The organism is Bacillus sp. N1(2025) (assembly GCF_053470005.1).
In genome coordinates this window covers 173,014-230,684 of record NZ_JBLTJB010000007.1, presented here as the reverse complement: position 1 = coordinate 230,684, position 57,671 = coordinate 173,014, and the positions used below count along the sequence as shown (strand labels likewise).

Here is a 57,671-nt window from a genome sequence, read left to right as displayed (position 1 = left end):
ATGAATCCGGTTTTCACAGCACAGGACAGGTCTTATCAAAAGAAAAACGCTGCACCATAAAAAAGCAGTTTCAAACAATCAATTGCTGCAGCGCCGAAGTCACTCCGTCCGCCCTTCACATGCTTCTTTCGCAATGCCGGGATATCCGTAAAATCTATTTAAACCGTGAAGTAAAAGCGCTCCTTGATACGGCAGCTGAATCGTCTCATGCAAAAGAAGTGACCCGTAACGGCACCGTATTAACAGGAAAAGGCGTAACCGTCGCCGTTATTGATACCGGAATCTATCAGCATCCCGATTTAGAAGGCAGAGTTATCGGATTTGCGGACTTCGTCAACCAAAAGACAGAACCGTATGACGACAACGGGCACGGCACCCATTGCGCCGGTGATATTGCAAGCAGCGGCGCTTCATCTTCCGGTAAATATCAGGGGCCGGCGCCGGAAGCCGATCTGATCGGAGTCAAAGTTTTAAACAAATCAGGATCAGGAACCTTGGCTGATATCATTGAAGGTGTGGAATGGTGCATACAATATAATAAAGAACACACAAAGAATCCGATCAGAATCATCAGCATGTCACTGGGCGGAGATGCGCTCAAATATGATAAAGAAACGGACGATCCGCTCGTCAAGGCCGTTGAAGAGGCATGGAATGAAGGAATCGTCGTCTGCGTCGCCGCGGGCAACTCCGGTCCGGAAGCTCAAACGATTTCAAGCCCCGGTGTCAGCGAGAAGGTCATCACGGTAGGCGCCTATGATGACAATAATACGGCCGGCAATGAGGACGATACGGTCGCTTCATTCTCAAGCCGCGGCCCGACGGTGTACGGAAAAGAGAAGCCTGACATTCTTGCGCCCGGGGTCGATATCGTATCTCTCCGTTCTCCGCGTTCATATCTTGACAAATTACAGAAATCAAACCGGGTAGGCTCCTTGTATTTCAGTCTGTCGGGCACGTCCATGGCCACTCCGATTTGTGCTGGCATTGCCGCCTTAATCCTTCAGCAGAACCCGCAGCTTTCGCCTGACGAAGTGAAAACACTGATCAAACAAAGTCCGGATCAATGGACAAATGAAGATCCGAACATTTACGGAGCGGGCGCAGTAAACGCTGAAAACGCCGTGCCGAAAGAGTAACCTTTTTATCATGAGAACGGGGTCGTCTAAACCTGCAGATGACTCCGTTTTTCAGGTGAACAGATGAAACATTTATAATGAAGGAACTCGGAATGCTTCAGAACCGGCTGTCAGAAAAAAAGATCAATGCAAGGCAGTGTATTTCTAAAAAAATAGGGAATAAGTATGGTGTAGATAAAAGGAGGAATCACAATGGCACTTACAAACACCGAATTGTCTGAATGGCTGCAAAAACAGATCGGACAAACGCTTGATATCAGAAAAGGAGAGCTGACAGACAGCCGAAACGAGATTTCTGACATGGACCAGATCATGCTTCACCTTGATGATGTTCTCGTCCGCCGGACAAACCATCCCGATGACTATGTAGCGGACGAAGAGCTCGTCTTAAAAGGGCACGGCACAACCTATACGGAGGAAGGAAATGTCCCGCTTCCTCAAGATGCGTATGAAATCCCTCTGCTCGGCGATATTACCATCCAAAAGGAGCAAGACGGATTAAAGGTACATACAGATCGGGCCGTGTATACAATCGGGACCCGGAAAGAGCAATAAAAAGAAAAAACGCCCTGAACCAGCGGCGTTTTTTTATTGGTTTTTTTCTTCAGAATATCCGTGGAACATCGTGAATGCGCAAAGCATAATGCCTAAAATAATGATAATCGGAAGCCAGATCACGGCAAACTTATAATCCGGTTCGGCAAAAGCGCCGATGACCGCCCCAAAGCAATACAGAACCAAGGCAAGCGCGCGCAAAACAGCATCTCTCGTAAACTGCTTCCGCTTGTCCGCTTTGTAAAACCTTGCGGTGAGATCTTCAAAAAAATTAGCGAGCGTTCCCGTTAATACGGTCGTGGAAATCCCCGCTACACCAAGTTTTCTCGCGGCTGTCGTCTGCATTCCCATTGCGAAGCTGAGCAGCATAATCAGCACATAAACAGAAATGGCATCTGCAAAAAAGCAGGAGAACAAAGCAAACAGCAGCAAAACAGCTCCTTCAATAGCTAAAGCGGCAGTTACCGCAGAGGGCCAGAATGATTTCTTTTTATTGCCCACAAGCAGGGCCGCGGCAATAACGCCGGCAATAAATCCGATTAACGAGGTTAATGATTTGAGTACGGCAAGGTGCCATGAGTTGCCGATCGCCAGGCCGAACAGAACGATGTTCCCCGTCATATTGGCGGTAAAGATATGTCCCAGGCTTAAATAACCGATCACATCCACAATTCCCGCTGTTAAACAAAGAAGTAAAAGTGCAATATTTCGGTATGTAGTCACTGTCAATGTGATCCAATCCTTTCTCATGCTGATTCCAACATATAAGTTTACTCTTTGCCATTTCATATGTCCAGCCGGCGTGCCGCTTTTTCAGAGCATAAAAAAACTCCGGCGAACCGGAGAAGCTACTGAACGATAAATAGTACTCTCGTGCCGTCGGAGTATCCGCTCATTTGATTTCCAACCCATGAACCGGCCCCGCGGTTATCCGACGGGGTTACATATCTGATATCAGCCCCCGCCCCGCCTTCTGTGCAGACTGCCATGGGCCATTCATCACGGTCAAACCCGGGCTTTGTCGGAATTCCTTTCAATGATTCTTTCCTTCTATTCTCCGCTCCGCCCCGATCAATTGTACAAATCTCAGAATGACCTGCCGAAATGGCGTCTTTTATATGATTTCCCGTCTCCGGATATTTTGACAGCGGGAAATACAGCACCTGATCGTATCGGGATGCGGCACGAGCAGCACTGTCCGAATGGATGCCGGCGCCCGTAAGGCCGACCTGAAGAGAGATCACCAAAAGCAGACTTGCCGCCCATTTCATAAACGCATTCATTCACATCCTCCTTAAGAAGTTGATATGAAGCGTAAATATGTATATTAGCCGGATTTAACACACATGATGAAATGGAAAAAAAAGTTTGCTGTTTTGTTGATAATCAACGAAAATGGCGGCTTTACGATTTGTCTATTGAACCGGCTTCTGTTTCCTTATATATTTTAGTCATACTTATGAGCCGTTGTGATCAGTGTCTTCGGCAGATAAAAGGAGGAATGCCGTCCGGTCGGCAGGCACCGGCTGTTTGTTATGTCTTTTCAAAAACATGAAGGCGGGGAAATCCAGATGGAAAAAACAATGTTTCACCCACACTCACCCGAGTTTCACGAAAACCCTTTTGCGGTTTTAAGCAGATTCAGAGAGCAGGACCCCATACATAAATTCGAACTGCAGCGTTTCGGAGGCACCTTTCCGGCTTGGCTCATCACGCGTTATGATGATTGTATGGCGTTTTTAAAAGACGGCAGAATTACGAGAGATGTAAAACGGGTCATGCCGAAGGAGCTGATCGCGAAGCTGAATGTCAGTGAAGATATCGATTTTGTCTCAGAGCATATGCTGGCAAAAGACCCTCCGGATCATTCACGTCTTCGATCTTTGGTGCATCAGGGGTTCACTCCCCGGATGATTGAGCAGCTTCGCACCGGGATAGAGCAGATCACAGAAGAGCTGCTGGATGAAATGGAAACAAAAGCAGACCCTGATATCATGAGAGATTTCGCCGCACCGCTTCCGTTTATCGTCATTTCCGAACTGCTCGGGATTCCGAAAGAGGACCGCGCCAAATTTCAAGTGTGGACAAACGCAATGGTCAACACGTCAGAAAGCGGACAAGATGCGACCAACCAGGCTCTCAAAGAATTTAAACAATATATGAAAACACTGATCGAAGAAAAAAGAAAACATCCGGCTGAAGATCTGACAAGCAAGCTTATTTACGCTGAAGAGGACGGCCAAAAGCTGAGTGAATCAGAGCTGTATTCCATGCTGTTTTTGTTAGTCGTTGCCGGGCTTGAAACAACGGTTAACCTTCTCGGCTCCGGCACCCTGGCGCTTCTTCTGCACAAAGACCAGATGGAGAAGATAAAGCGGCAGCCCGAAGATATCCAGACGGCAGTCGAAGAGCTTTTGCGTTATACCTCTCCCGTCATCATGATGGCGAATCGATGGGCGATTGAAGATTTCACTTATAAAGATGTTTCTATTAAAAAAGGTGATATGATATTTATCGGCATCGGTTCAGCCAATCGGGACCCGGAATATTTTGATGATCCTGATACATTAAATATAGCGAGAACACCGAACCGTCATATTTCTTTTGGATTCGGCATTCATTTTTGTCTCGGGGCTCCGCTCGCCCGGATGGAAGCATCCATTGCTTTTACCGCGCTTTTAAAACGGTTTCCGAATATAGAGCTGAAAGGCGCGCCCGAGGATGTAACATGGAGAAAAAATGTGTTTTTGAGAGGGCTTGAAACATTGCCTGTCAGATTTTAATATCGTCCCCCTGTTATTGGGGGTTTTTTTAATGTCTTATAAACTGAAATCAATATGACAATGAAAATTTAGTACATAGTGAATTTAGTTCTATATAGATAAAAAAAGCGGCCGGATTGCTCCGGCCGTTCTCTATTACCGTTTTACCAGCTCATTTGTTTCGTCCAGCTTTTTTCTGAAAGATTTAAGGAAATTTGCGCTGATCGTTCCTTTGTTTGCGTACAGTTTTTCGCAGAATGCCTTAATGGCGTTTTGCGGCTTTGGTTCCGACAGCATTGTGACATGATTGGAAGAGTGAACGTCCAGCAGGTGAAACTGTTTCATCTGGCGTTCCCATTCTTTCCAATACGCATCATGGTCTAACGGGATTTGTTCTTCCTCTGCTGTCAGATAACGTTCAAGATCTCCGAGGAACAAACCGCTTTTATTACGGAAGTAGTAGCATTGCAGCGCTTCCGGATGAGGCAGCGGCTTCATGTCATACTCTTCCATTCCGTAAGCGAGCTGCGTCTTCATCATTTGCTCCAGCTGCATCCGGATCGCTTCTTCGGATTTTGGCAGACCGCGCTTTTTGGCAAGGCCGGTCAATTCTTTCAATACTTCTTCTTCCTCAGCCTGGACGGTAATGTCTTCTCTGCTGATTAATGCCTCTTCAAGGTTTTCAGGCTTAAGATATGCTGTAAGCATCGTATTGATCGTTTGCAGCATGACCGACTTAACAGATGGTTTTCTTTCTTTCCATTTTTCACTGTACGGGGTGTCGATCATGACGGCGCTTTTTACCGTATGACCTTCCTCCTGCAAGAGGCGCGCGGTTTCATATGCAAGCATTCCGCCCAAGGAATATCCGCCGAGGTCATAAGGCCCTTTCGGCTGTACCGCTTGGATGATTCTCATATAAGAAGCGGCCGTCTCTTCGATTCCTTGCAGCGGCTCTTTCCCTGTCAAACCTCTTGCCTGTATGCCGTAAAAAGGTCGCTGACTCTTTTTGGCGAATGGCTGGTATGCTTCAACGCCTCCCGTTCCGCCGTGAAACCAAAAAACAGGACGGCCTTTTTCTCTATCATTCAGCTTGACGAGTTCTGGAAAATTTCGGCCCGCCTCCTGCGATTGGTTCGTTTTTAACAGCATGCTAATCTCCTGAACAGTGCTGCATTTCTGAAGAGCCTCCAGACTGATGCGGCTGTCTCCGTCCTCAAGTTTCTTCAACAGCTGAATAGAGGAGATTGAATCGAAGCCGTATTCAGTCAGCGGCTTATTTTGATCCATTTCCGCTGGCTCCATCCCCAAAATGTCTGCCACAATGTCAGCCGCGCTCTCGCAGCGGATCTGAGGATTCTGTGATACCGGTGCAAGGCTGATGTCTTCTGACTGACCGCCGTTCCAATACTTATGGTTTTCAAAAGGATATGTCGGAAGCGGCACTCTTTGAACAGATTTGCCTTGGTGGAGTCTGTCCCACGGTATATCCGCACCTTTCACCCAGCAAAATGCAAGTTTTTCCAGATTGTTTTCAGCCAACAGCGTCTCCGTGACGACTGTACCGAGAGTCCCTTCCAGTAAAACGCCGATATCTCCTGATCCAGTCTGCTGACTGCCTGTAAAGAAGCTTTTCATTCCATTGCTTTCTTCGGAAAATGCTCTGTACTCTTTCAGTTTTTCCAGCAATTCATCTTGATTGCGGGCAACGAGTGCCAGGCGGCAGTTCATCGCCTCACGGCCGGTCTGAAGCGTATAAGCAATATCCCGCGATGACGGAGTATCTCCAGTTTGCACAAAATCAGCCAGCTGACCTGCGGCCGCCTTAAGACGTCCTTCGCTCTTAGCAGAAAGCACGATAAGCTGCGGTTCACACGCAGATTCTTTGTCTTTATGGCTCGGGCTGTACTGTTCCAAGACGACATGCGCATTCATGCCGCCGAAGCCATAGCTGTTAATTGCGGCCCGGCGCGGAATCGGTCTGCCCATATGGTCGGTGAGCTGTGTCCATTCCTGATTGTCTTCGGTGAAACGGAAGCGGCTTTTCTGAATGGCCATTTGCTCATTTGCAGCTGTAAATCCGGGAATGCCCGGGATGGTATGATGCTTCATGGCCATCGCCGCTTTTATAAGGGCGGCCAGTCCGGAAGCGAGTTCGCCGTGCCCGATGCAAGGTTTCACGGTGCTGATATAACAAGGCGCGCTTTCCCCTTGATTTGCAGACTCGCCGTAACCCGCTTTGATTGCATTAAACTCCAGCGCATCTGCCATTTCGGAGGCAATGCCGTGCGCTTCAATATAAGTGACGGTTTGCGGATCAACATCGGTGTCTTCGTACGCTTTTTTCATCGCGGCCTTCATTCCCGCCGGATTCGGTGCGTGAAGCGACATGCCTTTACCGCCGTGAGACACTCCTGTTCCTTTAATGACCATGTGAATATGATCGCCGTCTTCAATTGCCGCCTCAAGCGGTTTGATGATGATCACGCCCGCCCCTTCGCTTCTGACAAAGCCATCGGCATCTTTTTGGAACGATTTCGCCCGGCCGTTTTTGCTTAAATATCCCATTGAGTCAAAACCGATAAAGCCCTTCGGCGATTGCAGAATATTGGCGGCCCCCACGACAGCCTGCTCACATTCGTTATGACGGATTGATTGAACCGCCCTGTGCAATGCCACCAGCGTTGACGTGCAGGCAGCCTCGTAATATTCACTCGGTCCTTGTAAATTCAAGGCATATGATATTCTGTTCGGAATGATGGACGGGATGGCTGTTCCATTGTTCGGATCGCTGTTGCCCGCGGCAACGAAAACGCCTGTCGGTCTGCTTGATAACGCCTTATTTGTCAGGCCCGCATCCTCCATTGCCTTCCATGTATGCATCAAAAGCAGAAATTGCTCCGGCCCCATTTGTGATGCCTCTTTAGGGGAAATTCCGAAAAAGAGCGGGTCAAATTCGCCGACACCGTCAATAAAACCGCCCCATCTGAGACTCGTGTCATTCTCATCACCGGCGTAACGGCGCCAGTCCCAGCGGTCCGCCGGAATTTCGGTAATACAGTGATCCCCGTTTACGATGTGCTCCCAAAAAGACTGGATATCCGGGGATTGCGGAAACTGAGCTGACATACCGATAATCGCGATTCCTTGCTTGATATCGGCGTTATCACAAGGCGGATGCTGTTTCTTCGGTAAAGTGCGCTCTTCTGCTTCCGTGACCCTGACCTCTTCTGAATGCTTATGATCGGCAAGCAGTTGAGAAAACTTGCTCTTATATGCTGACGCGAAGTGGCGGGTCAGCTCCTCCGCGGTCGGATACTCGAAAAACAATGTTGGATTCACATCGATGTCCGCCTCTTGGCCGATCTCTTTTGTCAGCCCGATCAGGCTCGCTGAATCAAGTCCCAATTCCATGATATTCGCGTCAGACGGGAGAGATGGCGCGGGTTCATCCATCATCTTGGCGAGCTTGCCAAGGACGTAGCTGCGGATATCATCTGTCAGACTGCCGGAAGAAATCGGTGCTCCCGCATTCTTAACAGCCGTTCGGGCCGGCTGATTCATCTGTTCGGTTTTCGGGCGGAACCGTTTCAGGGCATAGCCTTCAAAACGCATCACCACTTCCGATCGGCTGCTGATGACATCTGCGTTAATCAGAATCATTTCCCCCGTTTGTTTGGCCAGCTTGATGTGCAGCCAGCAATCGGTAAGATCTTCCGGGCTGCTGAAGGTGACGGAATTAATGCCGAACGGCAGATAGCTTTCCGCCTCCGTTTGGTCCAATAAAGAAAGCGAGGCCAAGTAAGCACTGTTGGCGATTAACGGATTTACGGCATAATGATGCGCTTGTTGTGAGTCGCTATTGTTCAGGTTCACTTTCGCTAAAACGGCATCAGAGCCTTTGTACAGGCGGGTGATCGTTTTAAATTCTTCTCCCCACACGACAGTTCCCGTTCCGTCTCCGTATAACTCATCTATCCGGCCCACTTCCCGGTAAGAGCGCTGAATGGCCGCCAGATCCGCGTGCTGCTTTTGAAACGGATACGGGCTGCACTCGGCATACGCCGCTATGCTCCAATCAGGAGACGTGCGGCTGCGGTGCATTATGCTCAGCTCAAATGCATCCCCATTTTGTTTCGATTCTGTTTTCAGCTCGATGCGATCGCCTTTTTTTACGGTAATGGGGCTCGCGTAATTCAGTTTTTTAATTTGTCCTCCTTCCGCTTCAGGAAAAAGATCACAAAAATGATCGACTGCCAGACTGTTATATGTAGCGCCGACGAGTACCGGTTCTCCGCTGAATTGATGCCCTTTCACGTATGGGTCGACATCACTGTATACCGCCTGAACGCCGGCAGCGTTTTCTGATTCACCGAATTGAAAAGAAGTCCCGTGGTCAAAAGCGTAGGCCGGCAGATGAACGGCGTGCTCCTGCCGCAACTGATCAAACGCGATATTCTCTCCTTTTTCCCATTGCCGCGCACGCCGGCCAATATCAGAATCGGAGAAATTGAGATTCCGCTGATCCATGCGGTAAGCGGCCAGCTTTTCCAGCAGTTCCAGAACGGAAGCAGCCGTAAATGCCGCACGATACTCCGAATGATGCGTTCTTTTTTGCAGCGCGGATGCGATGGCGGCCGGATGAAGAGATGGCGTCTTTTCTAAAAAGGCCGCCAGTCTGTCAAGATAGGCTTCAAAACTCCATTTTGTTTTCGCTGACACAGGGAAAATATATTCCTCATCGCCGTGACGGGCCTGATCGGAATTCGGTCTGATATATTCTTCTACGATGAGATTTGCATATGCCCCGCCTGCCCCGAAGGAATTGATCATGCTTCTCCGCGGTATGATGTCTCCCGTCTCGGCATCCTTCAGACGTTCCCAATACTCGGTTTTCTCCTGCAGGTAAAAAGCCGTTTGTTCAAGCGCGATATTCGGATTTTGCGGTTTTGCGTTAATCGTCGGGACTAATGTTTCCCGCTCCATTTGCAGCAGCACTTTCGCGAGCTGGGACATGCCGGAAGCCGCCTCTAAATGCCCGAGATTTGACTTGACGGATCCAAGCGCGCAAAAACGTTTTTTATCAGTATATTGCGCGAACGCATTTGTCAGGGCAATGACCTCAATCGGATCTCCCAATACAGAGCCGTTTGCCGCTGATTCAACATAACTGATTGTTTCCGGATTGATTCCGGCCTTGTCGATGGAAGCCGCCATGAGCTTCGCCTGCTGTTTCGGATCCGGAGCCGTGTACATCTGCCTTCCGCCGCTATGGCACAACGCGCTGCTTTTAATGACCCCGTAAATATGGTCTTTGTCGGCAACCGCTTTAGAGAACGGCTTCAAGAGCACCGCCCCGACTCCTTCTCCCGGCATCAGGCCCGTGCCGGTTCCGAAGCTTTTGCTTTCACTTCCCTGTTCAAGCAAATTCGCCCGTTCGAGCGCATCATATTTAGACGGTTCAAGCGTGAGATTGACCCCTCCGGCAATCGCCATGGAACAACTGTTAAGCTTCAGGCTTTCACAGGCGAGATGAATGGCGCTCAGTGAGCTGGAGCATGCGGTCGTAACGCCCATGCTCGGGCCCGTTAAATTGAAAAAGTGGGAAATGCGGTTGGCGATATGCCAATCCCCTCCGTTAGAGCTGAGCGCAGCTTTTTCCAACGACGGGATATTCCAGAAATATTGATTGTACATACTTCCCATAAATACACCGATGCCGCTGTCTGATTCCTGCCATTCGTTTACTCTTTCTAACGAGTAACCGCCGTTTTCAAATGTTTCCCATACGGTTTCTAAGCTTAGACGGAGCTCAGGCGTCATCTCCATCACATGGTCTTCCCGGATGTCAAACAAGTGATGGTCAAAAGCGTCAATATGCTGCAGAAATCCGCCGTACCGTGTTTTGCGTTCTTCTTTTCGTGTTTCTTTTGCCATTGTTTTCAGAAGACCGGATTTCCATCTGTTTTCCGGAGCTTCCGTAATACAGCTGTCTCCGGCTTTTAAATGCTCCCACAGCTCATCGAGGGTTTCAGACTCGGGATAGCGGCCGCTGATGCCGATAATGGCAATGTCGTCACGATCAGAACGATTAACGGTGACGGTTTCTGTTTCCGGCTTTGGCGCTTTTGGCTCTATTTGTTCAGTGATAAACCGCCGCGTTTCCGTGACAAGCGGCACCGGTTCATTCATTGCAGGTTCCGGATGCTTTGTTTCAGGAGGCGCTTGTTCGGCTCCGAATGCCTGTTGCAGCTTATCCGGGTAAGTTTCCAGCAAATACTCGGCAAGTTCTTTCGTATTCGTGTGTTCAAATAAGACCGTTTTCGGCAGCTCGCCCGTCAATGTTTCCAGTTCGCGGATAAAATTCACCTGCAAAATGGAGTCGATGCCGTATTTTTCAAAGCTGGTTTCCGGCTGAATGCGCTCGGGAGCAAGCTTTATGGACTTGGCTAACGTTTCTTTTATGAATTGCACAGTCCGGTCTGTGACTGAGAAAGACGGTTCTGTGAAATCAGCCGGCTCTTTGGAAGCCGCAGTTTCTTCAACCGCCTGCGCGTTCGGCTGCTTTTGCCTGATGACGCCGTCGCTTTCTGCCGCCACGATCTGCTGGCCGAGGTGATGTGACGATTCCGCCATAAATGTAACGTACCGATATCCCTCGCTTTCCAGCGCAGACTGCCACGCTTCAGGATACAGCCCCGGGCATCCGGGAATGCGCAGTTTGGCGTCTTCATACAGCCACCAGCCTTCCAAAAGACCGAATGTCAGATGAGAATAAACCGAATGGCTGCTAATCTCATTTAATAGCAAAATCCCATTCTTTTTAAGCACCGCTTTGGCATTGCGAAGTGTCCGCCGAATATTTTTTGTCGCGTGAAGCACATTTGCCGCAATTACCGCGTCATATGCGCCCGCCTCTATACCCTGCAAAGCCGGGGGCTCTTCCACATTAAACCGCTTATAAGTCAAATACGGATTGTCGGGACCGTATTCTTTTTCAGCATGCATGAAAAAGGCCTTTGACAGATCGGTGTAGCAATATTCTTTCACATGATGTTTGTACTCTTTTAATCTTTTGAAAACGGCCGCGCTTGTCCCGCCCGTCCCCGCTCCGATCTCTAATATCCGGATTTCCGCGTTCGGGTCTTCTTTCAGCCGTTCCTCAATGAAAGCCGCCAATGTGTCAGCGAGCACCTCATTAAAGTAGTCTGCCGTTTCATTGTTTTTATAGATTCCTTCCACCAATTCCATTGAGGAATCGGGAAACAGAACATCAGTGGCAGAAACTCTGCCGGATAAAATATCCGGCAAAGCTCTGAGAGCGGTCTCCACTAAGGTGATCATCGCCTGTTTGCTGCTGTCCTTGAGTAAAGGAGCTTTCTTTTCATCCCATTCTTGCCACAGAACGTCCGCACGCTCTATCGGACCCGTTAACACATACGTACTGCCTGACTGTTTCAAAAAGCCTTTTTGCACCAAGATGGAGATGCTTTCTTCCAGCCACCTGCCGTAAAACCCCTGCATGACAGGCTGCGTTTCGTTTTCCGTAAAAAATCCGACAGATTTCAGCTGGCCTGCCAATAGTTTGTAAAGAAGATCTTCAGTGTTTTGCAAAGCCGTCCCCTCCTTAACTCAATTGTTGTACATGTCTTGTTACTTTAGGCTGATAGCTTCGCAGTTTTTGCATCGCCGAGCCGTGATGTTCAGGGTATACTTCTATCATTTCTTCCGGTTTTTCCTCCGGCTCTTCCGCCTGTTTCATCATGACGAACTGATTCAACGGGCCGCCGAGCAATCGTTCAAGCGCCGCCATTGCTTCCGGCGCTTCAATTGATCCGACTCCCGCCTGTTTCATCCGTTCTTGATATTCGGCAGATGATACGATTCCGACACTGCCCCAGTAGCTCCAATTCATCACTGCCGCCGAATACGGCCGAACTTGAGCCAAATGAGCGGCAAAGGCATCTTTGAAACTGCATCCGGCAGCATAATTGCTTTGTCCGGCCGCTCGTGCAAATGATTGAACAGATGAGAAGAACAATGCAAAGTCCAGCGGCTCATTTCGGAACACGCGGGCCATATTCACACTGACATTGACTTTTGCAGCGAGCACGCTTTTAAAACGGCTTTCCGGCATATTTTTCAGGCTCTGATCCTCTAAAACAATTGCGGAATGGATGATTCCGTTAATTTGCGGGTGCGTGCGTTTGATCGTTTCATACGCCCGTGTGAGCTCATTCGGATTTGCCGCGTCAGCTTCAATATAAATCGGCGCCGGCCCGAATTGGCTGAGTCTGTCGATTTTTTCCTGGATGGCGCTGTTATGTTTTCGTCTGCCGATCCAAACGACTCGCGCCTGATACGTTTTCACGGCATATTCGCTCCATGCCTCGCCGATGCCCCCCGCGCCGCCGATGACGACATAAACGCCGCCTTGTTGGTAAGCGGGCCGGCTTGACACCGGCTGCTGTACAGGAATAAGGCGCTGTTTGTACCAGTGATCGTTCCGGTACGCCCATGTATTGCCTTGCTCATCAAACGGCGCTGAGAACAGCTCCGCCTTTGAAACATCTTCCGGACATCCGGCATCAATCAGCCTTGTTTGCCAGTTCGGATACTCTTTTGCGAGCGAGCCGACCAAACCGTGAATGCCTGCATGAGCCGGATCAATAATGTCCGCCGGCTGTACGGACTGTGTTTTTATTGTGACTGCAGTCAAGCTGATTCGCTTGCCTCCATATCCTAAAGCAAGCATGGCCTTAATCACTCTGTACATCTGGATGACGCCCGCATCCTGAGCTTTTACCATGTCGTCAGCGCTGTGAAAAGGAGCGATCCATACGATATGCCCGAAAGACCCTGTTGCTTTCAGTTCAGCCGCAACAGCCTCTATTTCATCCTCCGGGGTGATATGGAGCCTTCTCGCAGAAGGATGATGCAATTGAAAAGCCGCGCTTTCCTCATCCCCCGCGATAAAGACAACCTCTTCCGTCTTATATGCCGGGCTTTGATCACGGAATTCCGCGAGATCCCACACCGGAGCCAGAAGGTTTGATCCATTTAATGATGTTTCCGGCGCGGGGCCTTCCATCATTCTGGAAGAAATCCCTTTAATTCTGACACAGACCCGGCCGGTCTCATCGCATAAGTCAATGTCCATACGCTGTATTTTTTCATCCGTTCCCCGGGAGCTGACGTACGCCCACATGCTTGTCGTGCACGGACTGAAAATGTCCAGTTCTTCAAGGGCGAACGGCAGTGACAGCTGGTTATCATCTGCGTGCAGCTTCAGTCCGATTGTCGCTTGCAAAGCTGAATCAAGCATACACGGGTGAAGAACGTATTGATCTGCCGTTTCTTCGAGGAAGGAAGGCAGCCGGAGCTCAGCTAATACTTGATTGCTTCCGATATGAATGTGCTGAATTCCTTGTTGTCCGGGACCGTAGTCAATGCCGATTTTGCTGAATAAGCCGTAACACTGTTCAGAAGTCAGTATACTGAGGCCGCATTGAGCTTTCAGTGCGCCTATATCACGGTGCGGAGCCTCCCCGGCGCTGAGAATGCCGGCAGCCCCCTGACAGTGTATCTGCCTGCCGCTTGCTTCTGTTTGTGAATCCGTGTAAATGTCATACACAATTTCACCGTTTTCCCTCGGGTTCAGGCTGATTTGCGCTTCAATCGGGCGGTTTCCCGCTTCGATCGGCCGAACCCAAACGATGTTTTTCAGGCGGGTGACAGACGGACGTTCCTTTTGCCCTTTGACTGCCTGAGCAACCGCCGCCCTAGCCATTTCCAAGTAGGCAACGCCCGGCATAACCGGCTTGCCTTTAATAAGATGATCGGTGAAAATCGTCTCTTGTCCCGTAAATTCGGATCGGTACCGCTGCTCTGTTAAATCTGATACATTTTCGTGAAGCAGCGGGTGCAGCACCCGCGACGTCGGCACAGCTTGCGGTTTCTCTGCTTTCGGCCGATTGTCCGTGATCCAGTACCGCTCTTTCGCAAACGGGTAAGCAGGAAGACTCATCCGTTGGGGCTTGATATCAGAATATAAGCCGTCCCATTTGATATCCGCGCCCTGCACCCATAATTCCGCAAGCTTGTCATTCTCTCGGCGGCTTATCAGCTCTTCGATATCCGCTTCGCCGTTTGCGCCTGCCAGAATGGATTTCAGGGAGGTTTTACCCGCTTTTCCTTTATAAATGCCCGCTATATCATAACGTCCTTTCGCACAGCTCTTTAGCTTGTCCCGCAGTTCTTCGGCCGAGGAAGCGATAATGGCCGCTCTTTCTTCCATCGCATCCCGTCCCTGCTGAAGCGTGTAAGCAACACCGGCAAGATCCGCATCCGTAAAAGGAGCTTGCGCCAGCTGCTGCGCCTGTTCCTGCAGACGCTCTTCTTCTTTGGCCGACAGCACAAAGATTTGAGGGTGTGTGAAAACAGCTGTTTTTCTTTCTACCTTCGGGATATATTCTTCAATGACGACATGGGCGTTTACGCCGCCGATGCCGAAAGAACTGATTCCCGCACGGCGCGGCAGATGATTGCCGTTTTCGTCTTTCAATGCCGTCCATTCTCTTTTTTCCTGTACGATGTAAAACGGACTGTCTTTCAGCTTGATATACGGGTTGATGACCTCGCTGTGGAGGCTTTTTGCAAGTGTTTTATGCTTCATCTGCATCAGCACTTTGATCACACCCGCGACACCGGCTGCCAGTGACAGGTGGCCGATATTGGTTTTGGCCGATCCCAGACCGCAGTGACTCGCGTAAACGGCGGAATCGCCTGTTTTTTCGTACAGCTTTTGAAAGGCGGATTTCAGGCCGTTGATTTCGACCGGATCGCCAAGCTCCGTTCCGGTTCCGTGCGCTTCTATATAAGTGACGGTTCTCGGATCAATGCCTGCTTTGTCATAAGCCGTTCTGACGACTTCCGCCTGGGCTTTCGGGTTCGGTGTCGTCAAGGAGTTCGCGCGTCCGCCGTGGTTGACCGCGCTGCCTTTAATGACACCGTAGATATGATCGCCCGCTTTTTCCGCTTCTGACAGCTTTTTCAAAAACAGAATTCCGGCACCTTCACTGACGGCAAATCCGTCCGCCCTGTCGGAGAACGTTTTACATTTCCCTTCTTTGCTCAGCGCACCCGCTTTGTCATAAGCGATGTGGCCTTGCGGTGTGACGACAGTATTCACGCCGCCGGCGATCGCCATATCGCAGTTCCCGTTTTCAATGGCGCATACAGCGTGATGAATCGCGACCAGCGAGCTGGAACAAGCCGTGTCGATCGGTTCACTCGGCCCGTGCAGATTAAGCATATAGCTGACGCGGTTCGGCCCCGCTGACGGACTCATATTTGCGGCTGACGCACCGCCGATATCCAGGTCGGAAAACAGTGAGCCGTATCCGGTATTCCCCGTGCCGATATACAGGCCTGTTTTCGTGCCGGAAAGGCTTTTAGCGGAATATCCCGCATCTTCTATCGCTTTCCACGCATACATCATTAACAAGCGCTGCTGGGGATCCATCTGTTCGGCTTCCAGCGGTGAAATTCCGAAGAACAGCGGATCAAAATCCGCAACTCCGTCAATAAATCCGCCCCACTTTACATTTGTTTTGTTGGCTTCATTAAGCGGGTCACCGTAATACTCACGCCAGTCCCAGCGATCCGCCGGAACCTCTGTTATACAATCTTTTCCCTCTTCTAAGTTGCGCCAATACTCATCAATATTTGCGGCCTTCGGAAACACTCCGCTCATGCCGACAATAGCGATCCGTTCCGGTTTATGTTCAGCCGCAGTCTGAACAGGCTGTACGGCAGTTTTTGCAAATCGTTTGTTCCCTGCCAGTCTGATGCCGCCATCATCAGTTACGCCGCTTTGTTTTTCTTCTTTCGGCTGTGTGCTGCCGGCAAATTGTGTTTGATAGTCTTCTGCTAAATGATGCGCCAAGGCTTGAATCGTCGCATATTCAAAAAATACGGTCGGTGTCAGATCAAGCTGATAAGTGTCATTCAGCTTGTTGGCGAATTCCGTCAGCGTAATGGAATCAAATCCGTATTGATTAAACTCCAATTCGATATCGATTTCTTCAATGTTTATTTTCAGAAGCCCGGAAACCTCTTTTGCCAGCAATTCCTGAAGTTTTGCCGTCAGGTCTTTCGGCGCAGGCGTTTCATCCGTTTTCTTAACCGGTGCAAAAGCGGCTGCAGGAGTCTTTTGAAGCAGCTTTTCCCGCATTACGGCGCGGTTTCCTTCCATGACGAGCACGCTTGTTTTCCCCGTGCTCCATGCTTTGTAAAGAGCTTCTATTCCGGTTTCAGTGCGCATCGGCGTTACGCCGGTTCTTTTTTCGGTGAGCTTCGCCATTTCTTCATTGACTTGCATTCCGCCGTCTTTCCAAAGCGGCCAATTGACCGACAATGTGTGACCGTGGCGGTACATTGCGGTAACCAGTGCGTTGCGGTATGCCGCATAGCTGTCCATAAATGCGTTTGCCGCCGCATAATCCGCCTGTCCCGCATTCCCGGTGACGCCGGAAATGGATGAGAAAACGATGAAAAAGTCCAGCGCTAAATGCTCGGTTGCTTCATCAAGGTTGACAAATCCGTCCGTTTTAGGAGCCAATACACTGTAAAACTCTTCGGTTGTTTTCTTTGCGATATACTGATCTTTCATCACACCCGCGCTATGAATGATGCCGTGAAGGCCGCCATATTCCGTCTCAATTGTTTTGACCAGGTCTGCCGCAGTTTGAGCGTTTGTTACGTCAGCCTGCTTGTATTCCGCTTTTGCTCCGAGTGATTCAAGCGATTGCAGCTGCATCCGCTGATTCTCGCTTAAATCGGAACGGCCTGTCAAAACCAGTGTCGGCTCTTTGACTTTGCGGGCGATTTCTTTCGCGAAAATAAAGCCTAAGCCCCCGGCTCCTCCGGTAATGAGATAAATGCCTCCGTCGTTCCACGGAATGCGTATTTTGCCGCCGGACACGCCCGTTTCTTTGACATCTGCGCTGTATCGGATGCCGTTTTCATATTTAATATGGCTGTCATCAGCAGCCCGTATTTTATTCTCTCTGATGATGTCTGTGATTCTTCCGTTTTCCGCCGGTTCTATTTCAATCAGCTGGGTTTTCAGTTTTTTATGTTCCAGGCCGGCTGTTTTTAACAGAGCTGAAATCCCTGAGAGCAGCTGATGCTTATCTGTTTTAGAGAGAACCGTCTGGATGAGGACGTCTCCATCCGTCTCTTCCTTCAGCAGTTTTTGCAGCGTCTCCAATATCCGTCCTGTATAATCACGGAAGCGCGCCGCCGCTTTCCCGTGCTGGGAGGTCATTTCAATACATTCAGCTCCCGCGGCTTCAACGGCTTGTTTCAATCCGGCGTCTGTGTCACAAAGCAACACGATATGCCGGGCAAAAACCGGTTCCGTTTGAACGGCGGTTTCATCGCTTCGGCTCCATACCGGCTCAAGCATGAGCGTTTCCGGAGCTTTTTCTTTTTTCTCAGGTTCTTTTTCAGCCGTTCTGAATGACAAACCTTTCAGCCTTACGCAAACCTTGCCGTTTTCATCACAAATATCAAGATCGCGTTTTTCAATCTGGCCGGCTTTGTGGTCTTCAGAAAGTCTGGCGTAAACCCACATCTCGGCAGCGCATGCGCTGAATACTTCAAGCTCCTGAACCGCAAACGGAAGCATCAGTTTTTCATCATTTGTTCCGGTTAATATGCTTGATGCCTGCAATGCAGAGTCCATTAAGCCCGGATGCATGACATACTCCTGTACCGTGTCCGCACAAGCCGCATCAAGTGACAGTCTGCCCAATACGAAATCATCACCTGTATAAATCGCTTTGACACCCCGGAAAGCCGGGCCGTAATCAAAACCGATTTTGCGGTACATATCGTACACTTCATCTGCAGAAAACGGTGTCTCGGCGGATTGTGATCTCAGCTTTTGGAGATCAATGACCGGAGCCTCGGCGTCAGGGCGGACTGATGCTGCCCCTTGGCTGTAAACGGACGGCTGATCTGTGTCCCGGCCGCTGTAAATGTCGAATTGAACGTCATTTGCCGTTTCAGGAATGAGACGGATGTTGACATGAACCGGCTCGTCTTCAATGGTGATCGGCCGCACCCAAACCGTATTCTTAAGCTTGACGCTTCCTTGTCCGGCCGGAACTTCAGATGCCTGTTCCATTGCTGCGCGCGCCATTTCAAGATGTGCCACTCCCGGTAAAATCGGCACGCCTTTTACAACATGGTCCGCAAGGTAAAATTCTTCTCCTGTATAGATTGAACTGAACCGCTGTTCTGCAAGGTTTGAAGTATTTCTGTGCAGAAGCGGATGAAGCGCGTCTTGTTTTCCGGCAGATACAGTTTTTGTTTTTTCGTGTTTTCCGGTATGTTTCGCCGCCCAATAACGGTCTTTTGCAAAAGGATACGACGGCAGGCTCATGCGTTTAGGCGGCCGGTCTCCATACAGCTTCGCCCAATCGACGTTCAGCCCTTTGACCCACAATTCAAGCAGCTTCGCGTATTTGCCGCGGGCCATCCATTTTTCAACGGCTTCTTGAATTTCTTCATCTTCCGTCAGCATTTGCAGCGTGCCTTTGTCTATTCTTCCTCTGTACAAGTCCGCGTGCTTATCTCCAGTGATAAACTGTGACAGTTTTTCCTGCAGTTCTTCTGCGGATCCGGCAATAACCGCCAGGCGTTCTTCCATGGCGTCCCTTCCGATTTGGAGGGTATATGCCATAGAAACGAGGGAGGATTGATCGTACCGTTTTTCAGTAAGCGCACGTTTCAGCTGTTTTGCCTGTTCTTTCAGGCGTTTTTCATTTTTGGCGGACAGAACGAAAAGACATGGATCGATATGAAAATCATCTGCTTCCTCTCTGTCTTCTGGAATGTATTCTTCGATGACGACGTGGGCATTTACGCCTCCGATGCCGAATGAGCTGATGCCCGCGCGGCGCGGCTGTTCGTTTCCGCGTTCGTCCGTCTGCGTCTTCCATTCCATCGTCTCCCGCACCAGATAAAACGGGCTGTCTTCAAGCTGAATGTACGGATTTACCGTCTCACAGTGGAGACTTTTTACTAGTGTCCGATGCTTCATCTGCAGCAAAATTTTAATAATGCCCGCTGCTCCCGCGGCAAGGGATAAATGGCCGATATTCGTTTTGACCGACCCTAAGCCGCAATAGCCGGCCGCTTTCTCTTTTCCGTCTGCAAACGAGCTGAACGCTTGTTTCAGGCCGTTAATTTCAACGGGATCTCCCAGTTCTGTTCCGGTGCCGTGCGCTTCGATATAAGAGACTGTTTTCGGATCAATGCCCGCTTTTTTGTATGCGGCTTTAATGACTTCCGCCTGTTGTTTCGGGTTAGGCGTTGTTAAAGATGCCGCGCGGCCGCCGTGATTCACCGCGCTTCCTTTAATGACGCCGTAAATGTGGTCCCCATCCGCCTCAGCGGCTTTCAGCTTTTTGAGGAAAAAGAGACCGGCTCCTTCACCATGGGCAAAACCGTCAGCCTGATCAGAGAACGTTTTGCATCTTCCTTCTTTACTCAGCGCGCCCGCTTTGTCAAAACTGATATACACATCCGGAAGAACAATCGTATTGATTCCTCCCGCCAAAGCCATGTCGCACGTTCCTTCTTCAATTGAAGAAACGGCATGGTGTATGGCAACGAGCGAGCTTGAGCAGGCGGTATCAATCGGTTCGCTCGGCCCGTGCAGATTGAGCGTATAGCTGACACGGTTCGGTCCGACAGACGGACTTGTATTCGCCGCGGATGACCCTTCAATCTCCGCATCGGCATTGGCTAAAAGAGAACCGTAGCCGGTATTTCCGGTCCCGATAAACACACCTGTTTTTGTGCCTGAGAGACTCTTTGACGCATATCCGGCATCTTCAATCGCTTTCCACGCGTGCGTCAGCAAGAGTCGCTGCTGAGGGTCCATTTGCTCCGCTTCCCGCGGTGAAATCCCGAAAAACAATGGATCAAATTCAGCAATTCCGTCAATAAACCCGCCTTGGTTGACGTTTGTTTTATTGGCTTCTTTTGCGGGATCCCCGTAATAGTCCCGCCAGTCCCAGCGGTCTTTCGGAATCTCGGTCATGCAGTCTTTGCCTTCTTTCAGGTTCTGCCAGTAAGCTTCAATGTCTTCTGCCATCGGGAAAATCCCGCTGATGCCTACGATTGCGATCGGTTCCGGCCCTTGGTCCCGCTGCACTGTCTGCGGAAGTGTCTCAGGCAGAGTTCGGCGTCGCTTAACGGCCGGGCGCGTGATTTGAGTCTCTTTTACCGGTCTTGCCGATTGAACCGTTTTTGTATTTACCGCAAACCGTCCGGCAAATTCCTCTTCGTATTCACTGATTAAATGAACGGCAAATTCATGGATTGTCGGATGATCAAAGAAAATCGTCGGCGTTAACGTAAGCCGGTACGTTTTGTTTAACTGGTTCGTAAACTCAGTCATCGAGATAGAATCCAGCCCGTATTTTGTCATTTCTTCATGAGGATCAATTTTGTCAATGTTTACTTTTAACAATGAGGCCGTCTGCTGTTTTAACAGATGCTTCACTTTTTCAAGCAGGCTGTCAGCATCAATGTCATGACGTACGCCGGTCTCTGTTTCCGGATGATCATTCTCTTTGCGGAACAGTTTTGCTTTCATGTGTTTCACATCTCCTTCAAGAACCGTCATCCGGGCTGTCCCGCTCATCAAGCCTTGATATAAAGCCTTGATGCCGGCATCTGTGCCGAGCGGTGCGATTCCCGCCTCCTGCATCAGCATATCTTCCGTCTGCTTTCCTGCCTGCATTCCGCCTTCTTTCCATAACGGCCAGCTGACAGAAAGCGTCTTTCCGTATCTTTGTCCCGCGGCTTGTAAAGAACGGCGGTACTCGGCATACATCTCCATAAAGACATTTGCAGACGCATAATCAGCCTGGCCGACGCTTCCAAGCACACCTGATAAGGATGAAAAGACAATAAAGACATCTAATTTCTCATGTTGTGACGCTTCATCAAGATACACAAGGCCCTTCACTTTCGGAGCGAGAACGTGTTGGTATTCCTCTGCCGTCTTCTTCACCATGTAGTTGTCTTTTATAATGCCGGCACTGTGAACAATCCCGTCCAGCTTGCCGTGCCGTTTGCGGATATTGCGGATCAATCGGTATACTTCTGCTTCGTCCGTGACATCAGTCTGCTCGTAGAAAACAGAAGCGCCGGCAGCACGTACTGTTTCCAGCATGTCTTTCTGCTTTTCTCTGAGAGCGGACCGGCCGGTTAGTATGATGACGGCATCTTTTGTACGGTTTGCGATCTCTTTTGCAAAGATCAGACCTAAACCTCCCGCACCTCCTGTAATGAGATAAACGCCTTCGTCTTTCCACGGAATGTCCGGCTCCGCTCGAGGTATATCCATTTCTCCCCAACCAGCGGCAAAGCGCTTGCCGTTTTCATATTTCACATGGACGCTTTCGGCATGCATACGGTTTTCGGACGCTTTTTCCGCTATGCCTTCAGCACTTTCTTCCTCCTCGGCTTCGATCATTTGACAGATCAGCTTGGAATGTTCAAGGCATGCGGTTTTGAAGAGTCCGGTAATGCCTGAGAACACCTGCTGTAAGCCTGCTGACCGCGTAACAGCCTGAAATAGAACGCGGCCCTTCGGCTTGCTTTTCATTATGGTTTTGATATGGTCAAACAGCTGGCCCGCATAAGAATGATACCGCTCTGCAATGGATGCGGGACGAGCGTCCAAGATAATGACGCTTGCATGTTCAAGCTTTGCTTCCACGGCCTGTTTTACAGCTTCATCGTACTCACAAAGGAAAATGATATGCTCTTCATACGAAGGCTCGTGGTCCGCCGGTTCCGGCTGCTCTTTCCAGACCGGTTCAGCGAGCAATGTGTCCGTACGGCTGACCGAAATGCCGGCACCCGCGTTTTCTTCCATGATCCGCGTTGAGAAACCTCTCATCCGCACACAAAGCCCGCCGTTATTGTCATATAGATCAATATCGGCTTTTTGGATAGGATCGCCGGCTTTATTGTTCGCACTGAATGTGACGTGCACCCACATATCATCAGCGCACGGCTTCAGAACGTCCAGCTCCTCTAAAGCAAACGGCAATGCGGCTTTGAATGGTTCCCCGCTTTCTGTAAGCAGCGCTCTCGTCACGTTTTGCAAATATTCGGCGGCCTGAAGCGCACCGTCCATCATACTCGGATGAAGGATATAATCAGCTTTTGTATGAGAGACGGATTCAGGAAGCTTCAATTTAGCAAGCAGCCGGTCTTCGCCTTTGTATACAAGCTGCACCCCTTTGTATCCGGGCCCGTAATCAGCACCGATCATTCCTTTGTAAAACGCTTGAGATTCGATTATTCCCTGTGTGCACCGGCGCTTCAGCTGCTCAATATCCGCCGCTTCCTCCGGTTCCTTCCGGATGATTTCAGCGATGCCCTGATTATAAAGAGGAGCTTCTTCACCGATAGAATCGTTACCCCCGTACATTCTGTAATGAATCTGTCCGTCCTCTTCTTCATAAAGTCCGATATGGACACGGACAGCGTCCTGATCGGCTATCACCGGGCGGACCCAAACAATATTCTTTAAGCGCAGGCCCAGAGATTCCTCTGTTGCCCCGCCGATGCTTTTCTCCGCCGCGGCCCGTGCCATCTCAAGAGTAACGGCAGCCGGCACGATCGCCATTCCTTTAATGATATGCTCGGCAATAAAATACTCTTTTCCCGTGAATTCCGAACTGAACCGCTGCTCCTGCAAGACAGATGTATTCTGATGTACCAACGGATGCAAAAGTTTGGTATCCGTTTGCTTCACAGTTTCCTCCGGCCAGAAGCGCTCCTCTGCGAACGGGTAGGTCGGCGCACTGATTCTTTGCGGCGCGGAATCCTGATACAATAAGCCCCAATCGACACGCGCTCCTTCAACCCAGAGCGCCGCGAGTGCTTTCAGCTTTTCATCCCGTGTCTGACATGACGCAAGCTCTTCCATCTCCTGAGCTGACACTTCTCTGCTTCTCACTTTTTCGCCCCGTAAGATGTTTTGGTCATTGCCGTTGATAAAATCCTGCAGCTGACGCTTCAAATCGTGACGATCATGACTGATAAAAACGGCTCTCTCTTCCATCGCTTCACGTCCGGTCTGATACGTAAATGCCAGATCATGCAAGGAAACATCGTTTTCGGCTTCATCCAGAAAGCCGGATAAACAAGATGCATAGGCAGTAAGACGCTGCTTATTTCTCGCTGACAGCGGAACGATAAAAGGCGGCTGTCCGTCCTTTGATCCGCTGATCGTTTTGTTTTCGTACTGTTCAAAAATGGCGTGGGCGTTTGTTCCTCCGAGTCCGAATGAGCTTAACGCTGCGCGGTGCGGCGTCTCTCTCTCCGGAAGCGGTTTTCGCTTATCCGCCACATAAAACGGCGAACCGCTGAATTTGATATTCGGATTCGGTGACGTGTAATTAATGGTAGGCGCCAGCTCCCGATGATATAAACTCATGGCGACTTTGATGCACCCGGCCAGACCTGCTGCTGTATCCAAATGTCCGATATTCGTTTTTACGGAGCCGATCCCGCAATACTGCTCCCGGTCCGTGTAACGTTTATACACTTGCTGCAGCGCGGACATTTCAATCGGATCACCCAATGTCGTTCCTGTGCCGTGCGCTTCGATATAGGAAATCGTCTCCGGGTGAATATTCGTGCTGTCTAAAACATGCTGGATGACGTCAGTCTGGCCTTTTACACTCGGTGCGTAAAAACCGACTTTATCCGCTCCGTCATTGTTCAGACCGATGCCTCTGAGCATGGCGTATATGTGATCTCCGTCCTGAACGGCTTGTGACGCCTTTTTCAGCAGAATGACGGCCGCTCCTTCTCCGCCCGCCATACCGTCGGCTGAAGCGTCAAATGCCTTGACATGCCCGTCGCTTGAAAAATTCAATCCGTTTTGGTGCACATAGCCGATGCCGGTCGCTGCATGCAGAGTTGCTCCGCCGACGAGCGCGTATTCTGATTCTCCGCTCGTTATGCTTCTATAGGCTGAATAAAGACCGACTAATGATGATGAGCAATTGGAATGAACGAAATAGCTTGGCCCTTTTAATCCGAGCTTATGGGAAACCATCGTCGGAATCGTGCCGCTCTGCGCTAACACCCATGACACATAGCCGTCGGGAGATTCATGGCCTTCTGTCGTTTTTTCCGGCAAAAGCGACCGATACGAATTATTGCTTGCCGACATATATACGCTTGTCTTCGGAATCTCTTTCGATACATATCCCGCGTCCTCGACGGCTTTCCAAGAATGAACCAGCAGAAGCCGAAGCTGAGGGTCCATAAATTCTGCGTCTTTTGGAGAAATGTGAAAGAACTCAGGGTCAAAGAGATCTTTTCCTTCTATCGTCGATAATGCCGGCACATAGTCGGGATTTTCGATCAAATCTTCAGGCACGCCGGCTTTCCGAAGTTCTTCTTTCGAGTAGAACCGGACGCTTTCTTTTCCTTCTCTTAACTGCTTCCAAAACTCATGATGATTTTTCGCGCCGGGGAACTGGCAGGAGATCCCCACTATCGCCACACTGTCATCAAAGTAAGACGGCATCCCGTTTTGCGGTGTATGTTCTTTTTCTCTTTCATCTTGGCCGGACACCTCTGATTCAGCTGCCTGTTTTGTTTCAACAATAAATCGGCTGATCGCCTTTATGGTAGAGTGTTCGAATAAATCCGTGACGGTAAAATCGCATTCCAGCTCCTGTTTAATGCGTTCTGCCGCCGCAACAGCCAGAAGCGAGTCGCCTCCCACATCGAAAAAGCCGTCTTCGATTTTGATGCCCGCCGTATTCAGCAGGTCTTCCCATATTGCGGTCACTTTCGCTTCCGCTTCTGATAACGGCAGTCTGCCCGTCTTTTCAGACCGGTGAACGATTACCTTGCGCTGTTTTAGGTCTTTGCGGTTCACTTTTCCGCTCGGTGTTAACGGCAGCGCATCCAGGCGGATAAAATGGGCGGGCGCCATATAATCCGGCAGGCTTGATAAAAGATGGTTGCGGAGCGCTTTTTCATCTGCCGTATGACCGGAGCGGGCCGTATAATAAGCAATCAGCTTTTTATGTCCGTTCTTTTCCTGAACAACTACCGCCTGGTCAAGAATGTCCGGATGTTCGTTCAATTTCGTTTCAATCGCTCCCAATTCGATGCGGAAGCCGCGGATTTTCACCTGACTGTCAATCCGGCCGGCATATTCTATGTTTCCGTCAGGTAGCCATCTGGCCAAATCACCTGTTTTGTAAAGCTTTTCTCCTTCACTAAACGGATTATCAATAAATGATGCCGCCGTCAGCTCAGGCTGATTGTAATAACCTCTGGCCAGACCGGCGCCGGCCACGCAAAGCTCCCCGGCCACACCGTCAGGGACGGGGCTGAGCTTTTCATCGACGATATAAAGCCGCGTATTGTGAATCGGTTTCCCGATCGGCGTATTCCTGCTTGTGATTTCCTTTTGGCCGCAGCTGTAGTAAGCGGCATAAATGGATGTTTCCGTCGGGCCGTATATGTTTTCAATTCTGGCATGTTTGAAGATGGAAACTGACTTTTTAACTAAATCTTTCGGAAACGCCTCACCGGCCACCATCACATATTTCACAGGGCCGTCTTCTGTAAATGCCGTATGCCGCTTTACCGTTTCCAGAAATACATTAAACACGGCGGGCGCAAAATTCAGATGCGTGACCTGGTGGGTTTGGATGTATTCCATGCAAAGCTGCGGATTTTTTTCTGCACCAGGCGGCAAAATGACAAGCCGTCCGTTTCCGATAAACCAGCCGAATAATTCAGAAATCGAAACGTCAAATACGTAATTCGTTTTTAACAAATAGGCATCCTCTTGTGCGACCGGATACTCAGCTTCCAAAAACTGCAGCGTATTCATGATGGCTCTGTGCTCAACCATGACGCCTTTCGGTTTTCCCGTGCTTCCGGACGTATATAGAATATAAGCGAGATGATGCGGTTTTGAACGCGGCGTCAGTTTTGCCCCGCTGACAGAACGTCCGCTGTTTTCAATTTCCACCGTGCTCACACCGCCGATGGCCAACTGTTCAATCATGCCGCGCGTCTTTGCTTGCGTTAATACGATCGAAACGCCGCTGTCAGTCAACACGTGCGCCATCCGTTCGTTTGGAAAAGCCGGGTCCAGCGGCACATACGCGCCTCCCGCTTTTAAAATGGCGAGGATGCCGATGACCATCTCAAAAGAACGCTCCGTACAAATGCCGACCGGGCATTCCGGTGTGACGCCCTTTTCTTGCAGGTACACAGCGAGCGCCGTGCTTCGTTCATCTAATTCGCGATATGTAAGACTGTTTTCACCGAATGTGACGGCTTCTCTGTCAGGGTGGCGTCCGGCTTTTTCTGCAAACACTTCATGAATGCAGCGCTCATTCGGCTGATGGGATAAACGGCTTTCATCCCGTTTTTGATTGAGCAGGCCGGAACAGGCTTCAAAAGCGATCTCCGGATCAGAAAGCACCTTTTCTGCCAGTTTCATATAATGCTCCGCCATTCGTTCGATGAAAGAAGGGCTGTAGACATCCGGGTTGTACAGAAATTGCAGGACGGTTCCCGTTTCTTTTTTATAGACTTCAAGCGCAAGCTCAAATTCGCCTTCCTGATGAATGTCTTCTATCATTTCAATGCCGAGTGATTGATATAGTTCCGCCAGCTTTTCCGCTCCTTCTGTCCGGAAGAAGTTTTGATAGAAAAACGCGGTTTGAAAAACAGGCGACACCGCAGGCGAGCGTTCCGTCTTCAATTCTTTTACAAGCGCGGGAAACGGATACGCGGCATGGTCCAGCCCTTCTGCCAGTGTCAGCTGCAGCTCCTTCAAAAACGACGTAAAAGATTTGGCGCCCGTCTCCCTGCTTCTGACCGCGATCATATTAATAAAGTATCCGATGACAGACTCGAATTGAGCCTCAGAACGCCCCATCGTCGGCATGCCGACGATGACATCTTCCTGATTCGTATATTGATAGAGCAGTCCTTTGAAAATAGCGAGATACACAACGGATTCATTGACATTATTTTTTTGGGCGCAAACTTTAATCTGCCGGTTCAGTTCATCAGGAAGCAAGCGCTGATACGCCTGCCCCCTGCAAGTTTGAACCGATGATCTCGGATAATCCGACGGAAGCTCAAGCACCGGCAGCGGTCCTTTTAGCTGCTTTTTCCAATAAGACAGATGCGTTTTTCCCGCCTCACTTTCAAGCAGCTCTTTTTCCCATTTCACAAAGTCATGATAATCTGCGGCCTGCTGAAGCATGACAGGTTCTTTGCCTTCACTTGCTTTTGCATAAGCGTCCAGCAGCGCCGACATAAACGTCATAAGAGAGACGCCGTCAAAAATGATATGGTGAATGGTGATTAACACAATCGGCTCCCGCTTCGCCCGCCGGAATACTTGAACACGCAGGAGCGGCCCGGTTTCAAGCGAGAACGGTGCTTTTGCTTTTTCTTTAATAAACGAAAGAGCGTCACGCCCGCTTAATTCGGAAAGATCCATTTCTTCAATCGGAAAATGCCGATCCGTATCTTCTATCTGATACGGAAGGCCGTTTTCCTCTTTTATCACACTGGTCAAAATAGGGTGCTGGCGCTGCACGGACAAAAGGGCGTTTTTGAATGTCTCGACATCCAGCTTTTGAAAACGAAAGCATAACGGAATGTTATATGCGCTCATCTCCGGAAACATTTTCTGAAGCATCCACAAACCTTTCTGGCCTTCTGAAAGCGGACGTTTTGCAGTTGTCCGCTTAGAAGCCTGAAGCTTTTGTTCTACTTCAGCGATGGTGAGCGTTCCTGATCTGTAGGCATCGAGAAGTTCTTTATGATTCATAGGTCTTACTCCCTTCTATGATGTCTTGCACTCTTTTAAAATCTAATGTCCCCTCAGAGACCTGTTTCATCATGGCGATGATCTCCTGATCCGTATACTCCTTGTTATCCGGAGCGGCGGCTTCTGTTTCGGTTTCTTCCGTTCGGTAAAACGTTTCGATCGTTTCTTTATGTTCTGTCAGGTAATAGCTGATGACGTCTCCGAGCGTGGCATAGCTGTAAAATAATGCCGGAGTGACTTCAATGCCGTAATGACTCGACAAAAGAGCGGCAAATTTGGCTAAATAGATGGAATCAAATCCGAATTCCGCCCAGTTTTTATGCAGGACGAGTTTATCTTTAGATATTTTCAGCAGACTGTGTATCAGCTCTTTCAAATCCGCTTCGAGCCGTTTTTCCGCGCTTTCTTCCGAGATGCGGCGGCTCACGGTTTCCAAAAGCGCATCCGTTTTTAATGAATCGTCCCGCCGTATGCCTAAAAATCGTTCGGCACGGCTTCTTTCGCCGGCAATGACAAGGCACTGGGTGTTGTCTTGAGAAATGATGCGCTCAAAAAGCTCAATGCCTTCATCTGTTTCTAACAGGCGCTGACCGCTTGATTTCAGGTACATGCCCGTCGTCTCTTCACCGCCGACGGCCATTCCGCCGTTTTTCCAGACCGGCCAGTTTATGACAAAAGCGTTTCCGCTTTCTGATTGTTCGTTTTTATAGCGGGCATACGCCATTTGGAACCTGTTCGCGACCGCATAATCACAGCAGCCGAAATCTCCTAAAACAGCAGATGTGGATGAAAAGTAGCAGATGAAATCAGGCGTTTCGTTTTTCAGCCACTCGTCAAGAAGCAGGCTTCCGTTTATTTTCGGTTCAAGCGTACTGCGGAAATTCCCGATTTCATTTTCAAAGACGGATGTTCTGCTTTCGATGCCCGCCGCATGAATGACGCCGTGAATGGCTCCGAATCGTTCTTTCGCGCGCTTGATGCAGTCGCCCATTCCGATCGGATCACAAACATCGGCTTCGGCGTAAAGAACACCCGCACCGAGATTTTCCAGGTCTTTCATTTTTTCTTTCTTTTCTTCATTGATCGGCGACCGCCCCGTGAGAATGACATTTGCCTGGTAGTTCCGGGCCAGATGGCGGGCAAATAAGTAGCCGAGCCCTCCTAATCCGCCTGTAATGAGATATGTTCCGCCGGTTCTGATCCTGCTGTTTTCTTTCGTTAGTCCGGTTGGTTCGATGTGATAGACATATCGTTTTCCCTCTTCCAAGAAAACAGTATGGTCTGTTTCAGCTTTCAGCTCGTCCCAAATGGTTCTCACCCAGTCCGTTATGGCCGCACCGGCTTTTCTGAAGTGGCCGGTAACACTTGTTTTCGGGAGAACAATGCCGAGCGAACGCTCAAAGCCGATCCATGATTCCAAGTAGCACCTTTCCAGACCGGATGCATATTCCCCCGCCAATAACAGCCTTTCCGGCTGCAGACCGGTCTCAGCCATTGCTTTGAGAATATGGACGATACATGAATAATCTTCGATGCAGCTTTTATCTTCAAGCGCCCATAAATACAAAATGGCAGAAGCCTCACCGTACTCTTTTTGAATATCCGCAAAAGCGTTCACATATGATTGCGGATCTTCCCGCACCACTTGGCAGCGGCCGGCGGACAGAGCCTCATACCGGTCTCCCTGAGCGATAAAAATAACGTCAATGTCACTGTCATACGATTTGACCACAGAGACGGCTTCCTGCTGCTTCTTCTGATCAGATAAGAAAGAAATCACCGTTTTGACTTGCTTTTCTCCGGCTGCCGGCAGAGCCTGTTCTTTAAGAACTTCTCTAAAAGTCATTACTTCAAATTGTTCCGCCGGATCATTTTCGTCAGCCGGCGCGTTAACGGGCGCGGCCTTGCTTTGTACAGGCTGCTGATGCCAGAAGCGTTCTTTCGCAAACGGATAAGCAGGCAGGCTGATGCGGGCCGGAGGACGGTCTCCGTATAATTTCGCCCAATCGATGTCCAATCCTTTTACCCAAAGCTCAAGCAGCTTAGAATATTTCCGTTTGCTGATCCAAGCGTCTATGATTGTTTCCATATCATCATCCGCCGAAAATACGGCAAGCATCCGTTTGTTTTCTTCCGTGCCGTCACGGTGCAGTCCGGCGCTGTTTTGTCCGGCGATAAATCCATTCAGTTTTTCCTCAAGTTCATGAAGTGAATGGACGATAAAACCGAGACGCTCTTCCATCGGCACCCGGCCAGTCTGGAGAGTAAAGGCTATGCTCATAAGGTCGCTGCCGCTGTATCTTTTTTCACGGATGGCGTCTCTGAGCTGTTTTGCTTTTTCAGTGAGCCGTTCGCTGTTTTTCGCGGACAGGACGATGATGGCGGACTGATCTGCCGGCGTTTCATAAGGCTCTTTGTCTGCCGTATATTCTTCTATGACGAGGTGGGCGTTTGCTCCTCCCGCGCCGAAGCTGCTTAACCCCGCCCTTCTCGGAAGCTCTTTGCCGCCGATGACGGGACGTTTCCACTCACCGAGCTCCTGCTGAACGGCAAACGGCGTATACGCGAAATCAATATTCGGATTCAGCTGTTCCGCGTGCAGGGACGGTGCAATTTGGCGGTCTTTGAGCTGGAATAGTATTTTTGTCAGACCCGCAATGCCCGCGGCGCTTTCACAATGGCCGATATTTGATTTTGCGGAGCCGATGGCGCAAAACTGTTTGTCTGTTGTATCCTCTTCAAATGCTTTCGTTAATCCGGCGATTTCAATCGGATCTCCTAATGCGGTGCCCGTACCGTGGGCTTCAATATAACTGACGGTGCGCGCCGGGACGTTTGCCCTTTGGAAAGCTTCTTTTATTAAGGCGGCCTGCACATTCGGATTCGGAACCGTGTATCCGTTCGTTTTGCCTCCGCTGTTAATGGTGCTTCCTTTAATCACACCGTAAATGTGATCGTTGTCGGCAATCGCTCGGTCTAACGGCTTTAACACGACCGCGCCCACCCCTTCTCCGTCGACAAAACCATCCGCGCGGTCTCCGAACGATTTGCACGTGTCGCTTGCGGAAAGCATGTTCATGACTGACAGATTCATATAATGGATCGGGTCGGTCACTATGTTTACGCCCCCGGCAATCGCGCATTCGCTTGAACCGCTGTATATGCTCTCAAGCGCCAGATGAATGGCCGTCAAAGAAGAGGAGCAGGCTGTATCAACGGCAATGCTCGGCCCTTGGAAATCAAAAAGGTAAGATACCCTGTTGGCAATGGACCAGTAGCCGTAGCCTGTCGGGTAGTTTTTGTTCATCGCGCCGGCAAAAACACCGATTTTTCTGCTTTGGCACAGGTTGTCAGGCGTATAGCCGGCATCCTCGATACTCGCATACGCCGTTTCTAAAAATAATCGCTCCTGCGGGTCCATTCGCTCTGCTTCCAAAGGAGAAATCTGAAAGAACAGCGGATCAAACTTGTCCATATCCTCAATGAAGCCGCCCCATTTCGTATAAATAGAGCCTTCTTTACCTTTCTCTTCATCGTAGTAATCCTGCCAGTTCCAGCGTTCCCGCGGGATTTCTTCTATGCAGTTTTTTCCTTTTTTAATATTAGCCCAAAGCTCAGCCGCTGTTTTTGCCTGCGGGTAGCGTCCTGAAACACCGATGATGGCCACGTCGCGAACCGAACTTTGCCGGACCGTCTCTTTGGCTGCCCGTTTTTCCCTCCGCCGCCAGTCAGTGCGAAGCGGCTTAGCCGGCTGTACAGCCTGCGGTTCTGGTGATGCCTTCCGTTCTTCCTGAACAGGCGTTTGTCCCGTCAGTTTGATCATCGCGTCTTTTTTCGTTTTGATTAAGTGAGCGACGAGCGCCTCAATCGTCTGATATTCAAAAAATAAAGTGCTGCTGACTTGGTCCAATACATTTCGTAACGCGTTTGTCAGCTGTACGACGACGATAGAATCAATTCCGTATTTTTCAAGCGGCGCTTTCGGATCAATTTGAGCCGGCGGAATTTTTAATGTTTCTCCGATTAACGTTTTCAAGTACTCGGTGCTTTTTTCTGTTAAAGACGTGTCGCCTTTTTGCACCGTTGTTTGCGCCTGAAGTTCCGGCGCTTGCGCTGCTTTTGGCGGTGCGGTCCGTTTTTCGGCCCCTGATTTAAGCGTTTTTTGGCGAACAATGCCGTTGCTTTTTGCCGCTATAATCTGATGGCTTAATTCATGTGCCGCTTCTGCCGGGAAGAAGACAGAATGCCAGCCTTCACTTTCTAACACGCGCTTCCAGCTTTCCGAATACAAGCCCGGGCACCCCGGAATACGAAGGGCGGAATCTTCATGCAGCCACCAGCCTTCAAGCAGTCCGAAAGTAATATGCGGGAACAGGCTGTTTCCCGCCATTTCATTTAAGAGCAGCAAACCGTTGTCTTTTAAAACGGCTTTGGCGTTTCTCAGCGTCTGGCGGATGTCTTTCGTCGCGTGGAGCACATTGGCCGCAACGACGATGTCGTATGCGCCCGGCTCTATGTCCTGGCCGGCAAGCGGCGCTTCTGCGTTAAAAAGCTTATACGTCAGATAAGGATTCCGTTTGCCGTATTCCGTCTCCGCATGCACGAGAAAAGCTTTCGATACATCGGTGTAACAGTATTCTTTTATATGGTTTTGATACGGCCTAAGCTTTTCAAATATGCCTGCGCTTGTGCCGCCTGTGCCCGCTCCGATTTCCAGTATGCGGATCTCGGCTTTTGAATGTTTGCTGATGTTTTCTTTCACATAAGCCATTAATGTATCTGACAGGGCGCTGTTAAAGTAATCCGCGACTTGATTGTGCTTATAAATTCCTTCAACAAGTTCCATTGAAGAGTGCGGGAACATGATGTCTGTCGCCGGCACTTCTTCCCGCAGAATGTCCGGCAGTGCTTTAAGCATCGTCTCGGCTAAAACAGTCATCGCTTTTGTATCGGCGTTATTGAGCCATTCCTCTTTTTCCCGCTCCCATTTTTGCCATAGCGAGGCGGTTGTGTTTTCGGCTCGCGCCGACAGTTTATATGAATCCGCATTCCCTTCCAGATAGCCATGTTCCAGAAGGAAAGCGATCGTTTGATTGAGCCATTTTTTAAAGTATTCGTGTTCGGGCTCATACGCTTTAAGGCTTTGCGGCGTCAGCAAGTCTGCTTCTTTAAGCTGGGCGATCAAAAGCTGATACAGAAAATCATCGAGCTCCTGATGTTCAGCCTCTCTAACAAGACGTGCGCCGGGCGGAGCGACCTTCGGCTGTTGTGAAAAGAAAAGCGGCTGAGGCGGATAAACGGAAATCTTTTCTCTTTCATTCATCCCTTCGACTGCGACCGGTTTGGTCGTATGAATGAAGGCCGCCTGATCAATCGGCAGCGTCATAAGGGTTTCAAGCGCCTCCATTGCAGCGTCCGGTTCGATCAATCCCAATCCGATCTGATCCATCAGCTGAATAAAATCACCGTCTTCAGCCGCTTCGCTGTTGCCCCAATAGCCCCAGTTCATCACTTTGACCGGACAATTCCATGTCTGATCAAGTTCCTTCGCAAATGCGTCACTGAAAGCGCATCCTGCGGCATAATGGCTTTGTTTCACGTTATGAATAAATGCCACAAGCGAGGAGAAGAAGAGCGCAAAGTCAAGCGGCTCCCGTCCAAATACCTCCGCCATGGACACACTTACATCGGCTTTTGCCCGCAGCACCGATTTGAACTCTTCTGTCTTCATATTATTTAAGCTTTGCTCAGACAGATCCATTGCCGAGTGGATGATTCCGTTCATTTTTGTGTGGCGCTCTTTTATGAACTGATAAGCCATCTCTAAGGAAGCACTGTCGGCGGCATCGGCGGAAACATATTCAGGCGCCGGGCCGAATGCGCTGAGCCGGTCGAGTTTCGCCTGTATGGAATCATTCAGTGTGCTTCTTCCGATCCAAATGATGCGTGCTTTGTAGCGGCGGATCATGTATTCACTCCATGCCTCGCCAAGATATCCGGCGCCTCCGATCACGGCATAAACCCCGCCTGTTTGGTACAGCGTGCCGTTTTTCGGCATATTGTCAAGCGGTATCAGCTGCCGCTCAAACAGCTGCTGATTGCGGTACGCCCAAATTTGACCGTTTTTTCCGGCAGAAAGACTGAGCGCCTCTTCGATCGGCCAGCTGCCGTCCGTTTCTGTGTCAATCATGCGGATATGCCAATGCGGATATTCTTTCGCCATTGTTCCGGCAAGTCCGCTGACTGCGGCTTGTGACGGGTCGGCGCTGTCTTGATCCGAAAACGGCTGGGCATTTGCTGTGACGATGCACCAGTCCAAACGTTTTTCTCCGTACCCTAAGGCAAGTAATGCTTTCATCAGCTTGAACACATGAAGAACGTTCCTTTCCTGTTCCTTGAGGCTGTCAGCACTCTCAGCCTGCGGAGCAAGCCAAATGATTTGCTCCAGTTCTTTTTGTCCTTCAAGCATGTGCGTAAGAGATGCGATATCATCCGTGCTTCTGATCGGATAATAGGAAGCGTTCGGCAGATGTTCTTTTATGCGCGTATGTCTCGAATCCGTTCCGCCGAATACTGCCGTCTGCTTATCCACCGCTGCTTCCCCGGCTTTTTCAAGCGCAACAGGCTCCCAAGCCGGAATCAGCATCGTATGGCCGACAGGCGCCTCCGAGGTTTCTCCGCCCGCTGTTTGGCTTGTGTCAAGCGCCCGGACGGACGCGCCTTTCATCCGGACATAAACCGTACCGGCATCATCACACATATCAATGTCAAATTTTCTTACGCTGTCATCTGCTTTGCTGCCTTCTGTGTACCGGATATATGACCAGATATGTTCAGGGCACGGCCCGAACACTTCCACTTCCTGCATCGCAAACGGCAAAGAAAGCTCGTGGCTGTCTGCATCGTCATGTATTGAGCGGACAAGCAGACCGACGGAAGCGTGAAAAGCGGCGTCCATCATACTCGGGTGAAGCGTATACTGTTCTTTTTTGTCATGTACGGCAGCCGGGAGTGAAATAAGGGCCAATAATCGGTCTTCTCCAAGCAGCAACTGCTGTACGCCCCTGTATGCCTCTCCGTAATCCAGACCGATCTTCTCAAAAGCACCGTAACATTCTTCCGCAGTCACGATTCCTAAATTGCAGGAAGCTTTGACAGACTCGATATCTATCTGGGCGCTGCCCTGTTCGGTAATGACCGCTTCACCCTGGCTGTGAATAACCGGTTCCTCGCCGTTTTCTGCCTCACTGTATATTTCATAGGTAATCTCACCATTATCTTCTGGGTAAAGGACAATATGTATTTCTTTCGGTTTATCTTCAATCATGACCGGACGGACCCAAACAACCTGTCTGAGTGTGACGCTATGGCCTTTTTCCGTCACGGCAGCGGCCTTTTTGACCGCCTCTGCGGCCATTTCCAAATAGGCGACACCCGGCAGTATTTTTTGTCCGTTGACGACATGGTCAGATAGGAAAAATTCATCTCCCGTAAAAAGAGACGTGAAGCGCTGCTGCGAAAAATCTGACGTATTTTCTTGTAAAAGCGGATGCAGCACTGTGCCTGACGGGCTTTTCTCCTGTTTTTTCTGCTGCGGAATCCAATAGCGTTCTTTTGCAAACGGATACGTCGGAACGCTTGTTTTACGCGGTTTATATGAACCGTACAGCTTATTCCAATCTATTATTTTCCCTTCTGCCCATAACTCGGCAAGCCGTCTCGGATCATCCGTCTCAGGAGCGGGTTCGCTCAGTTCCGGCAGCTCGGCTTGTCCGCGCCAAAGACCGGGGATGTTTTCGTTTCCTTTTACGAAATCATTCAGCTTTTCTTTCAAATCGCGGGTGTCATTTACAAGGAAGACAGCTCTCTCCTCCATTGCTTCACGTCCTGTCTGAAGAGTATAAGCCAGTTCAGACAGCACCGTCTTTTCTGAAAGCGATCGGGCTAGTTTTTCCGCATAGGCCAGAAGCCTGTCTTTATTTCTTGCTGACAGCGGGATGAGTTTTGCTGCCTCGTTCTCAGGTGCTGGCGCTTTTTGTTCAGGCTGAATGTATTCTTCTAAAATGATATGGGCATTCGAACCTGATGCACCGAAGGAACTGAGTCCGGCCCGGCGCGGATAATGTGTGACTTTACCGTTTTCTTCGGCTGCCGGCTGCTTCCACGGAGCAGTCTGCTGCTGTACGTAAAAAGGAGATCCCTCAAATTTCAGGTAAGGATTTAATTCCGCAGAATGCAGTGATTTGACAAGCGTTTTGTGATGAAGCTGCAGCGCCGCTTTTGTTAACCCGCTGATTCCCGCCGCTGATTCTGCGTGGCCGATATTTGATTTGACCGAACCGATGGAACAAAATTGCTGATCCTGCGTCCCTTGGCTGAACGCTTTTGACAGACCTTCAATTTCAATCGGGTCTCCTAACGAGGTACCCGTGCCATGGGCTTCCACATAGCTGACGGTCCGCGGGCTGATACCTGCTTTTTTCAGACAGGCCTTAATGACTTCTGCCTGTGCAGCAGGACTCGGGACGGTAATTCCGCTTACTTTCCCGACGTGGTTAACGGCGCTTCCTTTAATGACCGCGTAAATGCGGTCGCCGTCTTGTTCGGCTTTTTCCAGCGGCTTGAGCAAGACCGCACCGACTCCTTCTCCGGAAACGTAGCCGTCCCCGCCCTCGCCGAATGTACGGCAGCGGCCGTCACTTGAGTGCATGCCCACGCTTCCGTAGCTGAGATATTTCGCCGGGTGCAGCGACAAGTTCACCCCTCCCGCAAGCGCGGCTTCACATTCGCCGCGGCGGATGCTTTCAATGGCCAGATGGACGGCGGTCAATGATGAGGAACAAACGGTATCCACCGCGATGCTCGGCCCGTGGAAGTCACAATAATAGGACACTCTGTTGGCGATCTGCGCATAATTCAGTGAAACCGGAAAAGGATCAGTTTCAGATAATTGTTCTGCGCCGATTAAGGAATAATCTTTATGCATCACCCCTGCAAATACGCCGATCGGATGCTGTTTCTCACCTTTATTCCCCAGCGTTTCAGGCGTATACCCCGCATCTTCAATCGTTTCCCAGCATGTTTCTAAAAACAGGCGCTCCTGCGGGTCCATCGTTTCCGCCTCACGCGGTGAGATTCTGAAAAACTGCGGATCGAAGCAGTCGGCATCGTCAATGAAACCGCCCCATTTTGATACTGTTTTTCCAGACGGGGACGTTACGTTTTTATATGTTTTCCAATCCCATCGGGACTTCGGAACTTCAGTGATACAATCCGTGCCTGCCTTCAGGTTTTCCCAAAACTCCGCCACACTTTTCGCTTTCGGATAGCGGCCGGCCATTCCGATAATCGCGATGTCTCCGGTGTTTTTATGATGTTCTGGCGCGTCCTGTGCTTCAGCTTCAGACCGTGTCGGTTCGGCTGCACGTTCCGCACATTCAAATGAAACGGTCTTTTTCAGAAAGGCTGCGAGTTCTTTTATATTTGTATATTCAAAGAGAAGAGTGGGCGCGAGGTCCGCACCCGTCTTTTTACTGATATCCTGTACAATCTCAAGCAAAGAAGATGAATCCAGCCCAAGCTCATAGTAGCCTGCAAGAACGTCCAGCGTCTCCCAAGGCTGCCTAAGCTTATCAGCCAAAAGCTTCTTTAAAAACAGAATGATGTCTTTTTCATCTGCGCTTTCCGTCTCAGCTGCAGCCTGTTGATTCTGTTCGGCTGTATTCGCGTCTTCTTCGAGCCGAACCGCTTTTCCCGTAATGTTTTTAAGCTCCGCCACCTTTTGTCCGGATCGGCTGAAGTACTCGATCGTCATCGTTGTGAGTTCTTTTTCCTGACGGACGCCGGAAGCGGCGATACGCGCCGTGCACTCTGATTGCAGCCTGTCGGCGGCCGTGAACGATTCATAATATAAAGGCAGGTGAAGCCGGTTTGTTTCAGAAAGCAAACCGCTCGCCCCGATTCCGCTCGCATCCAAAAGGGCCGGATGGAATAAAAAGAAATCTTTTCCTTCTTCGCAAGAAAGCTCAGCCAGCATGCCGCCTTCTGTTTCGTACAATCGTCCGTTCGATTTCATCATGCCGGAATGAACCAAGTCATGATCCAGGCAGCGGTTATACATGTCATCAAGATTCAGAGATCTGCCTGACTGCTTCACATCGCCGAAATCAATGGTTTCGTCAAATGTGACAGCGTCCCTTTTCACCATTTCAGCCGTCGCATATTGTATATTGTCTGACAGCTCGTCACCTTGCTGTTTCTGCCCTGAAAGGGAGATGAGCCACTTTCCATCTCCGCTATCAGAACATTGAATGGTCAGAATGATTGCAGCCGTTTCACTGACGGTTAAAGGCTGATAAATCGTACCGTGCTTCAATTCGAGCTCATTGTATACATAACCGTGTTCCTGAAAAACCTGATAAATCAAATCGATATAAGCAAGACCGGGCAATACCGCTTCACCAAAGACCATATGGCCCTTCATGATGGGATGATCCAGTGAGATATTGATTTTTTCCGATATCATTCCTTCCCACTCCTCTCTCATTTAAATGCTTTCCAAAACATTTTTTTCGCAGGAAGCTCTTGTTTCTCCGCTCGTACGTCAGATTCTTTTACCAGAGCCTTACGTCTTAATGACGGTACCGGCAGCGGCTTTCTTTTCATTCGGGTATCTTTTTCTTCCCAAGCTTCCAGAATGACGTGGGCGTTCGTTCCGCCGTCGGCAAAGCAGTTGATGGATGCTGACGGTCTGGCTGCATCCCATTCGCCGGCTGTTTTATGAAAGTGAAAATCTGTCTTTGTTATATCAAAATGCGGCATCGGTTCGTCTCCTGAGAGAAACGGAACCGTTTGTTTATGCTTCAGCATTAATACGACTTTAATGAAGCTTGCGATGCCTTCTGCGCAAAGCGGATGCCCGATGTTCGGCTTGATTGACCCGATGCCGAGCGGAACATGCTGGCCAGAGCGGTATACGGATTGAATCGCCTTCAGCTCAAGCAAATCAGTCACCGCGGAACCCGATCCGTTTGCTTCGATATAAGTGATGTCTTCCGGCTTTTTGCCGCTTTTGAAAAGCGCGCTTTGCATAACGTCTTTTTGCGCCTGCATATTAGGGGCTGACGGGCCTGCCGTTCTGCCGTCATTGTTCATGGCGGCGGCCTTAATGACTGCGTGTATCGTGTCGCCGTCTTTTTGCGCCTGGCTTACTGTTTTTAACAGCACCATGCCGACGCCTTCACCGAGGACAACTCCGCCTGAACGCTTGTCAAATACGTGAAATGCCGGTTTTTCGTTTAACAGCCCGCGCTCTTGGAACATCCGGTGCGCCGCATCCGTGTTCAGCAGGCTGACGCCGCCAACTACCGCCGCTTTGATATCGCCGCTTCTCAGTGCCTGAACGGCCATGTTCATTCCTGTCAAAGCCGATGAACAAGCCGTATCAAGCACAATGCTCGGCCCGCGCAGATCAAAAAATTGCGAAACGTTTGCCGCTAAATAATTCTGCCCGCCCGCAACGATCGGGTTGCGGGTATTCGCAAGACTTTCAGGATCAGGCTGATGCTGGCTGCGGCCTCCGATATACACACCGGCTTCTATGCCCTTGATTTCTTCACGGGTATAGCCGGCATGGCACCAAAGTTTCAAGCTCTCTTCCAACACCGCCAACGCCTGAGGGTCCATCGCTTTCGCGTCGTTTTCCGGAATGAAAAAGAATTCGGAATCAAAGTGATCCATATTGTCAATCAATCCCGCAACGTATTGATTTGCATATCCGAAACGTTCCGCCGGGACGGAGCCGATTGCGGACCTGCCGCTTCTCAGCAAGTCCCAATATTGTTCTAACGATTCCGCTCCCGGAAAACGGCAGCTCATTCCGACGACGGCAATGTCTTCAGTTACGGCATCACGCTTTTGTTCAGTGTGAACCGTTTGTACGGCAGCCGGAACCAAGATTTCTGTATCAGGTTCCTCCCTTTCTGCAAGCAGCGGCTGCCCATTGGATACAAGCCATTCGGCAAACGCGTCAATCGTCGGATGTTCATATAAAACAGATGGGTCTAAGTCCTCTTTGAGCGCTTGATTCATTTGCTGTAAAAGCTGCGCTAAAATGATCGAATCAACCCCGTAATCCTGAAACGGTTCGTCTGTTTCCAGTTCTTCCGGAGCGATTTTCAGCTCATCGGAAAACAATTTCACAAGCCACGCCTTCGTATCAAGAAGCAGTTCTCTGTCTGAATGTTTTTCCGCGGCTTTGCCGGTTATTACGGCTTCAGTCTCTTTTTGTGTTTTCTCTTGACAGAGCAGCCTGTCAGGATGCCATTCGCTCCGATCAATGATAGCCGGCAGAACGGACGGGCGGATGTTTTCAGATAAAATGCGGTCAAGCAAGTCAAGTCCTTCCGCGTTGGACAGTCCCAGCAGCCCGGTCTGCTTCAGGCTTTCTGTGCGGACTTCACCCAATCCGGTTTCCTTCCAGTTCGGCCATTGAATGCTGACTAACGGATATTGATGCTGATGAGCCGCCGCGAAATAATCCATGTACGCATTTGCCATCGCATAATCCGACTGTCCCGCCGCGAGCGCCGGAACGACTGCAGATACTGAAGAAAATAAGACAAAAAATTGCAAAGGATCATTTGTGAAAAGGCTGCTTAATGTTTGAAGCCCTGCGACTTTCGGTTCCAGCACTTCTTGTATATCGTCGGCAGTCTTTCTGATAAACGCCGGATTTACTGAATTAACCGATCCCGCACAGTGAATGACGCCGCCGATCGGTCCCATCGTGCGCCGGATCGTTTCAATTTCCGCTGCCGCCGCATCATGATCAGACAATTTCAGACTGATCACCGCCACTTGCACTCCTTTTGCTTCAATCTCTTCAATCGCCCGTATCTTCTCTTTCAGCCTCGTATTAACGGCTGACCGTTCATGGCGGGGAGGAATCGGCTCCCTGCCTGTCAGCACTACTTTTTTCACGCCGTGTTTTTCTGTGAAATGGCGGGCGCATAAGAGACCCAGTCCCCTCGTGCCTCCGGTAATGAAAAGCACATGGTCTTCAGGAAACGGTGCGGGCTTATGTTCTGCCCGCTTCCCGCTTGGAATCTCCCTGAATAAAGCACGGTATCTCTGTCCGTTTCGGCGGCAGATTTCCGGTTCTGTGCTGTCCGCCGAAAATTCATCTGCAATCTGTTTGGCAAGCGTCTGCTGATCCGTATCTGTATCGGCATCCATGTGTCTTGACGTCACGTTTTGATACTCATTTTGAAGCATTCTGTACAGGCCGCTTTTTGCCGCTCCTGCAAGATGAATCGTTTTCTGCTGAAATGGCTCCAAGCCTTTTGTTACATATAGCAGCGTCAGCGGCCGCGCCTGCCGGCGGCTTGTATCAATCAGAGTCTGAAGCCGGCTGATCCCTTCCAGTGAAGGGTCTTCGTCTCCGCATCCCGTCAGATCGATTGCGCCATCTATGTGATTCCAATCGCTAGCTGCAGTGTCAGCCGAATCGACCGGGAGAATGAATGAGTCAGCGAAATGCTTTGCAGTCTCTTCGGCTAGCTCCGCTGTTCTTCCATCAGCCAGAATCATGACCGTCCTGCCGCTTTTCTCACCGGCCGAATCGATCTCACACGGAACCCATTGCTTTTCTAAAAGCACAGCCTCGCGCCGGTCTTCTGTTTCCTGCGGTACGGCTTTCGGCTCAGGCAGCCAGTACGGCTCCTTCGCAAATGGGTAAGCCGGCAGACTGATTCTGCGGGGTTTTTTGCCTTGATAGAGTCTGTCCCAGTCCATCTGAAGCCCTTTGGCCCACAATTCCGCTATTTTGGCGTATTTTTTCTTATCGAACCATGACCTCACAAGCTGCTTCAGGTCATCGTCCGTTTCAAATGCTTTGATTTCTTTTTTAGCCGTTTTGATATGGGCTTCATATATCCCTTCACCCGTATTTCCGTTTACAAAATCGGTTAAACGGCTGATCAGTTCTTCTCTCGAACCGGCTGTAACCGCAAGACGGTAATCCATCGCATCACGCCCGGTTTGAAGCGTGTACGCCATATCTGAAAGATTGATATTCTGATTGGCTTTTGCAAATTCGATCACAGACTCGGCATAGGTTTTTACCTGAGGCGCTTTTTTCGCCGACAGCACAAAAATGTTTGTCTCATCAGGCTTTCGGCTTCCCCGGTCTTTCGGCTGATACTCTTCGATAACGAGATGAGCGTTTGTGCCGCTGTAGCCGAACGAGCTGACACAGGCCCGCCGCGGTGCTCCGCCTGTTTCCCAAGGTTTGAGTTCGGTATTGACAAATAAAGGCGAGTCATCGAAATCAAAATGTTCATTCGGCGTGCTGAAATGAAGGGTCGGCACAAGCTGCTGATGCTTCATCGACAGCAGAACCTTCTGGACGCTTGCTACACCTGCCGCCGCCGACGTGTGCCCAATATTCGATTTAACCGAACCGATGGCGCAAAATTGTTTGCGATCCGTTTTTTCCTTAAATACAGAAGACAGGGCTTCTAATTCAATCGGATCCCCCTGCTTTGTGCCGGTGCCGTGCATTTCCGCATAGGTGATGCTCTCAGGGTGGATGTTGTGCGCTTCATACACTTGGCGCTCTAAATCCATTTGGCTTTTCGCGCTTGGTGCGGTAATGCCGTTGGTTTTTCCGTCCTGGTTAATTCCAGATCCGATAATGACTCCGTAAATATGGTCTTGATCGGCTTCCGCATCTTTCAGCCTCTTCAAAACGAGCGCCCCCGCGCCTTCGCCAGGCACAAATCCGTTCGCACTGTTATCAAATGCTTTACATTGGCCGTCAGGAGACAGCATTCCGGCTTCACACATGCTGATGTATGATTCAGGCGTTAAATACAAGGTCACACCGCCGACAAGCGCCATGTCAATTTCATGATTCAACAGCGCCTGACGCGCCAAATGAGTCCCGACGAGAGATGAAGAGCATGCCGTATCGATCGGAATGGCCGGCCCTTTCAAATTGAGATAATAAGGCAGGCGGGCCGCCGCGATGCTGAAACTGTTGCCCGTCGCGCTTCCTCCTGTCTGATGTTTGTTTAACATCATGCCGTATTCATTGTTCATAATCCCCAAATAAACGCCGCAATTTTTCCCGTTTAATTCTTTTGAGCTGTAACCCGCATCTTCAAAGGCTTTAAAACCTTCCTGTAAAAATATCCGGTGCTGCGGGTCCATAAGTTCCGCTTCAGACGGAGATATATTAAAGAACAGCGGATCAAACTCTTCAATGCCGTCAAGCATACCGATTGATCTGCAGTATACTTTGCCCTTCTTGTTTAAGGCCGGATCATAGTATTTGTTTACATCCCAGCGGGAAAGCGGGATGTCGCGAATGGCGTTTTTCGCACGGGCTAAGTTGTCCCAATATGTCTTTAGGTCCGGCGCATCCGGGTACTTGCCCGACATGCCGACGATGGCTATCGCGTCCGCTATCTCGTCTTTAGGCTCCCGTTTGGCCTGCACCGGTTCAGGTTCCTTTTGAACCGTTAATCTCTCCGGCTCGGCAGGTGTTTTCTCCTGCGGGGCATGTTGCTGCGTAAGCGGCTTTGGACGTACGGGAACCGTCTGTTTTTTTCTTCCGCGGACAGACGGCTGCGTACGCAGAAAATCGGCAAATTGACGGATTGTCGGATAATCATACACTTTCGTTACGTTACAGTCCGTGCCGTACCGTTTATTGACGGCCTTTATCCATTCAAGACCGGTAATCGAATCCATACCCAAGTCAATAAAGGCCTCATCAATATCTACTTCATGCCGCTCCATGTACAATACATCAGCCAGTGCTTTTGATAACTCATCATGCACCGCTTCAATCGGTTCTTCCGGTTCGGCGGAAGCTGCCGTTTCTGACATCGCCTCCAGAATATCCGCTTCTGCTTGGATCACATGCTGCTTATGAGCGTTTAAAGGCTGCAGCATGATGTTTGACGGTTTTTTCACGGCTTCTGTTTTCTGCGGTTCGGTTGCTTCCTCAAGGATCGGTTCTGTCCCGAGCTCTTTTTGCAAGAAGGCCGCAAACTGGCGGATTGTCGGATAATCATATACTTTCGTCACCGTAAGGGACGTGCCGTATGCTTTATTAACAGACTTTATCCATTCAAGACCTGTAATTGAATCCATGCCGATATCAATAAATGTGTCGTCTGCGTCGATATCGTCGGCATCCATATATAAAACGTCTGCCAAACTTTCGGTCAATACGGCACTTACTTTTTCAGCGGAAACCGCCGGACGGGAAGCGGGCTGTACGGTTCTTTTCGGTTTCGCGCCGCTCAAAGACTGCAGTGTAATGTTTGACGGTTTTTCTTTGGCAGTCTCGTCGTGAAGAGTTGTTACTTCAATGACCGGTTCCGGGGCGGCCGCCGGTGCGAGCGGCGCAGACTGTGTTTCGGCCGGTCTTTTGACAGCTGCATCTGCTGATATGTCGATCCAATATCGGTCTTTTGCAAACGGGTAGGCCGGAAGACTGATTTTTTGCGGTCTGCCCATTTGATACAGCTGATCCCAATTCAGCGGAAGGCCCTTCACCCAAAGCTCTAATACCTTTGCGGCTTTGCCTTTTTCAAGCCACGCCTCAATGGTTTTTTCCATGTCCTCATCAGCCGCAAACAGCGCCATCGTGTCTTTATTCTGTTTGACTTGTCCGCGGTAGAGCTGGTCAATTGACTCCTTGCCGCCCGTAAATTCGTCAAGCTTCTCTTCAAGCTCGCGCAAATTGCTGACAATCATTCCGAGACGCTCTTCCATCGGTTCACGGCCGATTTGAAGCGTATATGCGATCCGGCTCAGATCTGCTTCCCGGTAACGCCCGCTCCGCAGTGCATCAAGAAGACGTTTCGCCTGTTTTTGAAGCCGTTGCTCATTTTTCGCAGAAAGGACGATCATCGACGGATGAGGCGCAGCATAAGCCGTCTCCTTATCCTCATCAGCGGAATATTCTTCGATGACAATATGAGCGTTGACGCCGCCGGCTCCGAATGAGGAAAGCCCCGCGGTTCTCGGCAATTCTTTATTTACTCCGTTTTCATTTATGACCGGTCTTTTCCACTCTTCAAGCGTCTGCTGCACTTTGAACGGCGTACTCGGAAAATCAATATTCGGGTTAAGCGTCCGGGAATGCAATGACGGTGCGAGCTGCTTATGCTTCATTTGCAGGAGCACCTTCGTCAGCCCGGCGATGCCCGCCGCGCTTTCACAGTGGCCGATATTGGATTTCGCTGAGCCGATGGCACAAAACTGTTTATCTTGTGTTTGTTCTGAAAAGGCTTTTGTCAGACCCGTGATTTCAATCGGATCGCCGAGTGAAGTCCCGGTGCCGTGGGCTTCGATGTAGCTGACCGCCCTCGGATCGGTTCCCGCGTCTTTTAACGCCTGTTTGATCACCGCGGCTTGGGCGTTCGGATTCGGTACGGAATACCCGTTTGTTTTTCCATCATGGTTCACGGCCGTTCCTTTGATCAGGCCGTAAATATGATCACCGTCCGCTTTCGCTTTAGAAAGCGGCTTAAGGAGTACGGCGCCCACTCCTTCACCGGGCACATAACCGTCTCCGCCTTCTCCGAAACTTTCACATCTGCCTTTGCTTGATAAAAATCTGTTCTGGCCGAGCATCAAATATTTATTCGGATGAACGGATACATTGACACCACCGGCAAATGCTGCCTCGCATTCCCCGTTCCGCAAGCTCTGGCATGCCAGATGAATGGCTGTTAAAGAAGAAGAGCACATCGTATCCAGAGCCATGCTCGGGCCGTTAAAACCGAATACATAGGAAGCCCTGTTCGCAATTGATGACGGATTTCCGGTCAGCGCAAGCGATTTTCCGCGCGCCTGTTCTTCGGCTCCGTAAAGCTGATATTCCTCGTACATGACGCCGACGTAAACACCGACATTGGCGCCAAGCAAATCACCCGATTTTTCCGTGAGCTTTTTGCGCGTGTAACCGGCATCTTCCATCGTTTCGTAGACACATTGCAGGAATAACCGCTCCTGTGGGTCCATCAATTTTGCATCCCGGGGCGAAATAGAGAAGAATTGCGGATCAAATTTGTCCACGTCTTTCAAAAATCCTCCCCATTTTCCGTACGTCTTGCCTTCTTTATCTTTATCAGCGTCGTAATAAAGACTGTGATCCCAGCGATCGTTTGGAATTTCGGTTATGCAGTCAGTGCCTTCACTCAAATTCTTCCAAAATTCCTGAAGATTTTCGGCCTGCGGATATCGTCCTGATATACCGATAATTGCGATATCTTCACGTTCTGTCAGCTGCTGATTTTTCCGCGTTTCCGGACGGACTTGCGCAAAGCCTTTTTTCCCTTCATTCCGTTTGGAAACGGGCTTTACTTTCGCTTTCTCAGACAGCGCCGGTTTGGCTTCAGGGGTTTCTTCTGTTTTCATCCCGGTCACTTCCAGCAGCGTGTCCCGGTGTGCTTTCATAAAATACTGCGCCAGCGATTCGATATTCTGGTACTCGAAAAACAATGTTTTTGATAATGAGCCGAAGCTCTTTTCCAGCCGGCCCGTCAAATGCATAATCATAATCGAATCAATTCCGTAATCTTCCATAGGCGCCTTGGCATCAATTTTGCCGACAGGAAGTTTGGTCACTTCCGAAAGCACTTGTTTCAAGAAATGCTCCGTTTTTTCTGCAAGCATGTTCTCTCCGCCTGCTGTAAGACCTGCCGTTTCTTCCGTTTCGCTGCCCTTATCCGGCTGATCATCCGCTGATTTTTTCAGAAACGCCCGGATTTTTGCGGCGTAGCCTTCCGTCACCATGACTTGGGATGTGTTTGCCACCCACCCGCGGTATAAAGCCTGAATGCCGTTTTCTGTTTGCATAGGGACCATGCCGCTTTCTTTTGTCAGCATGGCTTCCGTTTCAGCATCAACCGTCATGCCGCCGTCTTTCCAAAGCGGCCAGCAGATTGAAAGGGTATGTCCATAGCGTTCATTTCGGGCTTTTTTACGGTTTCTTTTTTCACTGAAGGCGTTCATAAACGCATTGGCCATCGCATAATCAGCCTGGCCCGCGCTTCCGGCGCTTCCGGCTCCGGAAGAGAAAAGAATCAGAAAATCAAGCTCAATGTCCTTTGCCGCTTCATCAAGATGAACCAGCCCGGAGACTTTTGGCGCCAGTACATCACGGATTTCATCTTTGTGTTTTTTGAGAATATAGTTGTCTTTTATCGTTCCGGCGCTGTGTATGATACCGTTTAATCCGCCGTACTGCCGACAGATGTCCGCTATGAGCGATTGAACTTCTTGTTTTTCCGTCATGTCCGTTTGTTTGTACACAGCTTGCGCGCCGAGATCGGACAGTTCTTGAAGCTGGGCTTTTTTACGGTTATCCAACAGAGAACGCCCCGTTAAAATAAGAACGGCGTCTTTTGCATGCCGGGCGATTTCTTTGGCGAATAAAAATCCGAGTCCGCCCGCACCGCCTGTGATCAGATAAACACCTTTATCCTTCCACGGCTTTTCGGCGCCGAACTGTTCCAGCCCTGTTTCCTGCCATTGTGCCGTATAGCGATTGCCGTTTTCATAGCGAATATGCTTGTCATCAGGATGAGCGCTGCATTCTTTTACATATCGGGACAGCGTGTCTGCCTTGACGTCCGGCTCCGCTTCAATCAGCTGGCCGGTCAGGTTCGGGTTTTCAAGCGCCGCTGTTTTCAAAAGCCCCGTTAAGCCGCAAAGGAGCTGCGTATCCGCTTCTTGAGGCACGACAATCTGAATGAGCTCGCGCCCGCCGGAATTTGAAGCGAGGATTTTCTTCACTTCTTCGAACGCCTGAAGCGCACAAGCTTCAAACCGTTCGTCTTCACTCTTATGCTGATCACGGAGCACATGACAGCTGAAGTCTGTCTGTATGCTGTTCATTTGGTCCGTAAACCGGTCAGATATCATCACGTGACGGGCTTTGAAATGGATCGGCGCTTTTTCATGTACAGCGGCCTTCTCTTCCCATACGTGTTCAAAAAATAGTGTATCTGTTTTATCCGTTTCAATTTCCCGTGCGGAATAACCAGTCATTTTCACACATACATTGCCTTGTTCGTCACACAAATCAATATCCAGCTTCTGCACAGCATCTTCAGGCTTACTTTCGCCGCTGTACGCAATGGATACCCACATATCACTTTTACAGCTTTTCAACACATCAATCTGTTCGAGAGCAAACGGCAGCATCGGCCGTATGTCAGTCCCGTCTCTGTCAAGCATTAACCCGATTGTCGCGTGGAAGGCCGCATCCAAAAGGCTCGGATGGAGGACAAACTGATCTTTTGTATGAGAAATAGATGACGGGAGTGAGAGCTTTGCGAGCACTTTGCTGTCGTTTGCATAGATTTCCGTGACCGCTTTGTGAGCATCCCCGTATTCAATCCCCATCTGTTTGTATGCCTGATAGCAAGCGTCAGGTGTGATCAGACGGCGTGACTCTCTTAATTTGTCAATCTCGATTTTGGCCGGTTCGCCCGCTCGGACAAATGCCGCGCTTCCTTGCGCATAGAGAACGGGCTCTTCTTCCGAGGAAGCCGATTCACTGTAAACCGTAAATCCCATCTCCCCATTTTCTTCGTCATAAAGGCGGAGATACAGTTCTGCGGACTCATCCGCCGCTGTAAACGGACGTATCCATACGACATGTTTCAGCCGGACTGTTCCTTCTTCCTTCGTTTCTGCCGCATGTTCCACGGCCGCCCGAACCATTTCCAGATAAGCCGCGCCCGGTAACGTCCGCTCGTTTTTGACAACGTGATCTTTCAGGAAAAATTCTCCGCCGCTAAAAGAGGAGCGAAAACGGACGCCTGACATGTTTGATACATTTTCATGAAGGAGCGGATGCAGCATGCCTGCCCTTTTTTGCGGCAGCGATTCTCTTTTCTCCGCCTTCGGCACCCAATATCGGATTTTTTCAAACGGATATGTCGGCAGGCTGATCCGATTCGGTTTGTTTTCACCGTACAAGAGATTCCAATCCATCGTTCCTCCGCCGGCCCACTTTTCGGCAATCATCCCCAGACTCCCGGAGGAAAGCCATTTATGTATCAAGTCCGGAGCAAGCTCTGCCTGTTTGCTTTTATCGGCTCGGTTCCGCCAGCACCCGCTGACCGTTTTACCCGCCAGAAAGCCCTCCAGCCGCTCTTTGAGCTGTGTCATATTCTGAGCGGTAAACGCAACCCGCTCCTCCATCTGTTCACGGCCGATCTGAAGTGTATACGCCGCATCCTCAAGCGGCAGGCCGGGATGAATAAATGCAGACAGCTTCGCAACATACTCTTTTAGCCGTTCTTCATTCCGGGCTGAAACCGGAAAAATGAATGTCTGTTCTCCTGCCGGTTCAGCATTTGTTCCCTGTGATTCTTCAGGGATAAATTCCTCCAGAATGAGATGCACGTTTGAACCTGTCGCCCCAAAAGAACTGATGCCTGCACGCCGGGGATATACGGTCTCATTTCCGTTTTCCGTCACTGAGGGCTGCTGCCATTCTTCGGTATGATGCTGGACGTAAAACGGTGATTGTTCAAAATCTAAATACGGATTCAGCTCCTCGGAATGAAGAGACGGCACCAAAGTTTTATGGTGAAGCTGCAGGGCAACCTTGCTTAAGCCGCTGATGCCCGCCGCCGATTCCGCATGGCCGATATTGGACTTCACTGATCCGATCGAACAGAACTGTTTGTCCTGTGTGTACTGGCGGAACGCCTTGACAAGGCCTTGAACCTCAATCGGATCGCCGAGAGAAGTTCCCGTCCCGTGCGCCTCAATATAACTGACCGTGCGCGGATCGATGCCCGCTTTGTCCAGGCATTCTTCAATCAAATCGGCCTGCGCGACAGGGCTCGGCACGGAAATTCCGCTCACTGTCCCCACGTGGTTGACGGCACTGCCCTTTATCACCGCATAAATCCGGTCTCCGTCTTTTACCGCCTCTCGCAGCGGTTTTAATAAAACGGCACCGATTCCTTCAGCCGGTACATAGCCGTCTCCGTCTTTCCCGAATGTATGACAAACCCCGTCTGTTGAAAACATGTCCCATAAACCGTATGTCAGATATTTATTCGGATGCAGCGACAAGTTGACCCCTCCGGCAACCGCCGATTCACATTCCCCGCGCCGAATGCTTTCCGCAGCAAGGTGAACCGCAGTCAGCGAAGATGAACAAACCGTATCGACCGCCATGCTAGGCCCGTGAAAATTGCAAAAATATGAAACTCTGTTTGCGATTTGCGCATAATTAAGAGAGAGCGGGAATACATGAACTTCAGTAGAAGCTTCAGCCCCGACCAACGTATAATCCTTATGCATCACCCCTGCGAAGACGCCGACGCGCTGTCTCTTATTCCGTCCGCGCCCCTCTGCGAGCGACTTTGGCGTATATCCGGCATCCTCAATCGTTTCCCAGCATGTTTGTAAAAACAGCCGTTCTTGAGGGTCCATTGTTTCAGCTTCCCGCGGCGTAATCCGGAAAAATTGGGGATCAAAGCAATCCGGATCATCAATAAATCCGCCCCATTTTGAAATGCTCTTTCCGGAAGGCGACTTTACATTTTCAAACCGGCGCCAGTCCCAGCGAGACTCCGGAATTTCGGTAACACAGTTTTTTCCTTCTTTCAGGTTTTCCCAGAATTCATGAATATTTTCGGCCTGCGGGTAGCGGCCGGCCATGCCGATAATGGCGATATCTTCATCTTGCGGAACACTGCTTTTCCGTCTTCTCTCTGTTTGCGGCTCAACCGGCTTCTCCATTTTTGCCGGAGACGCGCTGAAATGGCTCCCGTACTGCTCAGTCAGGAAAGCTGCCAGCTCTGCTGCCGTCGTATATTCAAACAGCAAAGTCGGAGAAAGGGTTTCGCCGATTTTTTCGCTGATCGTTTCGACGACGTCAAGCAGTCCGGACGATGTCAGCCCCATTTCATAGTAGCCGACTTGAGAATCAATCTGTTCAAGCGGCTTGCCGATTTTTTCCGCCATCAGATTCATGACATACCGCTCTGCTTCCTCATGCGGGTGTCCGCCTTCAAGCGATGCCGCAACTTCCGGTAAACCGGCTTTTTCAGGAGACTTCTCAGCAGGCTTACGGTCTGTATTGATCAGCTCGGCATCCCGCACGAGCTTGCTTGTGAAATCTTTCAGCTCGGCTACTTTCCGGCCGGATGCGTTAAAAAACTCCAGTGTAATGTAAATGAGCTCCTTTTCCTGCCGAAGCGACGAACGTTTGATTCTCGTGATGCAGCCGGCCTGCAAAGGTTCGGAAGCTGTAAAAGATTCGTAGAAAAGAGGCAGAAACAGCCTCTTTTCCCCATTTAACAGCGATGAGATCAATAGGTTTGCGCCGACGCCGCTTCCGTCAAGAAGAGTCGGATGGAACAAAAACCCCCCGGCCTGTCCCATCGCGTCTTTTCCGAGCGATACATCAAAGGTGACGCCGTCCCGCTCCTCAAACACTTCTCCTTCTGCTTTCATATATCCGCTGTGAACCAATTCCTGGCTTCTGCATTGTGCATACAGCTCATTTAAATCGATGGTGCGTTCCGCCTCGCGTTTGACAGAGTCAAGATCAAGCGTGTCACTGAAAACTGCGGGTGCCGTCTCGTGCATTTCCGCTTTGACGTAAATGCGTTCTTCCGGCTGGACTCGTCCGCCGCTGACCTCAGCCCCTTTTGCGGTAAGTTTCCAGCGCCCTTCTTTTACCTTTGTACATTCAACCGTAAGCTTGACGGCGCTGTCTTCTTTCGCAATAAGCGGCTGATATATGGATAAATGGCGCAGCTGAAGCCCGTCGTATGAATAGCCGCGCTCTTTGAAAATCTGATAAAACATATCAATATAAGCCAATCCCGGAAGGACTTTTTGTCCGTAAACGTCATGATGTAAAATAAACGGATTTTTCAGCGATAAAGTGATTTGCTTATTGAAGTTCTTCACGTTAAACCTCCACTTCATAGGTATCCCAGATGTTTGCCGCAGCTTTTTCGTTCGTTTCTTCTTTGCTGTCCGGCGAAATCAGCCGCTTATTTAATGCAGGCGGTGTTAAAGGATGGCGCTTGATTGGGCGCCCTTCGTCTTCCTGCCACGCTTCCACAATAACGTGGGCGTTTGTTCCGCCGTCGGCAAAGCAGTTAATTCCTGCCGCCGGTATTGGTGACGGCCAGTCTGCCAGAGTGCGGCTGAACTGAATATTGGCCTTTTCTCTATCAAAATGTGTATTTTCATGCTCGCCTGATAAAAACGGGATAAAGCTCTTTTCTTTCAGCATGAGAACAACTTTTATGAAACTTGCAATTCCTTCCGCGCAAAGCGGGTGCCCGATGTTCGGTTTCACAGATCCGATTCCGAGCGGGCCGGCGTCTTTTGAACGGTAGACGGATTGAATGGCCTTCAGTTCTAACAGATCCGTCACGACCGTGCCTGAACCGTTCGCTTCAATATGAGTAATGTCTTCCGGCTGTTTTCCGCTTTTTTCAAGAGCCGTCTTCATGACGGATTTTTGCGCTTCCAGACTCGGCGTAGCCGGGCCTGCCGTTCTTCCGTCATTATTGACGGATGCCGCCTTCACTACGGCATAAATAGAATCTCCGTCTTCAATCGCCTGAGACACGGTTTTTAAAAGAACCATTCCGACACCCTCGCCCAGCACGACTCCATCGGCGCGTTCGTCAAATACATGGAACGACTGCGCTTTACTTAATATGCCGCGCTGTTCAAATAATTTATGGGTTTCTTCTGATTCAAACAGGCTCACGCCGCCGACGACGGCCGCTTTTATTTCTCCTGTTACAAGAGCCTGCACGGCCATATTCATGCCGACTAAAGCAGAAGAACAAGCCGTATCGAGGACAACACTCGGGCCGCGCATATCAAAATATTGAGAGAGATTTGCGGCCAAATAATTCTGGCCCAGCGCGACGATCGGGTTTTTCGCATCCAGCAGTTTCTCTTCACCCGGTTTGTGACGGCTGCGTCCGCCGAGATACACACCTATTGCTTCTCCCTTTATCTCATCCGGCGTATAGCCAGCGTGATACCACAGGTTAAGGCATTCTTCCAGAGCGGCCAAAGCTTGAGGGTCCATTGCCTTTACATCTTCTTCAGCCAGTAAAAAGAAGTCCGGATCAAATTGATGAATTCCATCAAGCATTCCCGCGTAATAAGGCGTCTTCAAACCCCATCGCTCAGCCGGAACAGGACCGATAGCCGAACGGCCTTCAGCCAAAAGCGACCAGTACGCCTCTAAAGAAGCCGCCCCCGGAAACCGGCAGGACATGCCGACGACCGCGATATCTTCCCGGTGAATCTGTTTTCCGGCCGGCTCTTCTTGCACCTTAACGGCTTGTGTTTCAATCACCGGCTCAGCCGGCTTCTTCATAACAGGCTCCGCCGCCAAATCAAACCGTTCTGACAAAACTTCTGTATATCCTTCGAGAAGCCAATTTGCGAAAGATTGAATCGTCGGATATTCATACAGAATGGACGGGTCAAGCGATGCCGAGAGATTCCGGTTGATCCGCTGCAGAAGCTGAGCAAGAATAATGGAATCCACTCCGTAATCTTGGAATAATACGTCTGTCTCAAGCTGGTCCTGATCAATCCGCAGCTCTTCAGAAAATAATTCTTTCAGCCATTCTTCTGTTTTCCTTGTTAATTGAGCGTTATCTGCGGCAGTGTCAGCGTTTTTTTCCGCCGGTTTTACCATAGCCGGACTTATTGGCTGATCCTGCCTGCTCCGCCGCAGGAATCGCTCCGGCTTCCACAGCTCAGGATTCAGAACGGCCGGCAGCACCGGGCCCCTTGCTGATTCAAGAAGTATGCCGTCAAGGAGCTGTAATCCTTCTGCATTCGTGATGCTGTATAGCCCGCTCTCTTTATAAGCTTTGTTTGTTACTTCGCCCATTCCGGTTTCTTTCCAGTTCGGCCACTGAATGCTTACGATCGGCAGCTGCTCTTTGTATGAGTTTGCAAAATAGTCCATATACGCATTGGCCATGGCATAGTCGGCCTGTCCTGCCGAAAGCGCCGGTATCGCAGCTGACACGGAAGAGAACAAGACGAAAAACTTCAGCGGCTCTTCGCTGAGCACACTGTATAACGCCTGAAGCCCGTCTACTTTCGGCTCGAGCACGCGCTGTATGTCTTCATCGGTTTTTCTGATGAATGCGAGCGTCTCTTTATCGGTCACACCCGCGCAGTGAATCACGCCGCCGATAGGTCCGAGCGTCTGTTTTATCTGACTCAGTTCCTGTCTCAGCCCGGCTTCATCAGCTAACGGGACTGACAAAACCTTCACTTGTACACCTTTGGATTCCAAGTCGAGAACAGCTTCAATTTTCGCTTTTACAGAAGCCGTCACCCCATTCAGTCCGCCCGTCCACTCACTTCGCGGCGGAAGGGTCTCACGGCCTGTAAGCACCAGTTTTTTCACTCCGTAATGTTCGGCAAAATGGCGTGCGCATAAAAGGCCGATCCCCCTCGTCCCCCCGGTGATCAGAAGCACATGGTTGTCCGGAAAATCAATTCTCTCGCCTTTCATATCCATGTTTTCTGAGCCGCTTAATACAGCGCGGTAACGCAAGCCGTTCCTCCGGCAAACTTCCGCGTCATCAGTGCGGGCATGAAACTCATCGGCAATCTGCTTCGCCAGTTTGTCATCAGAAAGCCCTCCTTCAAGGTCGAGATGCCTTGAAGACAGATGACCGTACTCGCACGCCAGCATTCTGTACAGACCGGCCCGTTTTGCTCCTGTTGTTTGATTGGCCTCTTTATTTAATGACTCAAGGTCTTTCGTGACACAAAGCAGTGTCATCCCTTCTTTATGCCCATGCTCAATCAATTGCTGAAGCCATTTGATACCGGTCATATCTTCAGAAGCTTCTTCTTTCGCTGCGCCGAGAAGGTCGATGACGCCGCCAAACGCCTGCCAGTCATATTCACCGGCAAGGTCTGATCCTGTGATGATACGGTGATTCGGCATATGCGCTGCGATCTCTTCTGCGAGATTGATCGTGTCCCCGCCTGTCAAAATCGCAACGGAACGTGCGCACGGTTCACCCAGTTCGAGCGGGCTCGGTTCCCATTGTTTCGTCAGAATACGTTTCATCCGTTCCTCTGTATGGACCTTCTTTTTGTCAGGATTCTCAGGCACCCAATACGTGTCTTTTGCGAACGGATAAGACGGAAGACTGAGTAAACGCGGCGTACCCTTTTCATACAGCCGGTTCCAATTCAATACGCCGCCTTTCACCCATACCTCTGCCAGCTTGGCGAATTTTCCTTTTTTAATCCAGGCGTCAATGACGATGTCCATATCTTCATCTGCGGTGAACAAGGCAAACGTATCTTTATTGCGGTGAGACTGGCCGGTATACAGCCCGGCAATGTTTTTCTCATTTTTCGTAAATGCTTCCAGCTTTGTTTCCAATTCCGCCATCGTCGCTGCAAGAATGGCCAAGCGCTCTTCCATTTCGTCCCTTCCGGTTTGCAGCGTATAAGCGACGCCCGCCAAGTCTTGATCTGTATACGGCGTTTGACGGATCGCTTTTTGCAGCTGCCGCGCCTGTTCAAACAGTTTTTCTTTTGATTTGGCGGACAAAACGATGATTGCCGGATTTTCCGGGCTGTGCTCAGGCTGAGCGGCTGCTTTCGGGACATACTCTTCAATGACGATATGGGCGTTGACCCCGCCGATGCCAAATGAGCTGACCCCGGCCCGGCGCGGAATGGCATTTCCGTTTCTATCTTTTGCTGCCGTCCATTCCTGATTTTCCCGCACGATGTAGAAAGGACTGTCATCGAGCTGAATGTACGGATTGATCGTCTCGCAATGCAGGCTTTTCACCAGCGTTTTGTGCTTCATTTGCAAAAGCACTTTCATGACGCCTGATACTCCCGCGGCAAGCTCTAAATGGCCGATATTGCTTTTGACCGAACCGATGCCGCAGCGGTGACCGAAGACTTCAGGCTCTTGATTTGTTTTCGCCAGCTCGTGAAACGCCGCTTTCAAACCGTTTATTTCAATCGGGTCGCCCAATTCCGTTCCTGTACCGTGCGCTTCAATATAAGTGACGGTGCTCGGGTCCACTCCCGCTTTCCGGTATGCTTTCACCAATAAATCAGCCTGCAGTTTCGGATTCGGCGAGGTTAACGTATTCGCCCGGCCGCCGTGGTTTTCAGCCGTACCGCGGATCACGCCGTAAATCGGATTGCCGTCACGTTCTGCATCTGTCAGTTTCTTCAGCATCAGAATTCCCGCGCCTTCTCCTCTGACATACCCGTTGGCATCTTTGGAGAAGGTTTTGCATTTTCCGTCTTTGCTGAGCATGCCTGCTTTGCTGTAGCTGATATGCGCTTCTTCCGTCAGAATCGTGTTGATTCCCCCGGCAATCGCCATGTCGCATTCTCCGTTTTCTATAGCGGATACCGCCCGGTGAATCGCCACAAGCGAGCTTGAACATGCCGTTTCAATCGGCTCACTTGGCCCGTGAAGATTTAACAAATAGCTCAAACGGTTCGGACCTATGGAAGGAATCATGCTGCCTGTCGCCGCATGTCCTTCCGGCGCAAGACCTGCCCTTGTGAACAAATCTTTATAACCGGTATTTCCGGTGCCGATAAAGACGCCCGTATTTGTGCCGGAAAGGCTTTCCGGCTTACAGCCCGCATCTTCTATCGCCCGCCATGCATAAGTCAATAACAGCCGCTGCTGCGGATCTAAATATTGGGCTTCCCGCGGTGAAATCCCAAAGAACAGCGGATCAAATTCAGCTATTCCGTCGATAAAGCCGCCCCACTTGATATTCGTTTTGTTCCCTTCAAGATTCGGGTCGCCATCAAACGCTTGCCAATCCCAGCGTTCTTTCGGAATGGTTGTGATCGAATCCTTTCCTTCTTTCAAATTGCGCCAAAATTCCTCTATATCCTTCGCGCCCGGGAATCGGCCGCTGATTCCGACAATGGCAACCGTATCCAAGCGGCGCGGCTCTTGTGTCGCTGCCGCAGCGTTCATTACCGTTGCGAAGCGCTTTTTCCGCTGCATTTTCGATTTTTGGGCTTTTGGCTGCTCTTTTTTCGGAGACTCTTTCTTCTTTTCGCCGAAACGGCCCGGATGCTCTTTTGCCAAATATCCGGCGAGACCGCTGATCGTTCCGTACTCAAAGAAAATCGTCGGCGCCAGCTCCAGCTGATACGCTTCATTTAATTGATTCGTAAAGACGGTAAACGATACGGAATCAAAACCGTATTCAC

At 50.1% G+C, this 57,671-nt stretch carries 10 protein-coding genes (2 of these 10 only partly in view); 3 read left to right on the top strand and 7 right to left on the bottom strand.

The genetic code is table 11. The annotated features are described in order from the left end of the window. Both ACNFN4_RS16300 and ACNFN4_RS16295 read left to right on the top strand, forming a co-directional pair. Positions 1-1,139, top strand: the 3' portion of a protein-coding gene (locus ACNFN4_RS16300) for a S8 family peptidase (protein WP_053284975.1). Its footprint begins 190 nt before the window's first position; the window shows 1,139 of its 1,329 coding nt (coding positions 191-1,329); its start codon lies off the left edge, out of view; the stop codon is at positions 1,137-1,139. 192 nt (positions 1,140-1,331) lie between these two features. Beyond that, positions 1,332-1,694 (top strand): hypothetical protein, encoded by a 363-nt coding sequence (locus tag ACNFN4_RS16295; protein WP_007410383.1) that lies wholly within the window; start codon positions 1,332-1,334, stop codon positions 1,692-1,694. Positions 1,695-1,727: 33 nt separating this feature from the next. Here ACNFN4_RS16295 and ACNFN4_RS16290 read toward each other — a convergent pair whose 3' ends face one another. Both ACNFN4_RS16290 and ACNFN4_RS16285 read right to left on the bottom strand, forming a co-directional pair. Continuing rightward, positions 1,728-2,483 carry a YoaK family protein gene (locus ACNFN4_RS16290; protein WP_022553315.1) on the bottom strand — a complete coding sequence of 252 codons (756 nt, stop codon included), beginning with the start codon at positions 2,481-2,483 and terminating at the stop codon, positions 1,728-1,730. Positions 2,484-2,542: 59 nt separating this feature from the next. Beyond that, on the bottom strand, positions 2,543-2,977 hold the full coding sequence (locus tag ACNFN4_RS16285; RefSeq protein ID WP_021493650.1) for a NucA/NucB deoxyribonuclease domain-containing protein: 435 nt from the start codon (positions 2,975-2,977) through the stop codon (positions 2,543-2,545). Between the two features lie 288 nt (positions 2,978-3,265). On the opposite strand from ACNFN4_RS16285, the gene ACNFN4_RS16280 reads away from it, so the two are divergent. Beyond that, entirely contained in the window at positions 3,266-4,477 is a 1,212-nt protein-coding gene (locus ACNFN4_RS16280; protein ID WP_160216861.1) for a cytochrome P450 family protein, read from the top strand. 135 nt (positions 4,478-4,612) lie between these two features. On the opposite strand, the gene ACNFN4_RS16275 is transcribed toward ACNFN4_RS16280, so the two are convergent. The 5 genes in view from ACNFN4_RS16275 to ACNFN4_RS16255 are tightly spaced (at most 17 nt apart) and all read right to left on the bottom strand, a layout consistent with a single transcriptional unit that may run on beyond the window. Further along, positions 4,613-12,070: a beta-ketoacyl synthase N-terminal-like domain-containing protein gene (locus ACNFN4_RS16275; protein WP_448200311.1), complete on the bottom strand. Its 7,458-nt coding sequence runs from the start codon at positions 12,068-12,070 to the stop codon at positions 4,613-4,615. A 13-nt stretch (positions 12,071-12,083) separates the two neighbouring features. Then, positions 12,084-28,388: an amino acid adenylation domain-containing protein gene (locus tag ACNFN4_RS16270; RefSeq protein WP_448200310.1), complete on the bottom strand. Its 16,305-nt coding sequence runs from the start codon at positions 28,386-28,388 to the stop codon at positions 12,084-12,086. Continuing rightward, the gene (locus ACNFN4_RS16265; protein ID WP_448200309.1) at positions 28,378-38,913 is read right to left on the bottom strand and encodes an SDR family NAD(P)-dependent oxidoreductase; all 10,536 of its coding nucleotides are present in this window, start codon (positions 38,911-38,913) and stop codon (positions 28,378-28,380) included. The genes ACNFN4_RS16270 and ACNFN4_RS16265 overlap by 11 nt, the downstream gene beginning before the upstream one ends. A 17-nt stretch (positions 38,914-38,930) precedes the next feature. Then, positions 38,931-52,358: an SDR family NAD(P)-dependent oxidoreductase gene (locus ACNFN4_RS16260; protein ID WP_448200308.1), complete on the bottom strand. Its 13,428-nt coding sequence runs from the start codon at positions 52,356-52,358 to the stop codon at positions 38,931-38,933. 1 nt (position 52,359) lies between these two features. Continuing rightward, a protein-coding gene (locus tag ACNFN4_RS16255) for an amino acid adenylation domain-containing protein (protein ID WP_448200307.1) crosses the window boundary here: on the bottom strand, positions 52,360-57,671 show its end. 9,640 nt of this gene lie beyond the right edge of the window; only the last 5,312 of its 14,952 coding nucleotides appear in the window; the start codon falls outside the window, past its right edge; its stop codon occupies positions 52,360-52,362.

Bases quoted from the DNA above. Each gene is read 5' to 3' on its own strand.
- ACNFN4_RS16295 (WP_007410383.1), top strand. From the start codon at position 1,332: ATGGCACTTACAAACACCGAATTGTCTGAATGGCTGCAAAAACAGATC.
- ACNFN4_RS16290 (WP_022553315.1), bottom strand. From the start codon at position 2,483: ATGAAATGGCAAAGAGTAAACTTATATGTTGGAATCAGCATGAGAAAG.
- ACNFN4_RS16285 (WP_021493650.1), bottom strand. From the start codon at position 2,977: ATGAATGCGTTTATGAAATGGGCGGCAAGTCTGCTTTTGGTGATCTCT.
- ACNFN4_RS16280 (WP_160216861.1), top strand. From the start codon at position 3,266: ATGGAAAAAACAATGTTTCACCCACACTCACCCGAGTTTCACGAAAAC.
- ACNFN4_RS16270 (WP_448200310.1), bottom strand. From the start codon at position 28,388: ATGAATCATAAAGAACTTCTCGATGCCTACAGATCAGGAACGCTCACC.
- ACNFN4_RS16265 (WP_448200309.1), bottom strand. From the start codon at position 38,913: ATGATATCGGAAAAAATCAATATCTCACTGGATCATCCCATCATGAAG.